The 57671-nt window shown below is 69.8% G+C and carries 49 protein-coding genes and 1 tRNA gene (2 of these 50 cut by a window edge); 29 read left to right on the top strand and 21 right to left on the bottom strand.

Going from position 1 to position 57671, the window contains the following annotated elements:
- Together trpS and RN901_RS07105 are read left to right on the top strand one after the other, a co-directional pair.
- Positions 1–187 carry the 3' portion of a tryptophan--tRNA ligase gene (gene trpS / locus RN901_RS07110; protein WP_310757402.1) on the top strand. 890 nt of this gene lie to the left of the window's left edge, so only the last 187 of its 1077 coding nucleotides appear in the window; its start codon lies beyond the left edge, outside the window; the stop codon is at positions 185–187.
- Between the two features lie 22 nt (positions 188–209).
- On the top strand, positions 210–1256 hold the full coding sequence (locus RN901_RS07105; protein ID WP_310757400.1) for a D-2-hydroxyacid dehydrogenase: 1047 nt from the start codon (positions 210–212) through the stop codon (positions 1254–1256).
- 232 nt (positions 1257–1488) lie between these two features.
- On the opposite strand, the gene RN901_RS07100 is transcribed toward RN901_RS07105, so the two are convergent.
- Positions 1489–1998: a hypothetical protein gene (locus RN901_RS07100; protein ID WP_310757399.1), complete on the bottom strand. Its 510-nt coding sequence runs from the start codon at positions 1996–1998 to the stop codon at positions 1489–1491.
- Between the two features lie 348 nt (positions 1999–2346).
- Between RN901_RS07100 and RN901_RS07095 the strand changes: the two genes are divergently transcribed.
- From RN901_RS07095 to RN901_RS07045, 11 genes are all read left to right on the top strand, one after another.
- The gene (locus RN901_RS07095) at positions 2347–4743 is read left to right on the top strand and encodes an ATP-binding protein (protein ID WP_310757397.1); all 2397 of its coding nucleotides are present in this window, start codon (positions 2347–2349) and stop codon (positions 4741–4743) included.
- Between the two features lie 85 nt (positions 4744–4828).
- Positions 4829–5029, top strand: coding sequence for a hypothetical protein (locus RN901_RS07090; protein ID WP_310757395.1), 201 nt, complete (start codon positions 4829–4831; stop codon positions 5027–5029).
- Positions 5030–5099: 70 nt separating this feature from the next.
- Positions 5100–5993, top strand: coding sequence for a dihydrodipicolinate synthase family protein (locus RN901_RS07085; protein ID WP_310757393.1), 894 nt, complete (start codon positions 5100–5102; stop codon positions 5991–5993).
- 28 nt (positions 5994–6021) lie between these two features.
- The gene (locus RN901_RS07080; RefSeq protein WP_310757391.1) at positions 6022–6954 is read left to right on the top strand and encodes a Fic family protein; all 933 of its coding nucleotides are present in this window, start codon (positions 6022–6024) and stop codon (positions 6952–6954) included.
- Positions 6955–6961: 7 nt separating this feature from the next.
- Positions 6962–8266: an adenylosuccinate synthase gene (locus tag RN901_RS07075; protein ID WP_310757389.1), complete on the top strand. Its 1305-nt coding sequence runs from the start codon at positions 6962–6964 to the stop codon at positions 8264–8266.
- A gap of 144 nt (positions 8267–8410) precedes the next feature.
- Positions 8411–9769, top strand: coding sequence for a signal recognition particle protein (ffh, locus tag RN901_RS07070; RefSeq protein ID WP_310757387.1), 1359 nt, complete (start codon positions 8411–8413; stop codon positions 9767–9769).
- Positions 9770–9822: 53 nt separating this feature from the next.
- Complete coding sequence (gene rpsP / locus RN901_RS07065) at positions 9823–10551, top strand: 30S ribosomal protein S16 (RefSeq protein ID WP_310757385.1); 729 nt, start codon at positions 9823–9825, stop codon at positions 10549–10551.
- Between the two features lie 13 nt (positions 10552–10564).
- On the top strand, positions 10565–11077 hold the full coding sequence (rimM, locus tag RN901_RS07060) for a ribosome maturation factor RimM (RefSeq protein WP_310757383.1): 513 nt from the start codon (positions 10565–10567) through the stop codon (positions 11075–11077).
- 13 nt (positions 11078–11090) lie between these two features.
- The gene (trmD, locus tag RN901_RS07055; protein WP_310757381.1) at positions 11091–11771 is read left to right on the top strand and encodes a tRNA (guanosine(37)-N1)-methyltransferase TrmD; all 681 of its coding nucleotides are present in this window, start codon (positions 11091–11093) and stop codon (positions 11769–11771) included.
- A 149-nt stretch (positions 11772–11920) separates the two neighbouring features.
- The gene (rplS, locus tag RN901_RS07050; protein ID WP_310757379.1) at positions 11921–12292 is read left to right on the top strand and encodes a 50S ribosomal protein L19; all 372 of its coding nucleotides are present in this window, start codon (positions 11921–11923) and stop codon (positions 12290–12292) included.
- Positions 12265–13005 (top strand): ribonuclease HII, encoded by a 741-nt coding sequence (locus RN901_RS07045; RefSeq protein WP_310757377.1) that lies wholly within the window; start codon positions 12265–12267, stop codon positions 13003–13005. Before rplS ends, RN901_RS07045 begins: the two co-directional genes overlap by 28 nt.
- On the opposite strand, the gene RN901_RS07040 is transcribed toward RN901_RS07045, so the two are convergent.
- Positions 12941–14119: a hypothetical protein gene (locus tag RN901_RS07040; RefSeq protein WP_310757376.1), complete on the bottom strand. Its 1179-nt coding sequence runs from the start codon at positions 14117–14119 to the stop codon at positions 12941–12943. The genes RN901_RS07045 and RN901_RS07040 overlap by 65 nt on opposite strands.
- 189 nt (positions 14120–14308) lie before the next feature.
- On the opposite strand from RN901_RS07040, the gene RN901_RS07035 reads away from it, so the two are divergent.
- Positions 14309–15016 (top strand): class I SAM-dependent methyltransferase, encoded by a 708-nt coding sequence (locus RN901_RS07035; protein ID WP_310757373.1) that lies wholly within the window; start codon positions 14309–14311, stop codon positions 15014–15016.
- A gap of 49 nt (positions 15017–15065) precedes the next feature.
- Here RN901_RS07035 and RN901_RS07030 read toward each other — a convergent pair whose 3' ends face one another.
- Positions 15066–15281 carry an AbrB/MazE/SpoVT family DNA-binding domain-containing protein gene (locus RN901_RS07030; RefSeq protein WP_310757371.1) on the bottom strand — a complete coding sequence of 72 codons (216 nt, stop codon included), beginning with the start codon at positions 15279–15281 and terminating at the stop codon, positions 15066–15068.
- A gap of 147 nt (positions 15282–15428) precedes the next feature.
- Between RN901_RS07030 and RN901_RS07025 the strand changes: the two genes are divergently transcribed.
- Together RN901_RS07025 and RN901_RS07020 are read left to right on the top strand one after the other, a co-directional pair.
- A complete protein-coding gene (locus RN901_RS07025; protein ID WP_310757369.1) occupies positions 15429–15983 on the top strand; it encodes a hypothetical protein in 555 nt (184 codons plus the stop codon).
- Between the two features lie 55 nt (positions 15984–16038).
- Positions 16039–16111: transfer RNA gene (locus RN901_RS07020), tRNA-Lys, on the top strand.
- A gap of 52 nt (positions 16112–16163) precedes the next feature.
- Here the strand turns inward: RN901_RS07020 and RN901_RS07015 are convergent.
- Positions 16164–18902: a TonB-dependent receptor gene (locus tag RN901_RS07015; RefSeq protein ID WP_310757367.1), complete on the bottom strand. Its 2739-nt coding sequence runs from the start codon at positions 18900–18902 to the stop codon at positions 16164–16166.
- Position 18903: 1 nt separating this feature from the next.
- The gene (locus RN901_RS07010; protein WP_310757365.1) at positions 18904–19611 is read right to left on the bottom strand and encodes a hypothetical protein; all 708 of its coding nucleotides are present in this window, start codon (positions 19609–19611) and stop codon (positions 18904–18906) included.
- 177 nt (positions 19612–19788) lie between these two features.
- Between RN901_RS07010 and RN901_RS07005 the strand changes: the two genes are divergently transcribed.
- Positions 19789–20433 carry a porin family protein gene (locus RN901_RS07005; RefSeq protein ID WP_310757363.1) on the top strand — a complete coding sequence of 215 codons (645 nt, stop codon included), beginning with the start codon at positions 19789–19791 and terminating at the stop codon, positions 20431–20433.
- Between the two features lie 42 nt (positions 20434–20475).
- Here the strand turns inward: RN901_RS07005 and RN901_RS07000 are convergent, their stop codons facing one another.
- The 7 genes from RN901_RS07000 to RN901_RS06970 form a co-directional block, all read right to left on the bottom strand.
- Positions 20476–21273: an N-acetylmuramoyl-L-alanine amidase gene (locus RN901_RS07000; protein WP_310757361.1), complete on the bottom strand. Its 798-nt coding sequence runs from the start codon at positions 21271–21273 to the stop codon at positions 20476–20478.
- Between the two features lie 122 nt (positions 21274–21395).
- Positions 21396–24125, bottom strand: coding sequence for a M14 family metallopeptidase (locus RN901_RS06995; RefSeq protein WP_310757359.1), 2730 nt, complete (start codon positions 24123–24125; stop codon positions 21396–21398).
- 71 nt (positions 24126–24196) lie between these two features.
- Positions 24197–27040: a leucine-rich repeat protein gene (locus RN901_RS06990; RefSeq protein WP_310757357.1), complete on the bottom strand. Its 2844-nt coding sequence runs from the start codon at positions 27038–27040 to the stop codon at positions 24197–24199.
- Between the two features lie 4 nt (positions 27041–27044).
- Positions 27045–28307: a type II toxin-antitoxin system HipA family toxin gene (locus RN901_RS06985; protein WP_310757355.1), complete on the bottom strand. Its 1263-nt coding sequence runs from the start codon at positions 28305–28307 to the stop codon at positions 27045–27047.
- Positions 28308–28317: 10 nt separating this feature from the next.
- Entirely contained in the window at positions 28318–28665 is a 348-nt protein-coding gene (locus tag RN901_RS06980; protein WP_310757353.1) for a hypothetical protein, read from the bottom strand.
- A 69-nt stretch (positions 28666–28734) separates the two neighbouring features.
- Positions 28735–32583, bottom strand: coding sequence for a hydantoinase B/oxoprolinase family protein (locus tag RN901_RS06975; RefSeq protein ID WP_310757351.1), 3849 nt, complete (start codon positions 32581–32583; stop codon positions 28735–28737).
- A 7-nt stretch (positions 32584–32590) separates the two neighbouring features.
- Positions 32591–33379: an SDR family NAD(P)-dependent oxidoreductase gene (locus RN901_RS06970; protein ID WP_310757349.1), complete on the bottom strand. Its 789-nt coding sequence runs from the start codon at positions 33377–33379 to the stop codon at positions 32591–32593.
- A gap of 208 nt (positions 33380–33587) precedes the next feature.
- Here RN901_RS06970 and RN901_RS06965 point away from each other — a divergent pair, with 208 nt between their 5' ends.
- Together RN901_RS06965 and RN901_RS06960 are read left to right on the top strand one after the other, a co-directional pair.
- The gene (locus tag RN901_RS06965; protein ID WP_310757347.1) at positions 33588–33899 is read left to right on the top strand and encodes a hypothetical protein; all 312 of its coding nucleotides are present in this window, start codon (positions 33588–33590) and stop codon (positions 33897–33899) included.
- Positions 33892–34290, top strand: a complete 399-nt coding sequence (locus RN901_RS06960) for a type II toxin-antitoxin system VapC family toxin (protein WP_310757345.1) — start codon at positions 33892–33894, stop codon at positions 34288–34290. The genes RN901_RS06965 and RN901_RS06960 overlap by 8 nt, the downstream gene beginning before the upstream one ends.
- 36 nt (positions 34291–34326) lie before the next feature.
- Here RN901_RS06960 and RN901_RS06955 read toward each other — a convergent pair whose 3' ends face one another.
- Complete coding sequence (locus RN901_RS06955) at positions 34327–36780, bottom strand: prolyl oligopeptidase family serine peptidase (RefSeq protein WP_310757343.1); 2454 nt, start codon at positions 36778–36780, stop codon at positions 34327–34329.
- A gap of 195 nt (positions 36781–36975) precedes the next feature.
- Here RN901_RS06955 and RN901_RS06950 point away from each other — a divergent pair, with 195 nt between their 5' ends.
- From RN901_RS06950 to RN901_RS06940, 3 genes are read left to right on the top strand one after another with little or no spacing between them, the layout of a single operon-like run.
- A complete protein-coding gene (locus RN901_RS06950) occupies positions 36976–37359 on the top strand; it encodes a BlaI/MecI/CopY family transcriptional regulator (RefSeq protein WP_310757341.1) in 384 nt (127 codons plus the stop codon).
- Positions 37356–39407, top strand: coding sequence for a M56 family metallopeptidase (locus tag RN901_RS06945; RefSeq protein ID WP_310757339.1), 2052 nt, complete (start codon positions 37356–37358; stop codon positions 39405–39407). The genes RN901_RS06950 and RN901_RS06945 overlap by 4 nt, the downstream gene beginning before the upstream one ends.
- Positions 39404–40660: a hypothetical protein gene (locus tag RN901_RS06940; protein ID WP_310757337.1), complete on the top strand. Its 1257-nt coding sequence runs from the start codon at positions 39404–39406 to the stop codon at positions 40658–40660. The genes RN901_RS06945 and RN901_RS06940 overlap by 4 nt, the downstream gene beginning before the upstream one ends.
- A gap of 13 nt (positions 40661–40673) precedes the next feature.
- Here RN901_RS06940 and RN901_RS06935 read toward each other — a convergent pair whose 3' ends face one another.
- Together RN901_RS06935 and RN901_RS06930 are read right to left on the bottom strand one after the other, a co-directional pair.
- Positions 40674–41087 (bottom strand): SRPBCC family protein, encoded by a 414-nt coding sequence (locus tag RN901_RS06935; protein ID WP_310757335.1) that lies wholly within the window; start codon positions 41085–41087, stop codon positions 40674–40676.
- A gap of 53 nt (positions 41088–41140) precedes the next feature.
- The gene (locus RN901_RS06930; protein ID WP_310757333.1) at positions 41141–42574 is read right to left on the bottom strand and encodes an MBL fold metallo-hydrolase; all 1434 of its coding nucleotides are present in this window, start codon (positions 42572–42574) and stop codon (positions 41141–41143) included.
- Between the two features lie 105 nt (positions 42575–42679).
- Between RN901_RS06930 and RN901_RS06925 the strand changes: the two genes are divergently transcribed.
- Positions 42680–44017 (top strand): hypothetical protein, encoded by a 1338-nt coding sequence (locus RN901_RS06925; RefSeq protein WP_310757331.1) that lies wholly within the window; start codon positions 42680–42682, stop codon positions 44015–44017.
- Here RN901_RS06925 and RN901_RS06920 read toward each other — a convergent pair.
- Together RN901_RS06920 and RN901_RS06915 are read right to left on the bottom strand one after the other, a co-directional pair.
- Positions 44014–44457, bottom strand: coding sequence for a hypothetical protein (locus RN901_RS06920; protein ID WP_310757330.1), 444 nt, complete (start codon positions 44455–44457; stop codon positions 44014–44016). The genes RN901_RS06925 and RN901_RS06920 overlap by 4 nt on opposite strands.
- The gene (locus RN901_RS06915; protein ID WP_310757328.1) at positions 44454–45776 is read right to left on the bottom strand and encodes an FAD-dependent oxidoreductase; all 1323 of its coding nucleotides are present in this window, start codon (positions 45774–45776) and stop codon (positions 44454–44456) included. Before RN901_RS06915 ends, RN901_RS06920 begins: the two co-directional genes overlap by 4 nt.
- Before the next feature lie 116 nt (positions 45777–45892).
- Between RN901_RS06915 and RN901_RS06910 the strand changes: the two genes are divergently transcribed.
- Complete coding sequence (locus RN901_RS06910) at positions 45893–46363, top strand: DinB family protein (protein ID WP_310757326.1); 471 nt, start codon at positions 45893–45895, stop codon at positions 46361–46363.
- Between the two features lie 45 nt (positions 46364–46408).
- On the opposite strand, the gene RN901_RS06905 is transcribed toward RN901_RS06910, so the two are convergent.
- A complete protein-coding gene (locus tag RN901_RS06905; RefSeq protein WP_310757324.1) occupies positions 46409–46660 on the bottom strand; it encodes a FeoA family protein in 252 nt (83 codons plus the stop codon).
- A 186-nt stretch (positions 46661–46846) separates the two neighbouring features.
- On the opposite strand from RN901_RS06905, the gene RN901_RS06900 reads away from it, so the two are divergent.
- The gene (locus RN901_RS06900) at positions 46847–48700 is read left to right on the top strand and encodes a ferrous iron transporter B (RefSeq protein WP_310757314.1); all 1854 of its coding nucleotides are present in this window, start codon (positions 46847–46849) and stop codon (positions 48698–48700) included.
- Between the two features lie 34 nt (positions 48701–48734).
- On the opposite strand, the gene RN901_RS06895 is transcribed toward RN901_RS06900, so the two are convergent.
- On the bottom strand, positions 48735–49178 hold the full coding sequence (locus RN901_RS06895) for a hypothetical protein (RefSeq protein WP_310757313.1): 444 nt from the start codon (positions 49176–49178) through the stop codon (positions 48735–48737).
- 137 nt (positions 49179–49315) lie between these two features.
- On the opposite strand from RN901_RS06895, the gene surE reads away from it, so the two are divergent.
- The gene (gene surE / locus RN901_RS06890; protein WP_310757311.1) at positions 49316–50251 is read left to right on the top strand and encodes a 5'/3'-nucleotidase SurE; all 936 of its coding nucleotides are present in this window, start codon (positions 49316–49318) and stop codon (positions 50249–50251) included.
- Between the two features lie 45 nt (positions 50252–50296).
- Here the strand turns inward: surE and RN901_RS06885 are convergent, their stop codons facing one another.
- Both RN901_RS06885 and RN901_RS06880 read right to left on the bottom strand, forming a co-directional pair.
- Positions 50297–51346, bottom strand: a complete 1050-nt coding sequence (locus RN901_RS06885; RefSeq protein WP_310757309.1) for a deoxyhypusine synthase family protein — start codon at positions 51344–51346, stop codon at positions 50297–50299.
- A 10-nt stretch (positions 51347–51356) separates the two neighbouring features.
- Positions 51357–53033, bottom strand: coding sequence for an amidase (locus RN901_RS06880; protein ID WP_310757308.1), 1677 nt, complete (start codon positions 53031–53033; stop codon positions 51357–51359).
- Between the two features lie 196 nt (positions 53034–53229).
- Here RN901_RS06880 and RN901_RS06875 point away from each other — a divergent pair, with 196 nt between their 5' ends.
- The 3 genes in view from RN901_RS06875 to RN901_RS06865 are tightly spaced (at most 24 nt apart) and all read left to right on the top strand, a layout consistent with a single transcriptional unit that may run on beyond the window.
- Positions 53230–54813, top strand: a complete 1584-nt coding sequence (locus tag RN901_RS06875) for a serine hydrolase domain-containing protein (protein WP_310757306.1) — start codon at positions 53230–53232, stop codon at positions 54811–54813.
- Positions 54810–56777 (top strand): CocE/NonD family hydrolase, encoded by a 1968-nt coding sequence (locus RN901_RS06870; RefSeq protein ID WP_310757304.1) that lies wholly within the window; start codon positions 54810–54812, stop codon positions 56775–56777. Before RN901_RS06875 ends, RN901_RS06870 begins: the two co-directional genes overlap by 4 nt.
- A 24-nt stretch (positions 56778–56801) precedes the next feature.
- Positions 56802–57671: the 5' portion of a hypothetical protein gene (locus tag RN901_RS06865; protein ID WP_310757302.1), read on the top strand. It continues 156 nt past the right edge of the window; 870 of the gene's 1026 nt are visible here — the first part of the coding sequence; it begins with the start codon at positions 56802–56804; its stop codon lies beyond the right edge, outside the window.

Here is a 57671-nt window from a genome sequence, read left to right as displayed (position 1 = left end):
CGCGCACCCGGAGCGGGTGATCGAGATCCTGGCGGCGGGGGCGGAGCGGGCCCGCGCCGAGGCCGCCCGCACGATGGAAGTCGTGCGCGAGCGCATGGGCGTCGGCCCGCGCACGCTGGACGCCGACCTGCCCGGGCTGGCCGCGGCCGCCACCGCGGGGGCCGCCACCGCGGGCGACGGCGGCTGAGCCCCTAGCGCCGGGAGTCGCCTTGCGCCGCTTCGTGATCTGGATGTACGCGCCGGAGACCCCCCACTGGTCGATGCCGGAGTGGTCGTTCGAACGCATCCGCGGCGCCCTGGACCCGGAGTGGGAGATCGAGTCGGTGCGCGTCGCGCTCGAGGCATCGGGCGACGGCGTGCGCGTGACGCCGCCGGAACTTCTGGAAGCGGTGGCCGACGCCGAGGTCTACTGCGGCTGGGGGATCCGGCGGGACGTCTTCCGCGCCGCCCGCAGGCTGCGCTGGTTCCACTCGGGCGCGGCCGGGGCGCGGAACTCGCTCTTCGAGGAGATGCGGGAGAGCGACGTCATCTTCACGAACTCGGCGGGCATGTACGCGGACTCGCTGGCGGACCATGCCATGGCCGGCATCCTGTACTTCGTCCGCGGCCTGGACCTCGCGGTGCGGGCGCAGCGCGAGCGGGAGTGGGTCCAGTCCGCGCTGAACTCGCCCCGCAGCCCCCTGCACGCCGCGCCCGCCGCCGGCGAGGTGGCCGGGGCCTCGCTCGGCATCATCGGCTACGGCGGCATCGGATCGGCGCTCGGCCGCCGCGCGCACGCCCTGGGCATGCGAGTTCAGGCCATTCGCCGCACCGCCGGCCCGAAGCCCCCCGAGCTCACCCGCCTGCACGGGCCCGACCATCTGCCGGAACTCCTGGAGTCCTCGGACTTCGTCGCCCTCACCGCCCCCGAGACGCCGGAGACGGAGGGCCTTCTCGGCACCGAGGAACTGGCGCGCATGAAGCCGGGCGCCGTGCTCATCAACCTCGCCCGCGGCACCCTTGTGGATGAGACCGCGCTCGTCCACGCGCTGGAGACGGGACACCTGCGTGGCGCGATGCTGGACGTGTTCGAGACCGAGCCCCTCCCGGCCGACCACCCTCTGTGGGGCCTCGAGAACGTCCTCGTCACCCCCCACGTGGGCGGCACCTCGGCCCGCTTCTGGGAGCGCGAGACGGACCTGATCGTCCGCAACATCTCCCACTACCAGCGCGGCGACCCCCTCGAAAACCAGGTCGACAAGACCCGCGGCTACTGAGCCCCGGACTGGCCGCGACGTTCCCGCGGGAACGTCTCCGGACCCGCCCATTACCTTGAAGCCGGTCCCCGATGACGCCACATTGAGCCCCGCCCGCAACTTGGGCTTGAAGGAGCAGGAAGGGTCCGGTGAGCACTGGGAACGTCAACTACTACATGAATCTGCCCTACGGCGAGCGGATCCTGCAGGAAGTTCTCGACGACGGACGCTCCCGCGGGGAATCAGGATCGTTTCAGAACTGAATGCGCCCACCGACAAACAGGTTCGATCCTGGGTGCAAACCGATCGATAAGTCCGATCTCGAGTCCAGGATCATGGCCTCCCACCCATCAACCCGAATCACCGACGCCGTAATCAGGCCAATACCCGCACCGATGACCGCGAAAGTGCCAGCCACAAGTCCGAACGTCTCCGCGCCGCTGAACAGCCAATCATCCTCGTAAAGCTCAGGGTTGACAAGGCCAAGCAGCCCCGCAGCCGCAACGCCGGACCCCGCACCAATCAGTACCCCCTTCGCGTAGGGACGACGCTCGGTATGGCGCTCTATCCGTCGAATCGCGTCGAGCGCGATCGATCGTGTCCCCCCTTCATCCCGGAGGATTAACTCACCCTGTCGCATCTCGACGAATGAACCGATCACCGTGCTTGACGGAAGCGTTACGCGAATCCGCTCATCCGGCTCCTGCGCCACAGCGAAGGCAGGGTTCAGCGCCACGCAGGCCACCGCGACAACCACCGCCACCGTCAATTTCGCGACGTTGTTCAGTCCTCTACCTCCTCCGGCTGGTCCTCACCAATACTCGCTGCGACCACCGGTGGGAGGGGAAAGGACGGCGCTATGCCGAGCCGAGGAGGCCCGCCGCAAGCCTTGCGGTCATGCAGACACCGCCCAAATCCCCTCAGAAGCGTCCGGCGAGCCGGAGGACGCCTCTTTCGATCTTGAGCGCTGGCCCAACGGCCAACCCAACGCCTATATGATAGCCGATCGTATGCGATCTTTGGGCGACAGGGATCCATATGCCGACGACGTTTCGCCGATATGCCGCGTTTTCCGACCCGGTCGCCCGCACCGACTCCCATGGGGCGGCCGATGACAGATGATGCCAAGGCGCTACGGCGACAGATCGAAGTGCTCCAGGAGCGTGTCTCCCGCCTGAGCGCCGCCGTACTCCGCGTCAGCGACAGCCTCGACCTGGACACCGTGCTTCGGGAGGTCGTCGACAGCGCCCGCGCTCTGACGGCGGCCCGCTACGGCATGATCGCGACGGTCGACCACACCGGAGGTGTCGCGGAGTTCGTCGCCTCCGGTTTCACGCCCGACGAAGACCGCGAGATTGCGGCGTGGCCGGACTCACCACGCCTCTTCGCGCATTTCCGGGACCTTGCGGCGCCGCTGCGGCTGGCGGACCTGCAGGCCTACGTGGGGTCGCTCGGGCTTTCGTCGGATCTCATCTGGCCCACGGCGATGCTGGTCGCGCCAATGAAGTACCGGGGCGTGGACGTCGGCAGCTTCTTTCTTGCCGGGAAGGAGGGTGGGGAGGAGTTCACGAGCGCCGACGAAGAGGTCCTGTTGCTGTTCGCCTCGCAGGCCGCGACCGCCCTCGCCAACGCCCGCGCGCACCGCGAGGAGCGCCGGGCGCGCGCTGACCTGGAGACGCTGATCGAGACGTCGCCCGTCGGCGTGGTGGTCTTCGATGCCGAGACGGGCAACCCGCTATCGTTCAATCGGGAGGCGCGGCGCATCGTCGAGGGCCTGAACTCGCCCGGACGCGCCGTCGAGGAACTGCTGGAAGTGATCACGTGTCAGCGCGCCGATGGGCGGGAGGTCTCCCTGGCGGAGGTCCCGATGGCACGGCAACTGAGCGACGGCGAGACGGTCCGCGCCGAGGAGATGACGCTCTCGGTCCCCGACGGCCGGAGCGTGACGACACTGGTCAACGTCACGCCGATCCGGGCGGCCGGGAACGCGGTCGGATCGGTGGTGGTCACGATGCAGGATCTGGCGCCATTCGAGGAACTCGAGCGGATGCGGACGGAGTTCCTCGCCATCGTGAGTCACGAGTTGCGCGCGCCGCTCACTTCGATCAAGGGATCGACGGCCACCGTGCTCGGTGCTTCACCGGGCTTCGCCACGCCCGAAATGCTGCAGTTCTTCCGCATCATCGATGCGCAGGCCGATCAGATGAGCGGCCTCATCGGCGATCTGCTGGACGCCGGACGCATCGCCACGGGCACATTGTCGGTGTCGACCGAATCCTCCGACGTGGGCACGCTCGTCGACCAGGCGAGGAGCACCTTCCTGAACGGGGGCGCCCGGCACACGATTCACGTCGACCTTCCCGAGGAACTGCCTCGCGTGTCGGCGGATCGGCAACGCATCGTGCAGGTGCTGAACAACCTCCTTGCCAATGCCGCCAGGCACTCTCCGGAGTCGTCGCCCATCCGGGTTTCCGGACGGCACGAAGGCGCTCACGTTGCGATCTCGGTCGCCGACAACGGCCGGGGCATTCCGCCCGGGCGCCTCCCGCACCTGTTCCGGAAGCACGCCGGCACCAGGGATACCAGGCAGAATCTGGAAGGCGGTCTGGGCCTGGCCATCTGCAAGGGACTCGTCGAGGCTCACGGCGGGCGCATCTGGGCCAGGAGCGGTGGGGAAGGCCAGGGCGCCGAGTTCACGTTCACGGTCCCGGTGGCCGAACCTGCCGGCGGCGACCCTCGAGCGGCGGACGCTGCCCGGGCTCCGGCGGGCCCGCGCCGACCGCGCCGGGCACAGGCGCGCATCCTCGTGGTGGACGACGATCCGCAGGCGCTGCGCCATGTCCGCGACGTGCTCACCGCCGAGGGCTACGCCACGGCCGTGACCGGGGACCACCGGGAACTGTCACATGTCATCCACGCCGAGAAACCCCATCTGGTCCTGCTCGATCTCATGCTCTCCGGGACCGACGGGATCGAGCTGATGGAGCACGTTCCGGAGCTGGCCGATCTGCCGGTCATCTTCATCTCCGCCTACGGACGGGACGAGACCATCGCCCGGGCCCTCGGCGCCGGCGCCGCCGACTACATCGTCAAACCGTTTTCTCCCACGGAGCTTACGGCGAGAGTCCGCGCCGCGCTGAGAAAGCATGCCGAACCCCAACGCTTCGTGCTCGGACAACTCGCGATCGACTACGAACGGCGCCAAGTGGCCCTGGCCGGGCGCCCGCTGGAACTGACGGCCACGGAGTACGAGGTGCTGCGCGTGCTGTCCGTAAACGCGGGGCGGGTGTCCACGTACCGTTCCCTGTTCCGCCGGGCCTGGGGGCGGAGTCCGGACCACCGCGCCCCGAAGCTCGTCCACGCCGTCGTCAAGCGGCTCCGGCGAAAGCTGGGCGAGGACGGGACCCGCGCCGCCTACATCCGAAACGAGCGCGGCGTCGGCTACCGCATGCCCGAACCGGACGACACGAGTTCGCCGGACGTCTCCGGACCCTTCCCGCTACCTTGAAGGCGGCCCCCGATGACACCACATTGAGCCCTGCCCGGAACTTGGGTTCGAGACACCAACGAACCCGAGACACGAGGAGGCGGTGATGACGGCAGAAGGTTGGACAATCATCGGGGTGGCCATCGCGCTCATCGGCATATTCACGCCGGTGCTGATGGGGATCCGCCGCGACCTGACGGGCCTGATCCGCGATGTGGCGGGTCTGCGCGAACGCATCGCCCGGATCGAAGGACTGTTCGAAGGCTTCAGCCGCCGGGATGGAGAGGCGCAGAGCCACTCCGCCTGAGGCGTGAGCCCCGAAGACGTTCCCGCGGGAACGTCCATGACCCGCGACCGACCCTAACTTCGGAAGTCCCATGAGAGATCTTTCCGGTGTACATCCGCCCGTGGCCACGCCGTTCGGCGAGGATGGCGAGCTGGCGCTCGACGCGTTCGACAACAACCTGCGCGAGTGGCTCTCGCACCCCATTGCCGGGATCGTGGTAGCCGGTTCCACGGGGGAAGCGCCGCTGCTCGACCGCCGTGAGTTGTGCGCGCTGGTGGAGACGACCGCCGCGCGCATCGGAGACCGCACGCTCACGGTCGGGACGGGGGCCGAGTCCACGCGCGAGGTGATCTCCGTGACCCGCGAGGTGGCCGGGCTTGGCGCGAACGCCGTCCTCGTGCGCTCCGGCTCCTACTACCTGAAGGCGATGCGGCCGGACGTCGTGCGCGATCACTTTCTCGCGGTGGCCGATGCGTCGCCCGTGCCGGTCGTCCTCTACCACATCCCCCAGTTCGTGCCCGTGCACCTGACGCCGGATCTCGTGGGCCGGCTTGTCGAACACCCCAACATCATCGGGATCAAGGACTCCTCGGGCGACCTCCGCAACCTCGGCCAACTCATCGAGGCGTGCGGCCGCAACGCGCAGGTGCTCGTGGGCTCCGGCGCGCTCCTCTACGCGGCGCTCGAGGCCGGGGCGGCCGGCGGCATTCTGGGCGTGGCCGTGATCGCGACCCGCTCCTGCTGCCAGATCTACGACGCCTGGAAGGAGGGCGACCACCGCCGCGCCGGCGCCATGCAGGAACGCGTGGCGCCGCTCCACAAGAGCCTCGTGGCGGAGGGAGGCATCGCCGCGGTGAAGGCCGCGCTCGACCGCCTCGGCCTCTACGGCGGCGTGCCCCGCAGCCCCCTGCAGCCCGCCGACGCCGCCAAGCTCGCCAAGGTCGACGCCGCCCTCGAAGCCGCCGCCCTCGGCGTCTCCGCCTGACCCCGACGGCAGATCTCCAGACCGCGCGATGAACGAACTCGACGCCGCCATCGCGGAATGGCACCGGGTTCGCGAGGAGATCGCGCCCGAGGACGAGGAACGTCTGTGGCAGAAGCTCCGCCTCGAGTGGAACTACAACAGCAACCACATCGAGGGGAACACGCTCACCTACGCTGAGACGGAGCTTCTCCTGATCCACGACCAGACCGCGGGCTCTCATCCACTTCGCGACTACGAGGAGATGAAGGCGCACGACGTTGCGATCGGCCATGTCCGCAGACTCGCAACCGACGAACAACCCCTGACGGAAGGTGACGTCAGAGATCTGAACCGAATTCTCCTCAAGGAACCCTTCTGGAAGTGGGTCGAGACCCCCGACGGTGACACGACGCGCAAGTGGATCGAGCCCGGGAAGTACAAGACGCAGCCGAACCACGTGAAGACGCGCACGGGGGAACTTCACCGGTTCGCGGAACCCGAGGAGACGCCCGCGCGGATGGAGGAATGGGTACGCCGGTTACGGATCGATCTGGAGCGCAAGGATTACCCGCTCCCCGAGTTCCTGGCCGAATCGCACTGGTCGTTCGCGAACATCCATCCCTTCGACGACGGAAACGGACGCACGGCGCGACTGATCACCAACTACATCCTGCTCCGCAAAGACCTGCTTCCCATCGTGATCCCGAGCACGGACCGAGATCGCTACTTTGGGGCCCTCCGCCAGGCGGATGCGGGAAACGGCCGGCCGCTCACGGACCTCATGCGGATTCAACTCCTGTGGTCGCTCCATGTCGGCGTCCGCGCGGCCGCTGGGGAGCCGGTCGGGAACCCCGAGTACATCGATAGGTCTCGGCGACCGGGGCAGAGTCGAGACCATTTGTCGCGCCGTCATGGACGCAATCCGAACGATGTCGCAACAGCCCGATCCGGCGTAGAGAGGAAACAAGAGACACGTGTTTAGTGACAGGGTGCGTTGCGTCGTTGTGGTGGGGGCGCAGTGGGGAGACGAAGGGAAGGGGAAGATCGTGGACGTGCTCGCGGAGCAGGCCACGATCGTGGCGCGCTATCAGGGGGGCGCGAACGCGGGGCACACGGTGCGCGTGGGCGAGGGGGCGGACGAGGAGGAGTTCATCCTCCACCTCATCCCCTCCGGGATCCTGAATCCGGACACGCGCTGCCTCCTCGGCAACGGGGTCGTCGTGGATCCGTGGGTGCTGGCGCGGGAGATGGACGCGCTCCGGGACCGCGGGATCGATCTCGACGGGCGCCTGGGGCTGAGCCGGCGCGCGCATCTCGTCCTCCCCTATCACCGGCTGCTCGATGCGGCGCAGGAGGACAGCCGGGGCTCGAAGAAGATCGGGACGACGGGGCGGGGAATCGGTCCGGCGTACCGCGACAAGATCTCCCGCACGGGGCTCCGCGTCGGCGATCTGCGCAACCTGGACCGCACGCGCGAGATCGTGGCGGGGGCGGCCGTGCGCGCGAACGTCACGCTGGCGGGACTCGGCGACGAGCGCCGCGTGGACGCGGACGAGGTGATGTCGCAATTGGAGACGGTCCGCCCGACGATGGTGGCGCTGTTGACGGACGCGGGGGACGAGATCCGCGGCGGGCTCGCTTCGGGGGGGCGGGTCCTGCTCGAGGGGGCGCAGGGGGCGCTCCTCGACATCGACCACGGGACGTATCCGTTCGTCACCTCCTCGACGACGACGGCGGGCGGCGCCGCTTCCGGAGTCGGGATCGGGCCCACGCTGATCGACGAGGTGATCGGCGTGGTGAAGGCCTACATCACGCGCGTGGGCGAAGGCCCGCTGCCGACGGAACTCCCGGAGGCGGAGGCCGAACGCCTGCGGCAGCTCGGCGGCGAGTTCGGCGCGACCACCGGCCGCCCCCGCCGCCCCGGCTGGTTCGATGGCAGCGTCGCCCGCTATGCGGCCGGCGTGAACGGCCTCACCGGCCTCGCGGTCACGAAGCTGGACGTGCTCGACACGTTCGAGACGATCCGGCTCTCGACCGGCTACGAACTCGACGGGGCGCCGATCGCCTCGTTCCCGGACTCCGTCGCGGATCTCGCCCGCGTGCGTCCGGTGTACGAGCGCTGGGCGGGCTGGAACACGGACACGACCGGGTGCCGGACCCTCGGCGACCTCCCGGATCCCGCCCGCCGCTACCTCGCCCGGATCGAGGAGGTTTGCGCCACGCCGATCCGCTTCGTGGGTGTCGGCGCCGCCCGGCGCGAGACGATTGCGCTGTCCGCGGCGGCCGCCGCCTGAATTCGTTGCCCGGATTCGTTGCCTGAAGTCGCGAAAGTCCCTAAACTGCGCGGCTCAATACGGATCGGGTGCGGGCGGTCGGCGCCTTCTCGAGACGCGAATGGAGACCTTCCAATCGCGTTTTTTTGATGCCTGGAACGGTGGATGTTCGAACGCCTTGGTGACCGGCTCGACGGTGCGCTGAAGAAACTGCGCCAGCGCGGCGTCATCACGGAAAAGATGCTGGACGAGGGGCTGCGCGAGGTGCGGCGCGCCCTGCTCGAGGCGGACGTCAACTTCCGGGTCGCGCGCGACTTCCTCGCGAAGGTGAAGGAGCGCGCGCTCGGCGAGGATGTGCTGAAGTCGGTCCGGCCGGGCGATCAGATCGTGAAGATCGTCCACGACGAACTCGTCGCCCTGCTGGGGGAGGCGGCGCCGGAGGAGTCGGAGGCGTCGGTTCCGCCCACGGTGGTCATGCTCGTCGGCCTGCAGGGGTCGGGGAAGACCACGACGGCGGCGAAGCTGGGGGGGCGCCTGGCGAAGGAGGGCCGGCGGCCGGCGCTCGTGGCGTGCGATCCCTACCGCCCGGCTGCTCCGGAGCAGTTGGAGGCGCTGGCGGCGCGGATCGGCGTCCCGGTCCTGGCGCGGCCGAGCGGCGAGGACATGTCGGACCTTGCCCGCGGCGCGCTGGACGAGGCGAGGCGGAGCGGAGTCACGCACCTGCTCCTCGACATGGCCGGCCGGCTGCAGGCGGATGAGGAGTTGCTGGACGAACTCCGCCGCGTGAAGGCGGCCGTGAAGCCGCAGCAGGTCCTGCTCGTGGCGGACGGGATGACGGGGCAGGAAGCGGTGCGGATCGCCGAGGGGTTCCACGGCGCGGTGGGGCTGACGGGGGTCGTCCTCACGAAGATGGACGGCGACGCCCGTGGAGGCGCGGCGCTGTCGATCTACAGCGTGCTCGGCGTGCCGATCCGATTCGTCGGAACGGGCGAGCGGCCCGAGGACCTCACGGTCTTCGATCCCGAGCGCATGGCCGGCCGGATCCTCCAGATGGGGGACATCGTCGGCCTCGTGGAGCGCGCGCAGCAGACGGTCGACCTCGGCGAGACCGAGCGGTTGCAGAAAAAGATGCTTGCGGGGAAGGGAGAGTTCGACCTCGCGGACTTCCTGACCTCGATCCAGCAGATCCAGAAGATGGGCCCCCTGAAGGGGTTGCTGAAGATGATGCCGGGTGTCGACACGCGCATGCTGGACCAGGCGGACGTCGACCCTCGACGGGTGAGGCACCTGGAGGCGATCATCCTCTCGATGACGCCGGAGGAGCGGAGGCGGCCGGAGATCCTGAACGGGTCGCGCCGGGCGCGGATCGCGAAGGGGTCGGGACGCCCGGTGCACGAGGTGAACCGGCTCCTCAAGCAGTTCCGCGAAATGCGGAAGATGATGAAGCAGATGGGCAAGCTCATGCCCCGGATGATGCCGGGAGGTCCCGGCGACCTTGGCCAGTTGGGCAAGGGACTGGGCTAGACGCCGGACCCGGGCCGGTTCCGGGCAGATCAGGGAGAAAATCGGAGAACTGAATGGCGACGACAATCAGACTCAAGCGGCGTGGGGCGAAGAAGGCGGCCTCGTTCCGCATCATCGTGACGGATTCGCGGGAAGGGACGGCGGGCGCGTCGATCGAGCGCCTCGGGCTCTACAACCCGCGCACGCAGCCGTCGCTCGTGAGGATCAACGCCGCCCGCACGCTGCACTGGCTCAACGAGGGCGCGCAGCCGACGGACACGGTGCGGTCGCTCCTGCGGAAGACGGGCGTCTGGAAGCAGTTCCACGACGGCGTGGATCCGATGTCTCTCGAGACGGCGATCATCGAGATCGGTCCGCCGCCGGGACAGCGCGGCACATCGCAGCGTCCGATGCCGAGCGCCGAGGCCCCGCCGGAGCCCGAGCCCGAGCCGCCCGCCGCCGAGGAGGCCGCGCCGGCCGAGGCGGAGGCCGAAGCGGAGGCGGTGCCCGAAGCCGAGGCGGAGGCCGAAGTGGAGGCGGCGCCTGAAGCCGAGGCGGCTGCGGAAGCTGAGGCACCTGCGGAGGCCGAGACACCTGCGGAAGCGGAGGCGGCGACCGAGGCAGAGGCAGCGACCGAGGCAGAGGCGGCCCCCGAGGCTGAGGCAGCGCCTGAGGCAGCGCCGGAGACCGAGGCGACCGCTTCGGCCGACGATGCGGCCGACGGCGCGGCTGACGCGGACGACACCGCCGGCGAGGCGGACGACGCTGGCGACGAGGCGAAAGCCGGCGCCGACGCCGACTAGCACCGCCGCCACCATGTCCGACGCGCCCGTGATCGTGGCCCGCATCGCCCGGCCGCACGGGATCCGCGGCGGGCTGCTCCTGGAAGCCGAAACCGACCACGCCGAGGCGCTCTTCCAGGCGGGTCGCCGGCTCCAAATCATCGGCGCGCCCCCGCCCCGGGCACTCACGGTGGAGACGGCGAGGCTCCACGGCGGGCGGTGGCTCGTCGAGGTCCGCGAGGTGGCGGACCGCACGGTGGCCGAGGGTCTCCGCGGCGCGCGCCTTGCCGTCCCCCGCGCAGAGCTGCCGGATCTGCCGGACGGGGGCTATCTGCTGCACGATCTGATCGGCATGTCGGTATGCGAGGAGGACACGACGATCGGAGTGATCAGGGAGGTGTACGACCAGCCCGGCGCGCCGCTCCTCGCCCTCGACGTCGATGGCCGCGAGCGGCTGATCCCGTTCGACGCGGAACTTGTCGTGGAACTGGACTTCGAAGCCGGCGAGGTCCACATGAAGCTCCCCGCCGGCCTGCTCGATATCTGACGCGAACGGTCCGATGCGAATCAACGTCCTCACGATCTTCCCCGACTACCTCGAGGGCCCGCTCGGCCTCTCGATCCCGGGCCGCGCCCGCGAGGCGGGACTCGTCGACTACCGGCTGATCGACGTGCGCGAGTACACGACGGACCGCCACCGAACGACGGATGACGAGCCTTTCGGAGGCGGGGGCGGGATGGTGATGAAGCCCGAGCCCTTCGACGCGGCGCTTACCGCGCTGGACCGGCCAGGGCGCGTGATCTCGCTCTCCCCGCGCGGCCGGCCGTTCGACCACGAAACGGCGGTGCGCTTCGCGCTGGAGTCCGATCTCACGCTGTTGTGCGGGCGCTACAAAGGGATCGACGAGCGGGTCGTCGACGCCTGGGTGGACGAGGAGATCTCCATCGGGGACTACGTCCTCAGCGGGGGCGAGCCCGCCGCGCTCGTCGTCATCGACGCCGTGGTGCGCCTCCTCCCGGGGGCGCTCGGCGATCACGATTCGGCCTCCTCCGACTCGTTCTACGAGGGGCGCCTCTCCGCCCCCTCCTACACGCGGCCCGCCGAGCACGGCAGCCGGTCGGTGCCGGACGTGCTCCGGTCGGGGGATCACCCCCGCATCGAGCGCTGGCGCGCCGCGCAGGCCGATGCGGCGACGCGCCGCCGCCGTCCCGACCTCCTCGACCTCGACGCGGCCGACTGACCGGTTTTTTGGCGCAAGCCGAGCGACAATGGTATACTAAAAGGCTGCGGGTCGTACCCATCGTCACATCGCCGCTACCCTCCCGTGACGCAAACGGATACGCCGCCGGAAACGCACCTGGAGACGCAGGGAACAAGGATAGACGAACGATGGATCCCAGAATCGCCGGTATCGAGGAGGGATATAAGCGCACGGACCTTCCGGCCTTCGCGCCGGGGGACACGGTGCGTGTCCGCGTACGCGTGAAGGAAGGCCAGAAGGAGCGCGTGCAGCCGTTCGAGGGCGTGTGCATCGGTCGCCGCGGGGCGGGGGTCAACGCGACCTTCACGCTGCGGCGGATCTCCGGCGGCGTCGGCGTCGAGCGGATCTTCCCCCTCCACTCCCCGTGGATCGTGGGGCTCGAGGTCGTTCGGCGCGGCGATGTCCGGCGGGCCAAGCTCTACTATCTGCGCAACCGCCGCGGCAAGCGGGCCCGGGTGCCAGAGCGAAAGTGGTGGCTCGACAAGAAGCAGGACGACTGACACCGGCGAAGCCGGCTCCAGAGACGGCTCGGGAGGCGCCGGCCACGGCGCCGCTCGACTACGAGGAAGAGGGCTGGGCTTCCGGCCTCCGCGTCGTGGTCGGGATCGACGAAGCCGGGTTGGGTCCGGTGGCGGGTCCCGTGATGGTGGGTGCCGTCGCGCTCCACCCGGGACAGCAGTTCGAGGGGTGCACGGACAGCAAGCAGGTCTCCCCGCCCCGTCGCGAGGAACTCGCCCTACGCATCCGCGCGGAAAGCCTTGCCTGGCGGGTCGCCGCCGCCTCCACCCGTGAGATCGAACGCCTCAACGTCCGCGCCGCGACCATCGTGGCCATGCGCCGCGCGCTCGATCGTCTCGCGCTTCCGGCGGAACTCGTGCTCGTGGACGGCAATCCGGTCCCGGAACTCGGCGAGCACCGCTCGATCGTCGGGGGCGACCAGGCCTCGCATTCCATCGCCTGCGCCTCGATCCTCGCGAAGGTCACGCGCGACCGCCTGATGCGGCGTCTCGACGCGCGATACCCGCTCTACGGCTGGGCGTCCAACAAGGGATACCGGACCCGCGAGCACATGGAAGCGATCCGGCGGCACGGCCCGACCCCGCACCACCGGATCACCTTCCAGGGCGTTCTTCAGACGGAACTGGAGTTCAGTCCGGCGCCTGACCGGCCGTCCGATCCGCAGCGCGATCCTCGGCGAGATCCAGAGGCGTGAGCACCGGCGGCGTGCCGGGGCTCGCATCGCCTCCGTACCACGTGGCCATGACCGTCTCCGCCGGCTTGCCCTGGGGCGAGTAGTCGGTGGCGATCCACTCGCCGGACGGAGATCCCGCGTACCACTTCCACGCGAAGCCGCCCGCGAACCAGGGACGGTCCCACCACACGCGGAAGAGCGCCTCGTAAGCCCCGGACTGCGCCTCGTAGTTCGCCGGCACGCCCCGCGCGCGGCGTCCTTCGGGCAACTCCCACTGGCGGCCCGCCGCTCCGTCCACGCTGCGATACCCGTACTCGGCGAACAGGATCGGCTTTCCCGTGGCGATGGCGACCTCGCGCAACTCCTCGCTCCACGGCTCCCACGCCGCGATCAGCGTCTCCATGTCCGGCGTGGCGTCGTCGGTGAGGGGGAAATAGGCGTCCACCCCCACCAGGTCGAGCGCGTCCCAGAACTCGATCCGGGCGTACTTGTCCCAGTTCGCCGCGTACGTGAGGCGGCCGCCGTAGATCGCCCGCACCTCCTCGATGAGCGACCTCCAGTAATCGGGCCGCGCGAGCGCGACGAGATCGACCTCCGTCCCCACGCTCATCATCTCCACGTCCATCGAGTCGGCGACGTGCGCGAACCGGAGGATGTACTCCCGGTACCCCGAGAGGAACATCTCCCAGTCCTCCTCCGTGTCGGGCTCGAACTCGCCCGGCCAGCCCTGTCCGCGCACCCAGAGATGCGGCTTGAGGAGCACGGAGAGCCCGCTCTCCCTGGCGTATTCGATGGTCTTGGCGACGCCTTCCGTCCTTTCGCCCCAGAACTGGCGTTCGCGGTCGAACGCGACGCGCGGCTGGGCGGGATCCACGAAGGCGTAGGGGATGACGGCGACCCAGTTCGCCCCTGTGAGGGACGCGCGATCGAGCGCATCGGGCGCCATCTCGCGCCGCGGGGCGGAGAAGGAGACGCCGCGCATCTTCTCTTCCGGCGCGATGTTCGCCGTGGCGGCGGCGAGCCGGCCGGACATGGCCGGATCGTTCCCCCCTCCGGCCGCGCCGCAACCGGCAAAAACGGACCATGCGGCCAGCACCGCGACCTGCGCGCGGGCGGCCAATCTCTTCGTATTCATCTATACCATCGTGCCTTTCGGCAATCTGAATCTCAACACGTCCGCGACCCGTCCCATGCGGGCCGCTACCCCATCCCATACGAGCCGCGACCCCGTGTCGGGTTCACGCCCCGTGCGGCCGCGGCGTCACACCCGCCTGGCCGCGGCGTCACACTTGAACGAATCCCGGGCCGGGGGTCTCTTGTGCCCATGAGTACACACGGGAGCGCGGAACCGTTCGACTTCGACGGAGACTACGGCGGCGACTACGAGTACATCGCCCGCACGGTGATACCCGGCTACCGGAGCTCGTTCCGGCAGGCGCTCGCGCTCCTCCGCGGACGCGTGGGCCCGAGTCCGCGGGTGCTCGTCGTCGGGGCCGGAACCGGCATCGAGCTGGTCACGTTCAAGGCGGCGGAGCCCGGGTGGCGGCTGACCGGCGTCGATCCGTCGCGCCAGATGATCGAGATCGCCAGGCACCGGATGGAGGAGACCGGCGTGGAAGACGGCGTCCGCCTCGTCCACGGACACGTCTCCGACCTCGACGAGGACGGCTTCGCGGCCGCGACCTGCTTCAACGTCATGCACTTCCTCCCGGACGACGGCGCCAAGCAGGCGCTCCTGCGCGACATCGCCCGCCGCCTCGCGCCCGGCGCCCCGTTCCTCCTGTTCGAACTCCACGGGGACCGGAGCGGCCCCCGCTTCGATGAACTCTTCGCGGCGTGGAGCCGATACTGGGAGATCCAGGGGATGGGAGAGGCGGAACGGGCCGCGTTCCGGGCGAAAATCGACGAGGGCATCCACTGGGCTTCGGAGGCGCGCATCCTCGAACTGCTGGCCGGGGCGGGGTTCGAGGACACATGGCGCTACTACCGCGCCCTCCTCTACGGCGCCTGGCTCTCCCGCCGCGCCGGGTAGCGTCGCCGCCGAACGAGACGTTCCCGCGGGAACGCGGGGTCCGCCATAGTCATCGACCCCGAATCTCCTCGATGTAGTCGTCCGTGTTCCCGCCCGTCCCCAGGATGCCGTACACGCGGTCGACGGGGTGTCGGGCGGCCGTCTTCTTTCGTAGGAGAAGGCCCTCTTCGGTTGGGACGAGTTCGACTTCGACGTTGTCGTTCAAGCCGTAACGGTCTCTCAGCTCTCTGGGGATCGTGATCTTTCCCCGTTCGGATATGCGCATGTTCCGGCTCCGACGATTTCGAGGTATGTAGTCGACGACGGAGTATCATATTGCGACGCGTTGCCTGACGACGAGCGTTCGGACAGCATGGTACGGGGGATCGTCAACGGAGGATCAACGCGCGTGCGAGCGGAGCGGCAGGCTGACATGAGGTCGATGTTGCGGTGCGCGGTGGTCGCGATGCTCGCGGTGGTGCCCGCCGCGGGAGAGATTTTGGCGCAGGAGCGGTCGCCGGAGGCGTCGGGGGAACCCTCTCAGGAGTCGACGGTGCTCATGCTTTGGGGTGGGATCCGGGTCGACGGGGAACTCGTGCTCGAACCCGCCTTCGCGTACGAGGGGAGGGTGAGCCGTCCCGGGGCGTCCGGCGACTACCGGGTGCGGGGGCTCGACGACGAGGGGGAGACGCTGTTCTCGATCCGCTTCACGCCGGGTGAGATCTCGGATGGGAGCAAGGGCTTTTCCTACTCGATCCCCTTCGATGCCGCGTGGACGGAGGCGCTGGACCGGCTGGAACTCAGCGGGCCGGAGGGCGTGGCCACGGTGGACCGGGAGGCGGGGGCGCGGGCGATGATGGTGATCGACCGCGCTACCGGACAGGTGCGGAGCCTCCTGCGCAACGCGGCCGCCGGGCTCCCGGCGGCGCTGGCCGCCGACAGTTCCGGCGTTCGGATCCTCCGCGGCCTGCCGCGTCCCCCGGGCTGACGTGTTAGCTTGAGCCGCGCCGGGCGGAGGCCCCGTCGGGTCCGCCCCGCCACTCGGCCGGGTAGCTCAGTTGGTAGAGCAACGGACTTTTAATCCGCAGGTCGTGGGTTCGACCCCCACCCCGGTCACTCTCCCTCGCCCCCGAACGTCCGAAGCAGGCGCCGGCAGCGCCACGGCCTGCTAGTTCCAGCGATATCCGAGCCGGACGTAGTAGAAGCCGCCGTTGGAGCCGAAGGGGGTTCCCGGACCGTAGCGATTGCCGGAGAACGTCGCGCCGGGATTCTCCGCCGGATACCGGTTCAGGGCGTTCTGGCCTCCCGCGGTGAGCGTCAGCGCGTCGCTGATCGACCACGCTGCCTCGACGTCGACGAGATGAGCGCCGGGATACGAGACGTCGTCCCGGGAATCGAACCAGCCGGCGTAGTAGCTCAGCCGCCCCAGGAGGCTCAGCCGGCCGAGCGCGTGTTTGCCCGTGAGAATCCAGCGCGTGCCGGGAAGGCCCTCCTCGAGTTGGCGAATGCGGGTATCGTCGAGCTTCGTTGGATCGAACTCCGTGACCTTCGTCTGCGTGCGGTTGAAGGCAAGGCTCAGCGTCGTCCCGCCGGCGAGCGACGCGGGCGCGTACGTGGCGACGACGTCGAGACCCTGGGTGCGCGTGCTGAAGTCGTTCGTGAAGAAGCGGAACTCCTGCAGATTGCGGGCGCTCACGATCCCCTCCTCGACAAGTCTCGTCTGTTCGTCCGGCGAGAGACTGAAGGACTGAGTCAACGAGATGCGATCGGATACGACCACGCGGAAATAGTCCGTCGTGAGAAGGAAGGACCCGAGATCCAGGACGGCACCCGCCGCGAAGTTGCGGGACTTCTCGGCGTCGAGGGGGACGCCCCCGCGGAGCGCCGCAACTTCCGAGGTGGAAGGAATGGTGCCGCTGTTCACCAGGTCGCCGAGTTCCCGGTCGAAGACAGTGGAGACGTTGAAGGCGTTCTGCTGGCCCGGCGTGGGCGCCCGGAAGCCCGTGCTCAGGCTGCCGCGCAGGCCGAGACCGCCCGTAAGCGCGTAGCGTCCCGCGAGCTTTCCGTTGAGCGTCGAGCCGAAGTCCTCGAAATTCTCGAACCGAAGGGCTCCGCCGAGCGTCCAGCGGTCGTTCCGGTAGTCTCGCAGTTCGGCGTCCGCGTAGAGGGCGGTGTTCGTGCGGTGCCAGTCACCCGCCGCGATGGGACTGAAGCCGGGAAAGCCGTTGGAACCCGCGCTGAACCCCTGCGGCGCGAGGGAGCCGATCGTCCAGGCGTCGTCCTCGCCCAGCCCGATCGTGAAGTGCTCGTCCCGCCACTCGAACCCCGCCGCCAGGTCCAGCAGGTCGCTCACGGTATACGCCGCGTCGACGTGCAGGTCGATGTCCACCTGCCGGTAGAGCCCCGGATCGAACTCGGTGGGCGTGGCCCCGCCCAGCGAAGCGTTGACGGTGTTGAAGATGAAGAAGTCCACTTCGTTGGTGCCGTAGTTCCCGCTCACGTCCCAGAACAGGCGCCCGATCTGACCCTCCACGCCGGCGACGAGCGATGCGTCTCTCACATCTCCCCCGAACTGTGGCGTGAAGCCGCCCGGGAACAGTTCCTGGAAGGTGAAGCAGTTCGGATCCGCGAGGACCTGCTGGAGGGCGGCCGGATCCGGCAGACCATCGCTCACGCGGACGACGGGGCAGCCGGCGGAGCCGTCGAGGACCCCGTCCTGCGCGTCGAGGAGGTCGCCGATGAGCAGCGTCTCCCCGCCGTCGAGGCTGAACACGCCGCTCCGCGTGTTCGGGTTGCGGTAGAAGAAGCCCCTCGTGATGCGCTGGCTCGCGTAGTTCGCGTGCGCGTAGGCCTTCGTGCCGCTGCCGAGGAAGTAGCCGAAGTTGCCCCACAGCTTGAGGTCGTCCTCGATCTCCGGCGCGCCCCAGATCTGGGCCGGGTCCCGCACGTGCGTGTTCCCCCTGGAGACGAGGAGCGCGGCGTCGGCCCGCTGCACGCTGCGGCTGCTCGAGTTCGAGCGCCCGTACTCGGCCGTCAGGTTCGCGAAACCTGCCGCGCCGAGGGGCAGCCCCGTGTTTCCCGATATGGTGTAGCCTTCCCCGCCTCCGTCGCCGAAGCCGCCGGCCCGCACCTCGAGCGCGCCGCCGGAGCGGGCGTCCTTGAGGTGGAAATTCATGACCCCGGCGATGGCGTCGGAGCCGTACTGGGCCGAGGCGCCGTCGCGCAGCACCTCCACCTGGCGCAGCGCCATGGTCGGGATGCTCGAGATATCCGGGCCCTGCGCGCCGTCGGCGACGCCGTTGCCGATCCAGGTGATGACCGCCGCGCGGTGGCGCCGCTTCCCGTTCACCAGCACGAGCGTATGGTCCGGAGCCAGACCGCGGAGGTTCGCGGGCCGGATGATGCTCGCCGCGTCACCGACCGCCTGCGGGTTGACGTTGTAGGAGGGGATCGTGGTTCTGAGAAGATCGTCGATGTCCGTGTCCCCCTGGTCGAGCAGCTCGGAGGGGGCGAGCGCGTCGATGGGGACCATCGATTCCGTGGCCGTCCGGGGTCTCGACCGGCTGCCGACGGCGACGAGGCCGGCGACGGAGATCACGGTCGGAGTCAGGGGGACCTCGAGCACGACGACGGAGTCGTCCACGATGGTCGCTTCGTCGCGCGCGATGCTGTAGCCGAGAAGCCGCACTTCGACCGCGACGGGGCCGGCCGCGAGATCCGGCATGTGGAAGTGGCCCTCGACGTCCGTAATCCCGCCGTAGCCGAGTCCCGGGAGCGTGACCTGCGCCCTCGGCAGACCCGCCCCCGTCTCGGCGTCCTGCACGATCACGTCGAGCCCGCCCTGCGCGACGACTCCGGCCGGCACCGCCAACAGCCCGAGAGCCGCAACGACGAGGATCTTCCGCATCCTACGCCTCCTCCGCGTCCGTCGCGGGGGCTGAAAGCAGATTCTGCGTCCAGGCGGCGACGCCGTCCATCTGCCGCTCGCGTTCGCCCGCCCACCGGGGCAGCCGGAGGGCATTGGCGACCAGCACGCCTCCGCCGCCGAGACCCATCAGAGCAGGGACCATCAGCGCCGCGCCCGCCTTGCCGTCCGCGACCATGATGAAGGAGACGATCACCGCCATGACCGAGAACATGATCCCGATGAAGGTGGTTTCGAGTGCGTCGCCCTTGCGCGTTCCCAACCGAAGCCGGTGGCCGGACTCCGTCTGCTCGAGGACGGCGTGAAGATTCCCGTTGCTCCATTCACGGATCCCGCCCTCGGCCTTGACCTCGCCCTTCGCGTCGAACGTGGCCCGCAGTTCGGCGACGAGAAATTGCCACTCGCGATCCGTCAACTCGCGCGGGAGATCGACGATCCGGCCGGCGGAGATCGGAACACCGAGCAGCTTGCGCCGCGGCACGCGGCGTGGGGGCGCATCGAGTTCCGCGGCGGCGGCCGCGACGCGCTCGGGGGCGAGGCCGACCTCGATACCCACGGCCTGGAGTTCTCCGAGTGTCAGTCCGCCGTCCACGCGAGACGGCAGGCTGGCGCGCTCCTCCTCGGCCGCCTCGGCGGCGCGCGCGAAGACCTGCCGTATTTCGTCTTCCCCGTATCTGCGTTTGCTATGCATGACGGCGTGAAATGTGTGGTCCATCGGCGGACGATGGAAAGATGACGCTGGCGGGACAGACGATGGCGGCACGGATACGGACGATGGCGGAACGGCCGCGGCGGACGCAGCTTGTGCGTCGTGCGCTTCGCCGACGGGCGCGCCGGGAAGGGCGGGTAGCGAGACAAGGAGCGGGATGTGAAACCGATCCGGTGGTTTGCGGCGTTCGCGGCCGTCACGGCTCTGCTGAATCATGGATCCGCGGCGGCGCAGACCGCGTTCGGAATCAAGGGAGGCGTGACCTGGGCCGACGCCGCCTTCATCGACCAGTTCGCATCGGAAGCGCTCCTGCGGAAGGCGGCCGGCGGTTTCGTGACGCTGCCCCTGTCGGAGCGCGCGACGGTTCAGCTCGAAGCGCTCTATCTCGAACGTGGGTTCTCGACTTCGGGCCTCCATCAGGACGGGTCGAGGACGAGAATGTCCTACCTCGATTTTCCCGTCCTGCTTCGGTTCCGATTGACGCCGACGCCCGCGCGCGTGAAGCCGATTCTTCTGGGAGGCGCGTACTGGGGGCACGAGGTGGCCTGTCGCCTGGACGGCGGCGTGGCGCAGTTCGAGGAGAGCAACAGTTGCGAGGGGCGCTTCCGGCTGCGCGGCGTTGCGGATGTGGGCCTGGTCGTGGGCGCGGTCATCGAGGTGGAAACGGTCGACGCCTGGTTTGTGACGCTCGAGGCGCGCTACCACTACGGCGTGCGGAACCTCTACTGGGACCCGGCGTCGGATGGGGCGAAGGCGCGCAACCTGTCCGCTCTGGCCGGCGTTGGAGTTCGGGTCGGAGGGTGACCCGCATCTTCAGGACCGCCGGCGAACCGTCCTGTCGCCGGCCTACCCGCGGCCCGTGGTCGGCGGGGCCGGCGGTGCGGTGACCGAAAACGCCTTGATCCCCTCGACGATCCCGCGCGCCGCCCTCTCCGGCGCCCCGAGGATGATCTCGCGGTCCCGCGCGCTGGTCATGAACCCCGTCTCGATGATCAGGGCGATCGTCATCGGATGGAGCGCGTGCTCGTACCGCCGGTAGTTGAAGGCGTAGTAGTTCCGCATGCGGCGGGTAGAGACCGGAAGTTCCCTCAGGCCGGTCGCGGCGCCGTACGTTTCCCGGAGCACGCGCGCCGCGTCCTCGGCCCGTCCCGTGGCGTCGCGCCGCGGGGAGGCGATGCGGTATCCCGACGCGGCGGGGCTGTCGCTCCCGTCCGCGTGGATCGAGATGAAGAGGTGCGCCCGGTAGCCGGGGGGCACGACGGCGGGGAGGATGTCGACTTCGTAGCCCAGCGCTTCGAGGTCCGCGGCCGCCAGCCGGGCGATGACGAGGTTCGCCTCCCACTCGGCGGTTTCCCGCCACCGCGTGCCGTTGTAGCGGATCCGGCGGAGTTCCTGCGGGGCTTCGTCGGCGCGCCAATGGCCGGCCTGGAGGCCGATCCGGATCGGGCCTGCGGGGGGCTCCCACTCGTCGGGCGTGGGGATGGGGCCGGGGTAGCGGTTGTAGTCCCGCCAGCTGCGCCACCGCTCGCTCGCGGCGGCGTCACGTTCCGTGGCGCGCTGCTCCTGGGCCGCGGCGCTGCCGGCGCCGGGTCCCTCGCATCCGGCGAAAAGCACCACGGCGGCGGTGAGTACGGTCAGCTTCAAATCGAGACCTCCTCGCGAGCCTGCTGTAGTGTCGCCGTCCCCACGACTTCAACCCCCGAACCGCTCGGAGCGTTTGACGCTAACCCGCGCGGCGACCGGTCGGCAACGGCGACCCGCGAGGCTCAGCGGCAGCTCAGCCCGGGGCTCGCGGGGAGTCTCTCCGTCGTGGATGCGGCGAGCGCGTTGAAAAGGAGCTTGAACGTGTTGCGCGGCTGGCCGCGGAAGTGGGGCCGGAAGGCGAACAGCACGACCTGGCCCGCGCCGACCTCGACCTGTGCGGCCGCCGGGTAGCCAGCGAGCACTGCCTCGCCGCCCAGCGTCCAGCCGCTCACGAGGAAGTCCGAGTCGGCGTAGCACACCGGCGTCGAGATCCGGCCCACGTTGCCCGCCGCCCCGCCACCCGTCCTCTCCAGCACCTGGCCGCGGGAAAAGAGGGCCATCGCCTCCGCGTCCATCCCGTAGCCGAGCGGGTGCGAGGGGTCGACATCGAGCCGGATCACCGATCCCGGGATGAAGAACTCCTGCGAGGAGAGTCCCCGCGCCCGGTTGCGGAAGGGGAGGCCGAAGGTCTCGATCGCGTAGTCCACCGCCTGGTCGGAGGCGACGAGCCAGCCCCCGCCCTCGACGAAGGCGCGGAGCGCCGCGGCGCCCTCGTCGCCGAGGCCGCCCGTGTACTGCTCCGGCATGGTGCCCGGCAGGTTCCCGCTCGCGATCCCGCCCGCGGCCTGCGACGGGAGGAGGATGACGTCGAAGCGGGACAGGTCGCCGCTCCGCACGTCCGCGTCCCACACGTTCTCCCACTCGAAGCCGTACTGGTCCAGCACCCAGCGGGTCCAGCCCTCGGGCATTGGGGCCTGCCACGAGCGGTAGATCGCGACGCGCGGGGGCCGCGCCTCGGCGACGGCGCCGGGGGAGGGTGGGGAGGAGACGCCGGTGAGCGTGAGCCCGTGGTCGGCGGCGAGCGTGCGGGCCTCATCGGCGGACAGGTCGGGCAGCCAGTACGACCCAGCGGGCACGTCGCCGTTCGGCGTCGCGAGCGCCTGCACGGTACGGAAGCGCTCCGGGGCTTCGTCCGCGTCCCCGCCTTCGCCGGGCTCGCCTCCCGCAGCGGACAGCCCGCGGTAGATCGAGTTCGCGTTGCCGTGCACCGCGAAGCCCGCCGCCCCCTCGCCGCGCACCTCGCCGATGTCGGTCGCAACCTCGCCCCACTCGCCCGGCGGCATGTCGAACGGTTCGTCCACGTTCACCGCCTGCAGTCCCATCTGGAAGCGGAGTTCGTAGCCCGTCATGTCGTACGGCGGCTCCGGCGGCCCACCGGGATACTGGCGCCGGTCGGGGTACTCCTTGGGCTCCATCAGGTCCACCACGTAGGGCCGGAAGGCCTGGGGCGGAATCACGTACGACCCGGCGGGGAAGGCGAGATCTCCCTCCGGCCCCGCCACCGAGAACGGCTCCGACGCGCGCAGGAATTCGATCCCGGACCGCGACATCAGACCCATGAACTCGACGACCGCGCCCGGGTCGTGCGAGGCCAGGGGGTCGAGCACGTAGGCGAACGGGCCGCCCTCCGCCGTGTTTCCGCGCTCGATCTGGCGCCGGCCCATGAGGTAGTGGTTGAAGAGGTATTCCTCCTTGAGCTTCGCGCCCATGTCCGCCACGGCCTTCGCCGCCGTCATCATGTAGTCCATGGCGTCGCGCAGGTGCCAGCAGCCGCCGAGCCACGGGTTGTTGTAGTTCGTCGAAGGCGTCTTCGCGGGCAGGTTCCCGGCGCGCGCGCCGAACGTGTCCGGGATCTCGTCCTCGTCGTAGCAGCGGGGCGTCGCGTAACCCGCGCCCGCCGTCTCCGTCAGGAACCCGAGCATGTTGTGATAGTCGGGCCCGCCCCTCATGGAACCGTTCCACCACAGATCGAACACGATGCCGCTGTTGACGCCGGGCTTCCCCTCCTCGTCGAAACGGCGCCGCATCGAATGTCCCATCTGATTCAGGGAACTCACGACCAGCGGATCGAGGTGCGGGTTCACGGGGTTCTCGAAGGGCGGCATCCAGATCCGCCCGGGGAAGGGGCTCGACTGATGCTGATTATAGACGATCTGCGGAAACCAGTTGTGATACAGTTGCCGCGTCACCGCCTGCGTCTCGACCTGCGTCAGCATGTACCAGTCGCGATTGTTGTCGTGCCCGATATAGTGATGATAGAGCTCCGGCACGCGCGCCATCTCGAACTCGCCGCCCACGTTCGACATATACCAGTCGGCGACGATATTCAGACCGTCCGGGTTCATATTCGGCATCAGGAGGACGACCGCGTTCTCCCGCACACGCCGGGTCTCCGGGGATTCGTCCGTCACGAAGTGATGCGCCATCTCCGGCATCAGCTGCCCGTGCGCGACCTCGGTCGCGTGCAGCCCGCCGTCGATCCACACGATGGCGACGCCTTCCCGCGCCAGCGCGCGCGCCTCCTCCTCGGCGAGGACCGATCCGTACCCCGCCTCGGGGTCGCGTGCGTAGGCCAGCGTCCGCGTGATCTCCTTGATCCGTTCCAGGCGCCGGAGATTCGACGGCGACGAGATCGCGGCGAGGTAGAGGGGCTCGCCGCGGGTGCTCTCCCCGATCTGCTCCAGCGCCATGCGGTCCGTGGAGGCCGCGAGCGCCTCGAAGTACGCCTTGATCCCGTCGTAGTTCGTGAGCTTGTAGTCCTCGCCGGGCGCGAACCCGATGACGTCGGCGGGCATCGGCACGTCGGCGCCGGTGCCGCCCCCCGTCGAGCAGCCCGCGAGCGCCGCGGCGACGATCCACGATCCGAATACCAGCCGCCACCTGGCGGTCAGAGAGAGGTCCCTGGCGATCATCGGCTCCGTCCTCCCGTTATTCGACAATCCGATACCGGAAGAGACCGTCGGGCTGCGCGACGTGCAATCCGTCAGTTGGGGATGATTCGGACCACGCGGCCGTTGCGGTCCACGACCCTGATGGGTCCGCGGAGGATGTCGTCGCCGTAGGGGATTCGGCGTTCGGGCGTGGCGCGCGCGCCGCCCGTGGATCCGGGAATCCGGTAGATCTCGGCGAGCCCGACCTTGACCTCATACCCGAGGTCCGCCAGCGACTGGACCGTGATGAGGCTCAGGAGATCACGCTCGCCCGGTGCCTGGAACGGCGTCATCAACTCGTGGCCCAGCACGGATTCCCGCCAGTGGGAGTCCGCCGCCCCCGGTCCCGACGTGTTTTCGACCGGCACTTTCTCGCCGTCGTCGTAGTTCGCTCCGCCGCGCTCGTCGAAGGCGGCGATGGCCAGAGGTCCCGTGAAATGCGTGTCCGCTCCGGTATTGTGAACGGACAGGTTCCGGAGCAGGCCGTGGTCGACCCACACCGTGCCGATCCCCAGGACGTGGCCGATCTCGTGCAGGATCACCTCCTCGACGTCCTTCAGGTTCCCCTCCTCCTCGAGCCGTGCGAGGTCCGCCGCGTCGAGTTCCAGGGCGCCGACGGCGGGCAGGCGGGACTCATCCCGGACGACGCAGGGACCGGCCCGGGCCAGGACGCCGTCCTCGCCGTCGATCTCCCGGACGGACGCGACGAAGGCAATGTCGTCGACCGTGCCGATCCGCTGATCCGTCGTGATATCCCAGCACCCCGGCGCCACGTCCTGGCCGAGCGGGACATCCGCCAGTTCCGTGTCCGCCAGTATGGCCGTCCAGAAATCCACGGCGTCGGCGAAGGCCTCCGCCTGGGAGTCTGTCACCTCGTCGAGGAGGATGAGGTCGATGTCGAAGGGCCGTGAAGCCGCCTCTCGCACGATCACGGGGAATGAAAGCTCCGCGGTCGCGCCCGGCGGATCGGTCGCCGTCAGGGTCACGGTCGTGGACCCCGCGGCGACGGGCGTCAGCGTCACGACGCCATCTTCGGCGGTCACCGTCGCCACGGCGACATCGGCCGAGACGCCCGAGATGCGCACGGCGGCGCCCTCGGGATCCCGGAAGTAATCCGACGCCGTGAACGTGGTCGGGTGGGCGCCGGACTGCAGGCGCTGGGGCGCCACCTCGCGCTCCGGCACGGGCGGCGCGTTCGTCCCCTCTCCGAAGAGGATGAGCGGGTCGCCGAGTCCGACCTCGATGCCCGTCACGCGTCGCGGGACCGCGGGGACGGGGCCCGCCACCACCTGGACCTCGCTCTGGCCGCCCTCCGTTGCGGTCACGGTGATCTCCGCGCTCCGTTCGCTCCCCGCTTCGAGGACCGCCATCTCCGCCGAGAGCGCGCCGCCCCGGGCGGAGAGGGGAACGGTCATGGCGAACGGCGCCCCCTCGCCCACGGCGAGCGCGATCCGGGCGGGACCCGTGGCGGCGGGGTCGGGATTGTCGGTCCGCTCGAGTTCGAGTGCGAGCGCGAACGGGGCCCCGGGGTTCTCCGCCAGGAGCAGCGTGTCGAGACCGGACAGGCCGACGAACACTTGCTCCGGCAGCGCCGCCAGGCGGTTCCCGTCCAGCCGAAGCACGCGGAGCGCGGAGAGTCCCGAGAGCAGCCCCGCGGGCAGTTCGGCGAGCCGGTTGCCGTACAAACGCAGCGACTCCAGGCGGGAGAGGTCGGCGAACGCGTCTTCCGGGAGCGCTTCCAGCGCGTTCCGGTCCAGCCGCAACTCGCGGAGGCTGGAGAGGCCCTTGAAGACGCCGGCGGGAAGCGCCTCGAGCCCGGTGTCCTGGAGCAGCAGGCTCTCCAGCCCGGTCAGGCCGGAGAAGACGCCCGCCTCCAGCGCGCCGATGCGGCCGTTGCCGAGGTAGAGCCACTCCAGCTTGGCGAGTCCCGCGAACACGCCGTCGCCGAGGGTCGTGAAGTCGTTGGCGCCCAGGTGCAGCCGCTCCAGGCCCGTGAGTTCGGCGAACGCGCCCGCCGGCAGCGTGGCGAACGCGTTGGAACGCACCTCCAGCGTCTCGAGGGATGTGAGTCCCGCAAACGATTCGGCCGACAGCGTGGTCAGCGCGTTGTCGCCCAGATCCAGCGTCTTCAGGCGCGCGAGCCCCGCGAACGCGTCGGTCGGCAGCGTCTCGAACCCGTTGCTCCGCAGGCGCAGCGTCTCGAGGCTCGTCAGATCGGCGAACACGCCCACCGGAAAAGCGGTGAAGCCGACACCGGAGAGGTCCAGGTTTCTGAGGTTGTACAGGCCCGAGAGATCGCCCGGCCTGAGGGTGGGGATTTCGATGCCGGCGAGGTTGAGCGTCGTGATCCCCAGGTGCGCCGTCGTCACGCCCGAGCAACTGTCGGCGCGGCTCCGGACGACGAGCGCGTCCCGGATCTCCGGCGTTCGGTCGCAGACGCCTTCCGCGATCGTCACCTGCGTCGAGGTCGTCGCTCCCAGCCGATATCCCGCGCCCGTCGCCGGCGCATCCAGGCTGAAGAGGAAGGCCTCGCGGGCGGGCTCGATGTCGTCGTCGTCCCGGATCGCGATCCGAACGTCCGCGACGCTCGTGCCGGCGGGAACGGACACCGAACCATCGGCGCGGTAGTCCGCCGTGTCCGCGTCCGCGGTGGCCGGGTCTCCGTCCGCGCTCAGCGTGTAGCGGACGCTGATGGGCGAGGCTGGCGGGGGATCGAGACGGACCGACACGATCGCGTCCAGACCCTCGGACACGTCCCCCGCCAGGGCGCCGACCGTCGCCACCGGCGTCCGCGCGGGGTCGGGCCCCGGCCCCGGGTCGGTGCTGCCGTCGCCGCACGCGGCGATCGCCGCCGCGACCCAGACCAGCGTCCACCTGCTCCGTGTCGGATCCACCATCAGGTCACCGTGACGACGTCCCGTAACCGGCCGCCGCGTCCAAATCCTCGTGTGCGAAGGCGGATTCCATCCGCATGATCTCCTCCGGGGAAGCGCCGAGACCCGCCGCGGTCCCGCGCCAGGCGGAGACTGCCCGCCCGATCTCGCCGACGATCCGCTTCGCGCCGTCGAGATCCAGACCATAGTACTCTGCGGTCGCCAGCGCGCGTTCCACCGAGGCGGCGCCGTCGTACTCGTCGATGTACGTCTGCAAGACGCGGGGGCCGATGTCGGCCGGGGTCGGGTTCAGATCGTAGGCTGGGGAAAGACGCCAGCCCCGTCCGTCCTCATACAGGAAACCGTGGTTGCGGAGATGGTCGTCGGTATTCGAGATGAGGATGCTGAAGACGACCCTGCGCCAGAGTTCCGTCAGGTCATGTCTGACGGCCCCACCGTGGCGGCGAAGGGCGTCCGCGATCTCCAGGTAGGACCTCGAGTCGCGGTCATGGGCCCCCAGCATGCTCATCGCGGACAGGAACCCGACGCGACGGCCCGCCTCGCGGTCGAAGCGCCGGACGAGGAGAACGCGCCGCCCGGCAACCCGCTCGAAACGCCAGGCGGCCACGTCGATGCCGGCCCGCGCGGCGAGCTCGAGCGCGACGCCCTCCCACAGCACGAGATCGTAGTCGTCCCCGGCGCCGGGGAATTTCGCGATGGCCAACCCGCGGGCGCCGTCCCTCACGACGGCCTTGGGGCGGGCGCCCCCGAGCGAGGCCCCGGGTCCGATAAGAAGACGGAGATCCTCATCTCGCTCTTCCCGCTGCGTGATTCGCGTGGCCGCGGCGAGGAGCCGTCCCAGTTCGACGAGAGGCGGAATCCGCCTCTCCCCGGGCTCGGCGAGGAAGGGTCCGTCCCCGCTCAACGAGAACCTGAGCGCCCCCATGCGAGCCTCGTCATCGACCCGAAGGAGGTAGTCGGACTCGAAGAGCGCGCGGGGGTTTCGTCCCTCCCGCCTCGCCCGGCGAGCCTCGTCGCGGCGCATCAGGACCCGCCCCCAGCGGTCGGGCGCGGAGTCGCCAATCGATCCGAAGAGCGCTCGCCGGGTGTGAAAGGGCCCGGGTCCGAGCGTCAGCGCCGGTTCGAGGGCGAACTGTCGCGGGTGGTCCAACCAGCCCGGATCGTACTCGAACGTCGCACTCTCCCGGCCGCCACGAACTCTGACCCAAAGCCTGCCGACGAGGAGGGGCGTGTCGTTCAGGTCCAGATGGACCAGTATCCGGCGTTCCACGTGGATCGCCTCAAGCGTCCCCGCGCTCACGCCGGGAGCGGGGCGCGGCGACGCGTACGCGCTGCGGCAGGCGTTCCTCGAGCAGGTCGAGCCCGAGTCCGTCCCGCCTGCGGTCGGCCAGTTCCGCCAGGCCGTCCTCCATCCCCAGGACAAAAAGCACGGTCGAATAGATGCCCATCGAGACGCCCGGATCGCCGCGCTCGACCTTGCTGAGGGTGGTTCGGCTGATCAGTGCCCGTTCCGCCATCGTCGCCGCGCGGATGCGGCGACGGAGACGGGCATCCCTGATGTCGGAGCCGAGCTTACGGAGAAGTCGCCGGACGGGAAGCGGCAACGTGCCGTGGATGTCGTTCTTCATCGTAGCGACCATGATAATGTACGGTATTAGCTATACTGTACACTATTATGGTCGTTATGACAAGGCTGGTCATTCTCCGCGCGTACCGCCCTCCTCGTCGGCGGAGACATAGCCGTCGAGGACATCTTCCCGTACCCGCTCGCGCGGGCGCCGTGCCGGATCGCCGAGTCCACCGCCTCCCGGCGTCTCGAGCACGATGCGCCGGCCGGGGGGGACGACCTCGCGACCCTTGGGCCGGAACTCGCCCACGCCCGGCACGTGGACTCGCCCCGCGGCCCCGTCGCCGCCGCCATCGCGTCCCCGGGCCGGGTTGCGCACCCGCTCGAACATCTTGGAGACGGCGAACGCCTCGCCCTCCGCGTGTGAGATCTCCATCACCTGGCCCAGGCCGCCCCGGAACTCGCCGGGACCGCCGGAGTCCGGGAGATACTCCTTACGCCAAAAGATGAGCGGCGCGACCGTCTCGGTGATCTCGATGGGCGTGCTGCGGACGCCGGAGGGGAAAGCGGTCGCCGAGAGGCCGTCCTTCCCGGGGCGCGCGCCCGTGCCGCCCGCGTGGAAGGGGTTCACGACGAACGCCTCGCCGCCGTAGGCGTGAGCGCCGGTCAGTCCCGGCCCCGCCATGATGACGGGGTTCCAGAGGCACGACGCGCCTTCCGCGGGGACGGCTCCGGGCTCCAGCGCCTGTTCGAGACAGCCGAGGACGACGTCCGGCAGCATCTGTCCGATCGAGTGGCGCGCGGAGACGGCGGCGGGAGGGGGCGCGTTGAGAAGCGATCCGGGCGGGGCGGAGACTTCGATCGCCGCCAGCGACCCCGCGTTGTTGGGGACCTCGGAGCCGACGATGCAGCGCACGCCGAACGAACTGTACGCGCGCGTATAGGTCACCGGGACGTTGATGCCGCGCGGCGACATCGGCGAGGTGCCGTCCCAGTCGATCCTGATCGTCCCATCTGACAGGACCGTGAGGGCGCACACGAGGTCGAGATCCTCGTCGTAGCCATCGATCCTCATCCGGTTCCGGTACGTCCCCGGGCGGAGCGCCCCGATCCGCTCGCGCATCGCCCGCCGGGAGGCGGAGATGATCGTCTCCGCCAGCGGTTCCAGCGAATCGATCCCGAACTCCGTCATCATCGCGACCAGCCGCTCGCACCCCGTGCGGTTGCAGGCGGCCAGCGAGTAGAGGTCGCCCTGGGCGACATCCGGGTCCCGCACGTTCGCCCGCACCAGCCGCATGAGCGTCTCATCCACCCGTCCGCCGCGGATCAGGTAGCCGATGGGGAGGCGGATCCCCTCCTCGAACACCTGGTTCGCGTCCGCCCCGAAGCCGCGGCCCCCGACATCGGCGATGTGGCTCGTGGCCGCGAACAGCGCCACGGGGCGCCCGTCCAGGAACGTCGGCGTGACGACGGTGAAGTCGTTGAGGTGTCCCGTGCCCTCCCAGGGATCGTTCGTGATGAGGACGTCGTCCTCGCCCAGCGTCTCCACCGGGAAGTCCCGGAGGAAGAACCCGACGGAGGCGGCCATCGCGTTGACGTGGCCCGGCGTGCCCGTGACGGCCTGCGCGAGCATGCGCCCGGAGAGGTCGAACACGCCGGCGGAGAGGTCGCCCGCCTCGCGCACCGGGGTCGAGAAGGCCGTCCGCACGAGGGTCCGGGCCTGCTCCTCCACCACGGAAAGCAGCCTGCTCCACATGATCTGCCCTTCGAGCGCCGCGATCCCGGTCTGGGTGCCGGTGGCTGCCGCGGCGGCGCCCGCCGCTCGCTCCGCCGCCCTCCGCTCGACGAGGAGGTGGCCGCCGGCGACGGCCCGCGCCTCCCAGCCGTCCGGGACCACGGTCGTCGTCTGATCTTCCGCGATCAGCGCCGGGCCCTCGACGCGGGCTCCCTCCGCAATCGCCCCTCGCGTGTAGACGGCCGCGCTCGCCGACTCGCCGCCGGGTCCGTCCCACAGCTCGGTCCGGCGCTCGGGCTCCGGTGTCCCTGAGGCGGCTTTCCCTGAGGCGGCTTTCCCTGCGGCGGGTTGCCCCCCGAGAGACGTTCCCGCGGGAACGTCCGCGGCTTCCGTCGCGGGCGCCGTCGCGGGCGCGGAGACGACGAGCGTCCAGCTCAGAACCTCGATGTCCAGCCCCGGGATCGTCCGGCCGTACACCATCTCGTAGTCGCGGTCGAACGCGTCGCGGAGGGCCGCCGCGTCCTCGAGGTCGCCGGGAAGATCGACGCCGATCTCGTGCCCCTGGCCGACGTAGCGCATGTAGGCGCGCGCCTTCTTGCTCATCGGCGCGCCCGGCGCCCCGCGCGAGACCACAGCCGCCGCCTCGTCCCTCATCTCATCGAACACCTCCCGCACGACGGCGGGATCGAACCCGGACAGGCGCATGTAGCGGCTACGCACGACCTCGTAGGAGATGGGGGCGAGGAGGAAGCCGACGGCCGATCCCACGCCCGCGTCGGCGGGGATGAGGAAACGGTCCACCTCGAGCTTGTCCGCCAGACGCGCGGCGTGGATGGGCGCGGAGCCGCCGAAGGCGATGAGCGTACGTCCCGCCACGCCCTTGCCCCACTCGATCGCGTGGGTGCGGGCGGCGTTGGACATGTTCTCGTCCACCATCTCGCTGATCCCGAGCGCGGCGAGCTTCGCGTCGAGCCCGAGTCCGTGGCCTATGCGAGCCTCGATCGCGGCCTCGGACCGTTCCCGGTCGAGGGAGATCGAGCCTCCGGCGAAAAACTCCGGATCGATCCGCCCCAGGACGACGTCGGCATCCGTCACGGTGGGCTCGTCCCCGCCCCGGCCGTACGCCGCCGGCCCCGGCTCCGAACCTGCGCTCCCGGGCCCGACCTGGATCCGCTCGAGTTCGTCCACTCCGGCGATCGACCCGCCCCCTGCTCCGATCTCCACCATCTCGATTACGGGAATTCGCACCGGGAGCCCGCTCCCCTGCCTGAAGCGGTAGCTGCGGGCGACCTCGAACGTACGCGAATGGAGCGGCCGTCCCCCGTCGATCACGCACAGCTTCGCCGTCGTCCCGCCCATGTCGAAGGAGAGGACGTCGCCGAGGTCCAGGTCGCGCGCGAGGTGGCTGGCGAGGATGGCGCCCCCGGCTGGCCCGGACTCCACGAGGCGGACGGGCGCGGCGACCGCCGTCTCCAGGGTCGTGAGGCCCCCGCCCGACGTCATGAGGAGGAAGGGACAGGCGAGCCCCGACTCGCGCAGCGCATCCGCGAGCCCCGTCAGGTAGCGGGCCATGCGCGGCTGGACGTAGGCGTTCGCGCACGCCGTCGACTGCCGCTCGTACTCCCGCACTTCGGGGCACACGTCGGAGGCGAGCGTCACCGGAAGCCCCGGCCGCCATTCGTCGAGGATCTCCCCGATCCGCCGCTCGTGGTCCGGGTTCGCGTACCCGTGGATGAGCCCGACCGCGATCGACTCCACCTCCTCCGCCTCGAGCGTCGAGAGGAGCGCCCGCACCGAATCCTCCTCCAGCGGAATGAGGACGCGGCCGCGGTGGTCTACCCGCTCCTCCACCGGGAGCCGGAGACGGCGGGGGACGAGCGGGGCAGGGCGGTCGACCCCGATGTCGTACTGCTCGAAGCGGTTCTCGTGCGCCATTTCCAGCGCGTCGCGGTGCCCCGCAGTGACGATGAGCGCCGTGCGCGCGCCCCGCCGCTCGATGATCGCGTTCGTGGCCAGCGTCGTGCCGTGGATGACGAGCCGAACGGCCGAGGGCGGGACGTCCGCGAGCCCCAGCACCTTGTGCACGCCCTCGAGGACGCCGCGCTCGGGCGCCGAGGCGGTCGTCAGCACCTTCGTCGTGACGAGGCGCCCGCCGGACTCCAGCGCCACGTCCGTGAAGGTGCCGCCGATGTCGATCGCGAGCCGGGCTTCGCCGCCCGAGTCGCTCGTTGCCCTGCCGCTCACGCGCCCATCACCCGTCTTCCCGCAACGGAACCGTGTAGTTCAACGCCAGGCGTCCGCCGTCCGGGTAGATGGTCTCGCCCGTCAGGTACGAGGCGTAGTCGCTCGCGAGGAAGACGGCCACGGTCCCGACCTCGGCCGGGTCCCCGAACCGTCCCAGCGGCGTGCGGGAGAGGATCGTGCGGCGCGCCTCCTCATCGGCGATCACCGAGTCGAGGATGTCCGTGACGATCGTCCCCGGCCCGATCGCGTTGACCCGGATGTCGTGCGGCGCGAGCGCGACCGCCATCGCCTTCGTGAGCTGCATGACCCCGCCCTTGGAGGCCGCGTAGGCGAGCTGGTTCGGGATCGTCACCACGGCGTTCGTCGAAGACATGTGGATGATCGACCCCTTCACCCCGCGCGCGACCATATCCCGCGCCACGAGGCGGGAAAGGAGAAAGGTCCCCCGCAGGTTCACGCCCAGCACCCGGTCGAAGTCCTCGACTTCGGCGTCCAGAATCGAGCCCGCGGCGATGATCCCCGCGTTGTTGAGCAGGATGTCGCAGCGGCCGAACCGTTCCGTGCAGGCGTCGAGCAGGGCCGCGCAGTCGCCCTCCTCGCTTACGTCCGCGCGCACCGCGTGCGTCTCCCGCCCCGTCTCCTCCGCGATGCGGCGGGCCGTATCGGCGCAGCGATCCTCCAGCACGTCCCCCAGCACGACATCCGCCCCGTGACGGGCGAAGGCGAGCGCGCACGCCGCGCCGATCCCCTTCGCCGCCCCGGTAACGATGGCGGTCTTCCCCTCGAGTGTGATCAAAGCTGAACCCCCCGCGCGGTGATGATCCCCCGTTGATCGCCGTCGCGAAACTGTGGAGTCGGAGCGGCGGTCCCTATCGTATCGACGAAAGCGACGTGTGGCATGCAGCAGCGGAATCTCACCGAAGTCGAGTTACGAAGTCTACCTCTCGTGCCTCGGCTCTCGACGTGGTATTTTCATGATATATACCAGAAACACGGAGTATACCATGAAGAAAGAGAGCCGGAACTCGCCGCCCGAGGCTTCGCCGGATCCCATGTCCGATCCGTTGCCCGATACCGAACGCGTGACGATCGACGAAGCCGGCCGGCTGGTGGTCCCGGCCCGCTTCCGCCGCGCACTGGACATTCAGGGCCGGCAGCAACTGATCATGGGCCTGGAGGGCGACACGATCCGGCTGCGCACCACCAGCGCCGCACTCGCGCGGCTGCAGGCCATCGTGCGCCGGCACCGGAAGGGCTCCGGGAGCGTCGTCGATGAGTTCATCCTGGAACGGCGAGCCGAAGCCGCCCGTGAATGAACCCGCCGAGGCTGTCCTTGACGCCTCGGCCGTCCTGGCCGCGCTGCTAAATGAACCGGGGGCGGTTCGCGTCGAACGCGCGCTCAAGCGAGGAGCCGCCATGTCGTCGGTGAACGTGGCCGAGGTCGCGGCGCGTCTCTCGCAAGACGGCTTGTCCTCCGTGACGGTGGCGAGCGTAGTCGAGGGATTGGGGGTCGAAGTCATTCCCTTCGACTGCCGGGCGGCGCTGCTCAGCGGCGCCTATCGTGAGAGGACGCGTCGCCAGGGCCTCGGACTGGGTGACCGGGCATGTCTGGCCACCGCAAGCAGCCTCGGCCTCCCGGTCCTCACCGCCGACCGAAGCTGGGCCGACCTCGAAATCGACGGCGTCAAGGTCGTGCAGATCCGGTAGAGGACCTGCCGAGCGTACGGGTGCCCGCCGAGGTCATTAGGGGACCAGTTCGCCTGGCTGCCGCTCCTTCACGTGACGGCGCATCCAGTCGAACATCTCCCACACGGTGTGCAGGACCGATTCCCGGGCCCGGTAGCCGTGGCTTTCGTGCGGCAGCATCACCAGGCGGACGGTGCCTCCCAGACCCTTCACGGCGTGGTACATGCGCTCGGACTGGACGGGGAAGGTCCCGGAGTTGTTGTCGATGACGCCGTGGGTCAGGAGCAGCGGTTCGTTGATCTTCTCCGCGTGCATGAAGGCCGACATGCGGAAGTAGACCTCCGGCGCCTCCCAGAAGGTGCGGCGCTCGTACTGGAAGCCGAAGGGCGTGAGGCTCCGGTTGAAGGCGCCACTGCGCGCGATGCCGGCGGCGAAGTCGTCGGAGTGCGCCAGCATGTTGGCGGTCATGAAGGCGCCGTAGCTGTGGCCGGCGATCCCGACCCGGTCGCGGTCCGCCACGCCCATCTCGACGAGCTTGTCCACCGCGGCCTTGCCGTTGGCCACCAGCTGCTCCACGTAGGTGTCGTTCGCCGCAAAGCCGCCCACGATCGGCATCGCGGCGTCGTTGAGCACCGCGTACCCCTGCGTGAGGAGCAGGAGGTGCGAAGCGCCGGAGATGGTCGTGAAGCGGTGGGCCGAGCCCCTGACCTGGCCCGCGCCGTCCTCGTCGGCGAACTCGCGCGGGTAAGCCCAGACCAGGACCGGGAGACGCTGGCCGGGCTCGTAGTCGGCGGGCAGGTGCAGCTCACCCGATAGCGGGATGCCGTCGCCGCGCTCGTAGTAGATCTTGCTCTTCGTGATCCCCGCGAGCTGGGGCTGGGGGTTCGGGACGGAAGTAAGGGCCGTGCGCTCGTCGTTTGCCGTCGTGACGAGGTGGTAGTTCGGGGGCTCCTCGCTGGTCTCGCGCCGGACCACGATCCGGCCGGCGCGTGCGTCCGCCAGGCCGACCACGGTCTCGTAGCTGTCCGCGCCCGAGTGGAAGAGTCGCTGCCGCTCGGCGGTCGCCAGATCCAGCCGGTCCAGGAATGGACGGTCTCCTTCCGGAGATCCTCCCGGGCCCGCCAGAAAGATGCTCGTGCCGTCCATGTGGACGACCCGCTTGCCGGCCCCGTCCTGCTTCATGACCGGGTCGCCCGGATTCCCATACCAGTCGTCCGTGCTGCGGTCCCAGAGGAGCGCCGGCTGGCCGCCGGGGGTGGAAGCCTGCACGGCCCAGGCGCGGGACCGCCGTGTCGGCCAGTCGAATTCGTAGACCAGGGCGGTCTCGCCGTCCTCGCCCCACAGGACCGGGTAGCCGAAGCCGAAGGCGCCCGAGCCCAGGCGGTGCTCGGTGCGGACGAGTTCCGTGCCCTCTCCGTCGAACGGCGCCGCGAGGGTCAGCACCCGGTCGCGGTGGGGCACGTCGAGCGCGGGGTTGCCGCCGTCGAGGGCTTCCACGTAGGCCAGGGTGGCGGGCACGCCGGGGCGCCAGGAGAACTGGCGGAGACCGGCGCGGCGGAAGCCCAGGTGCTCGGGGCCGCCCTCGTCCAGGGGCAGCGTGGTGAGCGTGCGCAGGGGCGCGCCGTCGCTGCCGAGGACTTCCACCTCCCTGGCGAAGCGGGAGTCGGGCACGAGGTACGAGTAGGGGCGAACCGTGCGGACGGACAGGTAGTATTCGCCGTTGGGCGAAGGGTCGAGGGAGTCGTAGAGCGCCGGGGCGCCGATGGGTTGCGTGGTTCCGGTGGAGGCGTCGACGAGGGTCGGCTGCGACGTGAGGTAGTAGTCGAAGAGCGCCTCGTCGTGGGCGTCTTCCAGCAGGTCCTGGAAGGTCCAGGAGGGGGCGGCCTCGCCGCCGGATTCCTGAGTGATGGGGCCGACGGGGACAGCCGCCGGGGTGGGCGGGACGCCGCGGCCATCGGGAACGAAATGGCAGAGGAGCGAACGGCTGTCGGGCATCCAGGCGCAGGGTTCGCCGCGGGCGCCGTTCAGCGATGGGCTCGTAAGGGCTCGCGCGGTGCCCGTTTCCGGATCGGCCAGCCAGAGGGCGACCCCGTCCGAGGTCGTCCGCGTGAAGGCGAAGCCGTCGCCGACAGGCGACCACAGCGGTGGCCCCAGGCCGTCCTCGGCGCCGGTTACGTCGCGCGTGTCGCCGCCGTCCAGGTCGACGACCGAGAAACGCACGAACGGCGGCGCGGCGTGCATGCCGTTGGTGACCGGACTGATCCTGCGTCCGGCCAGCCGCAGCATCGGCGCGGCCAGATCCTCGATCCCGGGCATGCTCTCGCTGTATGCGAGGATCATCCGGTCGCCGGACGGACTGATCACCGCCTGGGGGAACGGGGAGGCGTCCAGGATGTCGACGACGTCCGGGGGTGGCGTACGGTAGGCTTCCTGCGCAGCCAGCCGGCCGGATGGCGGTACAAGCAGGGTGGCGAGTGCGAGGATCGGGGCGGCGAAGCGACGGATCGACATGGTGCAAGCTCCCGCGCAGGTGGGTCCGGTTACGCTGATAGTAGACTTGGCGGGCCGGGCGTGACAGCGGTAGGAAACCGTTGTCTGTGGGGTGTGTTGATTTTTCAGCACACATACGCCAGCTTTGACTCATCGGACGGGATTTGGCCCCTCGGGGAGGTTTGGGAGATATCGCAGGGACGGAGGATGATTGCTGTGAGCCCACTTGCGGAGCTGAGCAGGCGAGAGCGCGAGGTCATGGATCTCGTGTACGAACTTGGGAATCCAACGGCGGCGCAGATCCGGGAACACATGGCGGATCCTCCGACGTACTCCGCCGTGCGTTCGATCCTGCGGGGTCTCGTGAACAAGGGACACCTCGTGAGTGAGTCCGATGGTCCCCGCTACCTCTATTCGCCCACCATGCCGGCGCTGCGCGCCCGGCGCTCGGCCATGCGCCGCGTGCTCAAGACCTTCTTCGGCGACTCGGTGGAGGGGGCAGTGGCCACGCTGCTCGAGCTGCGCGAGGGCGGCCTCTCGCCGGCGGAGCACGCCCGCCTCCAGGAGATGATCGAGAAAGCGGCAGAGGAGGGACGGTGAGCCCGGCCGTGCTGATCGCCCAGGTCACGCTCCTGCTCCTGCTGGCGCTCGCGCTGGCGTGGTTCATGCGGCGGGGGGCTTCGAGGACTCTGCACCTGCTGTGGACGGCGACGTTCGCCCTCGTCCTCGCGCTCCCCGTCCTCGGCTTCTTCGGTCCCTCGTGGGAGATCCCGCTCCTGCCGGCCCCTGGCGGGGCGTCGCCCGCGGCTACGATCAGGGGTGCCACTTCCGCGACCTTCGACCCCGCCCTCGGCCCCTCTGGTCTGATCGCGACGCTGGAGGTGGCCGGAATGCGGGAGGCCCTGTTCCTGGCGGAACGGGCCAGGCTGGACGCGCGTACGGATGCGGCGAAGAGCGCCGCGAGCGCGGCTATGGGGCACCCCGTCGTCCGGGTCGCGTGGATCGCGTGGCTGGTCGGCTGCGTTCTCTCCCTGGCCTCGCTCGCCTTCGCGGCGCTCCGGCTCCGGAAACTGGTGCGGACGGCCCGGCCCGTGCGCGACCCCGAATGGGTGCGCGCGGCCGCGACGCTGCAACGACGGCTCGGCCTCCGCCGCGAGGTCCGGCTGCTGTCCGGCGAGGCGGTGGCGACGCCGATGACGGGCGGGCTATGGCGCCCGGTGATCCTGCTTCCGGCTGCGGCCGCGACGTGGAGCCCGGAGCGGCGGGTCGTGGTCCTCACGCACGAACTCATCCACGTGCGGCGGCGGGACGCGCTCCGCCAGTTGATCCGGCGGGTCGTGCTCGCCCTGCACTGGTTCCATCCTCTCGCGTGGATCGCCTCGCGCCGCGCCGGGCTCGCGAGCGAGAAGGCCTGCGACGAAGAAGTGCTCGCCCTCGGCGCCCGGCCCTCGGACTACGCCCGGCACCTCCTCTTTCTGGCCGCCGGCCTTCCCCGCGGTCCGAGGGCGCTGGCGCTCCCCCTGGCGCACCCCATCGTCCACCCCTCGCAGCTCGAGCGGAGGATCACGTCCATCCTCGCGCGCCGACGTCCGCGCCCCAGCCTCGTGCGCGCGGCCCTGACGCTCGCGGTCCTCGGCATCGCGGGCGTATTCGTCGCCGCCGCGCGCCCGGTCCCGGTCGGCGAAGCAGCCGCCACCATCTCGGAGGCCACGCCCGAGGCTGCCGCAATTGCCGCCGAGGTCCGGCGCGAGGCCACGCGCGAGCGATCCACCCGAGAGGCCGCATTCGCCGCCGCACGGGCCGCCGCCGTTCGCGCCGCCACGCCCCCCACCGCCGGCACGACTTCATCCGGCGCCCCGCACGAGGTGGAGTGCGTCGCGTCCCCCGATTCGATTCGGTCGTTCGCCTTTCGGGGTGGCGGCAGGGTGACGCCGAACTGGAAGTGGACGGATGGGGGATTCACGATGGTGAGACGCGTCGCGGGGATGCTGCTCTGCATGCGTGGAGAGGGCGATGTCACGCTGAACGACGCGGACACCGCCGTGCGCTCGCTGGGCGACGACAGCTGGCTCTTCCTCGCGTCGACGGGCGAGCGGACGCACCGCCTCGCGATCACCGGCGGGCCGGAAGGCATCGCACGCGAATGGAGCGTCGACGGCGTCCAACAACCCTTTGACGCGGAGGCCCGCCGATGGCGCGACCTGATGTTCACCGTCATGAACCACTATCAGGACGCGTGGTTCTCTACCACAGGCGGAGTCCTGCTGTACGGCCGGATCTCCGGGTACCGCGACGAACTCTCGAACCTGCAGTCCGCCCTGCGCGACGCGCAGCCGGCGGAGGCGCTCCGCGAATTGGTGCAGGATCTCATGGCCTGGGAGATGGGGCTCCGCCGCATCACGGAGACGATCCGGCGCTCCGATCTCGACACGCAGCTCACGGGCATCGCGGAACGGATCGCGGACATCGACTTCGGCGTGGCCGGTCTGATGACGGACGTCGAGATGTCCGACCTCGAACGCCGGCTCCTCGAGATCTCGGAACTGATCAAACGCCAGGCCGAGGGCCCGGATCTGGAGCAGCGGCTGGAGGAGATGGAGCACTCGCTTCAGGATGTGCTCGACGAACTGCAGGGGGCGACCCGATGACGGCCGGTGCGCGCCGCCGCGTCGGCGCCGGACTCGCGGCGGCCCGGGCAGCGGTCTTCGCCGCGGTCGGGTTTCACGCACAGGCGGCGGTCGCGCAGGAGGTCGTGGATCTCCCCTCCGAGGATCGCCTGCTGTCTCCCGATCTCGAACTCGTGTACCGCATCGGGTCCGCCGCGCCGGAGGCCGCGTGGGCGGAGTTCTCGTCCATCCCGAGCCTCTGGTTCGATGGCTCGGGGAACCTCCACTTCATGGACCAGACGGCGCCGCTCTCGGGCCGGACACGCATCGTTGTCGTGGACCCCACAGGCGGGCTCGCGACCGAGTTCGGACGCGATGGCGATGGTCCCGGCGAGTTCCGGGCCCCGAGGCAGATGTATGTGTGGGCCGACGGGAGCACGCTGGTCCAGGACATCATGCACATGGGGTATCACGTCTTCGCCCCGGGCGGCGAGTTCGAGCATATGCTCGGGATGGAACTGGGCAGCGACATGCGCCCGGAGCGCACCGGAGTCCGGAGCGCCGTCGCCGGCGCCCGGGACAGGTCGACCGGCGAGGAGGGACTGGCCATCCGGCGCTTCGACCTGTCATCGGACGAGGTATCGGAGCAACCGCTGGTGGAGGCCTGGGCGCCCCGAGCGTTGGAGGAGCGAGACCACGAAGCCGACGACCCGGAGGCCATGGCGTCGCGCCCCGAGTGGGGGTTCGAGCCGGGGCTGCTGTTCGACGTGCTGCCCTCGGGTGGGGTCGCGTTCTCGGACTCGTCGGCCTACGCGATCAAGCTCACTGATCCCTCCGGCGCGGTGTCGCGTATCCTGCGCCGGCCCATCCGGCCGCTGCCGGTCACGGAGTCCATGCGGCGTGAGGAGCGCGAACGCCGCCTCGAGCGGGCGAGAAACCCGATCATGACGGGCTCGCGGTCGCCCGAGGCGATGGCGGCGATGGATTTCCTCATGGGGGGGCGGAGGCAAGCGGTCGAGAACATGCGGTTCCATCCGGAGGTGCCAGTGCTCGCGGCCGTCCGCACGACTTGGGACGGCACGCTGTGGATCCAGCGGAGCGCTGAGCCGGGCGTCGAAGAGCCGGGCCCCGTCGACGTGCTCGCGCCGGACGGCCGCTACGTCGGCACGCTCGCGCCGGATGTCCTCCGCATGCCGCGCGCTTTCGGCCCGGGCGGCCTGGTCGCCTTCGTCGACACCGATGAGTTCGACGTCCCCGTCATCACTGTACGGCGCCTGCCGCCCGAGATCCGCTGAGCCCGGTGATCCCCTACCTCCCCAGCTCTTCCGAGATGGCGCTGTGGCGGTACTCGAAGATGCGCTCGAGATCGGGGCGCACGAACCAGCGGTCGATCAGCGGGCCGCCCGGGACCGCGTACGTGACGTGGTCCTCCACCCGCGTGCCTCCATCCTCCTCCCGGAGGCGGTGCTCGTGGACCCACTTCCGATACGGGCCGCGGCGCTGCTCGTCGACGAAACCGTGCGGCGGATCCCAGTGTGTGATCTCGCTCTGCCACCGAATGGGGATTCCGTGCAGCCGTAGCCGATAGTCGATTCGCGTTCCCACGCGCATCTCGATCGGCGGTGGAGTGACGATCCGGAACTTCACGAATGGCGGCGTGATCCGCTCCAGGTTGTGGGCGTCGGAAAAGAAGGCGAAGGTCCGCTCAAGCGGGCTGGGCACCCACTGGGAAGTGACGAAGATGCGGTCGCCAGACGTTCCCGCGGGAACGTCCCCTAGGTTGCGCAGGGAGACATTTCGGGGTGGGCGGTCCAGCGCTCGAACGCCTCCCCGCCGGCCGCCAACTCGACCGCGGTCGTCCCGCCCGGGTCCACGTTCGTTCGCGGCGTGGGTCCGAGTTCCGAGCCGGAGGAGAGGTGGACTTCGACGCGGACGGCGCACAGGGTCTCGTCCGTCGTGTTCTCGACCATGCCCGCGAAGATGTCCTGGCCCGCATCGTAGGAGAGCACGAGCCGCGCGCCGCGTCGGATCGCGTCCCACGTCTCGTCTCGCGCCAGGTATTCGCCCGACTCCTCGCCTTCGTCGCCCTCGCCGTGCCCGCCTTCGCCTCCGTGCTCGCCATTCTCGCCGTTGTGTTCGCCCCGGCCTTCGCGACCCACGCGGTCGTGTTCGCCGCTTCCCTCACGGCCCTCGCCGTGCTCTCCCTCGCCGTCGTGCTCGCCACCCTCCTCGTGCTCGCCCTCTTCCTCGCCCGCGCCGGCGGCGGAGAGCTTGCGGTGCATTCCGCGGACGTTGAGTTCGCGCCAGTCGTCGTAGCGGTCCCAGTGGCTGTAGTCCTCCATGAGGACGGTTTCGGCCGTCTCGTCCTCGCTCAGCCCCGCCTCCACGGCGGCCCGCACGGCCGCGTCCAGATCCCGGTAGTAGGTGAGTTGCCGCTCGATGGCGGCCCGGTCGCCCGGCGGCCCGTGCCCGAACACGATCGTCTCGAAGGGGATCTCGAGCAGGCCCTCGATCGCGTCGAACATGTCGGGGAAGTGGAAGCTGCCGAGATCCTGGTACCCGAACCGGTCGCGCGACACGAAATCCACCGCGAAGGCGAGGTTGTGCGCCGGCAGGAAGCCCACGGCGATATCGTCGCTGTGGCTGCGGCCCAGGTAGTGGAGTTCGATCTCGCCGCCCGCGAGCGTCATCGTCTCATCGAAGGTGGTCGTGGGCGGGGGAAGGTCGGGGTTCGCGGCCTCCCTGAGCGGCGCGTCCGCGTTTCGGTGCGCGTAGATGGGGACGTCGGCTCCGAACGCCTCGCGCAGCACCTCGGCGCCCGTCGCGTGGTCCGCGTGGTTGTGGCTGTAGACGATGGCCGCGAGTTCGGCCCCCGGCGCGACCCGGCGGATCTCCTCCGCATAGGTGGCGGCCGCCTCGACCGAGATCGGATCGAAGGCGAAGACGCCCTCCGAGGTCACGGCGAACAGGGCGTTGTGTCCGATCCAGCGGAACTGGTAGACCCCCTCGGCGACCTCGGTCGTCTCGAACTGCGGCGGCGCGTCGGCGGCCGCGGCGCCCCCGGCGGGTTCGTCGGACGGCCCATCTCCCCCTCCGCAGGCGACCCACGAAAGTGAAGCGCCGAGCGCGACGAGCGAGAGCAGGGGGATGCGAGAGATCAGAGGGATCGATGGGCCGGAGACCAGGCTGGAAGAGCGCTTGCGAATCATATCTACTACCTCCATAGTAGCTGGCGCGGAATCGCCCGGTTGAGATCGGACCGGGCGCCGCACCCACACTCGAACAAACCTAAGCCGCGACGGGAGGCTGCCAAGATGCTGCAGGGGGCTGCCAGGATGAGGCGGACGTCACGACGGAACGCCAGCCGTGGACCGCAGTTCGCCGCGGGGGCCGCGACGGGGTTCGCCGCCGGGTGGGTGGCGGTGCTCGGGGTCGCGCTCGGAGGGGCCGGCCTGCACGCCCAGGAGATGGTCGACCTTCCCGGCGAGGATCGTTCCGTCTCGCCGGACCTCGAACTGGTGTACGCCATCGGATCCGCCGCCGCGGCCGAGTGGGAGGAGTTCACGTCGATCTCCGGGATCGCCTTCGACGGTGAAGGCAATCTCTACCTCCTGGACGGGACCCGGATGGAGTCCAACGTGCGCGTCGTCGTGGTCGACGCGGCGGGGGGATTCGTGAACAGCTTCGGCCGCGCCGGCGACGGCCCGGGCGAGTTCCGCGCGGCGACGCAACTCGTGGTGTGGGAGGACGGTCAGATCCTGGTCGAGGACATGATGCACGCGGGATACCACGTCTTCAGCCCCGCCGGCGAGTTCGAGCGCATGGTGAGGGAGGGTGGCGGGGGCATGGGGTTCGCCATGGCGCGCCGCCCGAACCTGCGACCAGAGCGGACGGGCGCGCGCACCCTGATCGGCCGCAGCGGACGCACGATCCAGCGCGTCGACATGTCCTCGGAGGACGTCGAGGATCGCGTGCTCGCGGAGGCCTGGGCGCCGGTCGAGGACGATGGCCCGCGGAGCGGCGACCTCGAAGACATGATCCGCGACGAATGGGGGTTTGAACCGGACCTCCTGTTCGACGCGCTGCCATCGGGGGGTGTCGCCTTCTCCGACTCGTCGGCCTGGGCCGTCAAGCTCACCGATCCGTCGGGCGCGGTCTCGCGCATCCTGCGCCGGCCCATCCGGCCGCTGGCCGTGACGGAGGAGATGGAGCGGGAGGAGCGCGAACGGCGGCTCGAGGCCGAGAGCAATCGCACGATCACCCAGCGCGGGAACGCACCGCCCGCCGCGGTGCTCGAGCTCATCGACAACATGAGGTCGCTGCGGCTGGAGGCGGTCGAGGACATGCAGTTCTTCCCGGAAGTGCCGGTCATCGCGGCCCTGCGCGCGACCTGGGACGGCGCGCTGTGGGTCCAGCGGAGCACGGAGCCCGGCTCGGACGAACCGGGCCCCATCGACGTGATCGCTCCGGACGGCCGCTACCTCGGCACGCTCGAGACGGGCACCGCCGCGCTGCCCGACATGCCGGACGCCTTCGGCCCGGACGGCTTCGTCGCCTTCATCGACACGGACGAGTTCGACGTCCCCGTCATCACCGTGTGGCGGCTCCCGCCCGCGATCCGCCTCGAATCCGCGCGACCTCGGCGACCCTAGGTATCCGCTGCCGGCGGAGGGAACGTGTTCCGCACGCGGAGCGATCGCCGGAAGTAGGCCGTCCAGACTGTCGCCCACGCCAGAGACCCGACGACGATCGCCGCGAGGATCGCGATTGCGGCCACCCATTCCTCGGGGCTCCTCCTCTGCGCCGCCCCTTCGGGCTCCAGATTGAAGGGGACGGCGGCCGCGCGCAGCGTGATCACGAGGGCGACGACCCACAGCGCGACGACGTTCCACCGCGGGGCTCGCGGCGACTTCAGCAGGATGAGAGCGAGGGGGGACGCGAGGAGAAGGAAGATCGCGACGAGCAGCCAGATGGCATAGTCGAGAAACCACCCCGACAGGCCTGCCGAATGGACGAGCAGGAAGGGGATGGAACCACAGAGATAAACCAGGAGCCAGCCTCCCACGCCGACCGGAGTGTTTCCGCGGTTCATGGTGCCAGCCATTCCGGAGTATGGAGGGCGCCCGTGACGCGGTGCGCCATCCGCCGCCGCGAGATCGCCACGGTCGTGCGGGCGCGCTCCCCCGTCACGGTCGCATCGATCTCCGAAGCAGCTCGGAGGCCCGACTGGAGGGCTCCCTGCATCCACCCCCGCTCCACCGAGGCGTGCTCGCCAGCGAAGTGAATGGGGCCCTCGGGCGATGCCAGTTCCGGGTGCTCGGCGAACGGGGGATCGTTCCGGGTGTAGGCGGCCCCGATCCAGGGCTGGTGCTCCCACGCGAAGTGGGTTCCGCGCTCCGCGACCTCGCGGGAGCCAGGGAACAAGCCATCAAAGCGATCGATGAAATCGGGTACGATGGCGCCGGGCTCCATCGCCGCGACCGTGCGCGCCATGGCTCCGTACATGTAGGACATCAGGACTCCGCGCGGTCCCGGCTGATTCCAGGTCGGATGCCACATTTCCGAGAACCCCCCCACGAACGACAACCCCCATCCGTTCAGGCCGTCCTCCTCCCAGTTCCGTTCCGCGTACTGGACGTAGACCCGGGTGACGTCCTGGTAGGAAGTGGCTTCGAAGGCCGCTCGCTTCGCTGCCGAGAGGATGGGGTCGAACACGATCTTGTCGATGACGGGGAGGGGGACGGTACAGATGAGGTGGCCGCCCCTCAGTTCCCCCGCCGCGTCGCCGGTTCCGTAAGAGGCCACGACGCCGGCCTCGTCCCGGACCACCCTCGTCACCGGCGAGCCGTACCGCACCCGGTCTCCGAGCGCTTCGGCAAAGGCGATCGGCAAGGCGTCGGTCCCCGTCGGAATCTTCAGCCACGTGTCCCGCCCCCCACCGAGGAACACGTCCGGCGTCTCCCGGTAGCGGTCTCCCCGCTCGGGAACGATGAGGTACTCACCGTCCTGCGTATAGAAGGGAGAGGTCTCGATCCCGAAGTGATCGATGTAGCCGAGCGTTCGATCGTGGTCCGGCGGGATGCGGGCCGGGCCGGATTCGGCGATGAGTCCGTCGTTGAAGGGCTCGCGAAGTGTCTGTACCCGACCCCCCGCTGCGTTTCTTGCCTCCAGAACCCGGACATCGTGCCCCGCCCGGGCCAACTCGTATGCGGCGACCAGCCCGGCAAGACCGGCGCCCACCACGATCACGTCGACCCGATCTCCGGGCGAGGGCGGTGGCGGCACACTGACGTCCGGACCCATGCCGCCGCCCGAGCAGCCAGCGCCCAGGGAGAGAGAGACCAGGGCGCCACTGCCGCGGGCGAGAAAGTCCCGGCGGCTGAGCGTTGTCTTGTCGGTGTTGGCCGTCATCGGTCTCGCGCCGCCGTCGCGGCGGGCATGGTTGTTCACGCTTGACAACGCTCCGGTCGGGGCACATGATCCGGCAATCCGAATAAACACCGAACATCAAGCCCCACGGAGCATCCATGTCCTACGCCGAAGGTCTCGCCGCCCAGCTTTCCATGTCCAGAAGCCTGTTCAAGAAGACGCTGGAGACATTCACGGAGGAGGATTCGGGTTTCGGGCCCAACCCGGACGTCTTCACCGTGGCCGGCCACGTGGCGCACGCCGCCGGTACGGTCGACTGGTTCGTCGACGGCGCGTTCGGCGACGGCTGGAACATGGACTTCGAAGGACATCTCGAGGAGGCGCGGGCCGTCACTTCGGTGGCCGAGGCGATCGCCTGGGTCGACCGGGCCTACGGCCGGGCGATCGAGGTCATCGGATCCCAGTCGGACGAGGATCTCCACGCGCCGATCGAAGATCCGCGGATCATGGAAGGCCAGCCGCGAGCGGCGGTCGTGAACGGGATCGTGGATCACACGGCGCACCACCGGGGCGCGCTCACGGTCTACGCGCGTCTGCTCGGCAAGGTGCCGGTGATGCCGTATGCCTAGAGTGTCGCGTGCGGGGGTCCGGACGGGGCGGGAGCCGCGAAGCTCCTAGATTTCGCGCACGAAGATCTGCGCGGCGGATTCGCGGCGCAGCGCGAGGAGGGTGCCCTCGACGGAGATGATCGGGTCTCCCGTGGGGGAATTGCGAACGCGGCGCAGCGTGCAGCCGGGCAGGATGCCGCGTTCGAGCAACGGCTCGACTTCGTCGTTCGGTGCGTCGATGCGCTCGAGTTCGACCGCTTGCCGCAGCGGCACGTCCATCAGCGACGTCCGGGAACCGTTCGATCGTCCGTTCTTCAAGCCGGGATTGTCCCTCACGTTGGTTTGACGGTCGGAGCGCAACATACTAGCGTCTTCCTCGGTTGAGAACCAGTCTCAACTAACGATAATCGTTATCGGTAGTTTCCCACCATGCACCCAGTCGCGACCCCAGCGCGCGCCGACCACGGAGCCGGTACGGATGCGCCCGCTTCCGGGCCGCCCGTCGTGGCTCTCATCGGTCCGCCCAACTCGGGAAAGACGACGCTCTTCAACCGTCTGACCGGGCTGCGGCAGAGGGTCGCGAACTACCCGGGCGTCACGGTAGAGAAGCACGTGGGCCGGGTGCGCTTCGCCTCGGGCCTCGACCTGGACATCGTCGACCTGCCGGGCGTAAGCGGTTTCTCGGCCCGTTCTCCCGATGAGCGCGTCACGCGCGACGTGCTGGAAGGCCGGATCGAAGGGCTGCGGGCACCCGAGGCCATCGTGCTCATCGTCGACGCGGTCCGGCTCGAGACGCAGCTCATGCTCGTGGGTCCCGTGCTCGAACGGGAGCGCCCCACGCTCCTTGTCCTCAACATGGCGGACGAACTCGAGGCGGGGGACGGCACGCTGGACGACGAGGCGCTCGCCGCCGCGTTCGGCGTGGAAGTGGTCCGGACGGACGCCCGCACGGGGCGGGGCGTTGAAGCGGTCGCCGACTTCCTCGACCGGGTGGCCATGCACGCGGCGACGCCCGCGACCGGTGCGAAGCCGCGGTCGGGTTCCGGGGCCGAACGAGCCGGGCTGCCGACGATGGACGCGCTCTCCCGCCGCCGCGACGTGGTCCAGAACGCGCTCGCCTCCGCCGGGTACCGGTCCGCCGGCCCGCCGAAGCTGACGCAGCGTCTCGACGCCCTCTTCCTGCACCGGATCGCGGGTCCGGCCGTGTTTCTCGTCCTCGCCGCCCTCGTGTTCCAGGCCATCTTCACGTGGGCCACGCCGATCATGGACGGGGTCGAACTCGGCATCGCCTCCTCCGGCGAATGGCTGGCGGCGCGGCTGCCGGCGAGCTGGTTCCGGGACCTTCTCATCGACGGCGTGTGGGCGGGCGTCGGCTCCGTCCTCGTCTTCCTCCCCCAGATCCTCATCCTCTTCCTCTTCCTGGGGATCCTGGAGGACTCCGGCTACATGGCGCGGGCGGCCGTGATCGCCGACCGCACGATGCTGAAGGTCGGGCTGCAGGGACGGGCGTTCCTGCCGCTCCTCTCGGCCTACGCGTGCGCGGTCCCGGCGATCCTCTCCTCGCGCACCGTGGAAAACGAGCGCGACCGGACGGCGACCATGTTCATCGCCCCGTTCATGACCTGCTCGGCGCGGCTGCCCGTCTATGCCCTCCTCATCGCGGCGTTCATCCCGGAGCGTCCGCTCCTGGGGCCGTTCGTCGGGACGCGGGCGGCGACGATGCTCGGCCTCTACGCGCTGGGCCTCGCCGCGGCCATCGGCACCGCCTTTCTGCTCCGGCGCACGTTTTTGCGGGGCAAGCCCGCCGGGTTCGTGATGGAACTGCCGCCGTACCGGATTCCGGCGCTGCGGACGCTTGCCCTCCGCCTCCTCGACCGGAGCAAGATCTTCCTCCGGAGGGTGGGGAAGATCATCCTCGCCGTGACCGTCGTCCTCTGGGTTCTGGCCCAGTTCCCCCGGGTCGACGGCGCCCCGCCGCCGGTCGAGGAGAGCGCGCTCGGACAGATGGGGCAGGTGATCGAACCGGCGATCGAACCGCTCGGGTTCGACTGGAGGATCGGGGTGGGTCTCGTCTCGTCGCTCGCGGCGCGCGAGGTCATCGTCGGCACGCTCGGCACCATCTACGGAATCGAGGACGGCGACGAGACGTCCCTCGAACTGCGGGCCGCCCTGCAGCGGGATCTGGACTTCGGGGCGGCGGTCGCCCTGCTCGTCTTCTTCGTGTTCGCGCTTCAGTGCATGTCCACGGTCGCGATGATGCGGAGGGAGACGGCGGGCTGGAAATGGCCCCTGGCCCAGTTCGGCTACATGCTCGTGCTGGCCTACGCCGGGGCGCTGACCGCGAACCAGTTGCTCTGAAGCCGCGGGTCCGGCGGGTCGCCAGGTCGGGTCGCTAGGCCGGGTCGCGGAAGAACCGGGGGTAGAGCAGCGCGTTGGCGAGCGCCACGACGGTGAAGACGATGAGCGCGTCCACCATGCTCCAGTAGTAGAACGGCCGGATCCCCGCCACATAGTGGTTCATGTAGACGGCGGCGAGAGCGCAGAAGAACGCCGCCATCAGCAGGTAGCTCTTCAGGCTGCGGACCCAGATCGAACCTCGGAGCACGGGGTTCAGAAGGTGGAAGACGACCCCCGCCACGAACCACATCGCGTAGTTGTAGCCCAGCGAGATCATGAAGTCGGTGGATGTGAAGTCCTGATCGAACGCCTCGGGGAAGAGCGGCAGGGGCCTGTGCATCGGCTCCATGATCGTGAATCCCTCGATGAACCCGCCCACGGTGTAGCGCACGACGTTCAGCAGCACGACGAGCGCCGCCAGCTTCAGGACCGTCTTCACGTTGCTCCTCTCCCGGCTCGCGCCCGGACCCGTCGGGCCGACAGGCTGCGGGTTTCCCCGTCTCCTACCGTGCGAGACTATCCATCCCGCAGTATCGGAACAACGGAACCGGGAACAGAAACAGGGAGGGACGGCCGATGCTCGCCAGAAACGCCGTAGTACTGCCTGGACCGGCCAGGGGCATCGCCGGCGCTTTCGTCGTGGTTGCCGCGTGCGGTGCTCTCGGCTGCGGCGCGGAACCTGCGGGCGAAGCACTGGAAACTCCCGGCGATACGTCTCCCTACCACATCCTCCTGACCAACGATGACGGCATCGAGTCGCCCGGCATTCAGGATCTCGCGGCGGCGCTCCGCGAGGTCGGCGAGGTGACGGTCGTCGCGCCGTGTGGCGAGCGTAGCGGCAGCAGCATGTCGATCCTGCTCGGCCAGGAGGTCCGCCTTCGCACGTTCCCGGAAGGACACTGCGTCGACGCCACGCCGGCCGGCGCGGTCCTTTTCGCCGCGGACGCGCTCGCACCCGAATCCGGCTTTGACCTGGTCGTGAGCGGGATCAACCGTGGTGCGAACGTCGGCGAAGTGTCCCACATGTCCGGCACGGTGGGTGGCGCGATGATGGGCGCCTACCTCGGGATGCCCGCGGTGGCCGCCTCGCTGGGCAACCCCTCCGGCGGGTTCGGGTACGCGGCCCGCACCGTCGCGCGCTTCGCCGCCGAACTCCGCCGCCGTGGCGTGGAAGCCGGCGTCGTGTACTCCATCAACTTCCCGGTGGGCACGGCCGAGGACGCGAGCGGCATCGCGGCACGCGCCATGGGCGGCCAGTACATCAAGGTCGAGTACGAGGAAGTGACAGGGGACGGCGCCGAAGAAGCCTCGGCGGACGAGGGCGTGCGCCTCTTCCGACCCCGTTTCGAGAGACCGGATCCCTATCCGGCCGGGAGCGATTCCGAAGCGTACGGCGAAGGGTTTATCACGATCACCCCGCTCCGCTTCGACTGGACGGACCGACCCACCGTCGATGCCCTGGAGGGGTGGGACCTCGAGGCGCTCCTCGAGGACGGGGAAGACGGGAGATAGGCGGGCGCCGGTCCCGGGACCGACCGCCCCGACGCGGCGCCCGGCCTACCAGCCGAGGACGTAGCCGAACACGAGCGGGGCGACGATCGTCGCGTCGGACTCGATGACGAACTTCGGCGTGTCCACGTCCAGCTTGCCCCAGGTGATCTTCTCGTTGGGGACGGCGCCGGAGTACGACCCGTAGCTCGTGGTGGAGTCGCTGATCTGACAGAAGTACGCCCAGTAGGGACACCAGCGCCGCAGATCCTGCCGGATCATGGGGACGACGCAGATGGGGAAGTCGCCGGCGATCCCGCCACCGATCTGGAACAGGCCGACGGGCTTCGCGTCCCGGTCGGCGCCGGTGTCCGCCGGCCTCGGCGCCGCGTCCGGGTCGACGTCGATCTCGGGCGCCTCCGCCAGCGTTCGGCCGGTGCTCGTGCGCGCGTACCACTCGGCGAGCGCCGCCATGTACTCTGTGCCTCCGAGGACGGGTCCCGGACGGCCCAGTCCGCCGCCGAGCTGTTCCGCGACGAGGACGTTGCCCAGCGTGGAATCTTCCCAGCCGGGCACGAACAGGGGCAGATCGGCCTCCGCGGCTGCCACGAGCCAGGAATCGGCCGGATCGATCTGGTAGCGGTCCGCGAGGGTGCGGTCCCGGATCAACTGATAGAGGTACTCGTGCGCGAGTCGGCACTCGCCCGCGGCGTCGACCGACCGCCACAGCTCGCGCAGCGGCGCCTCGACGGCGCGAAACGCCTCGGCCTCGGGGATGCAGGTGTCGGTCACGCGGTTCAGCCCGCGCCGCTCGAGGTCCTTCTCCTGCTCGGCCGTGAGCGCGCGCCAGTCGGGGATGCGCCGGTAGTGGTCGTGCGCTACGAGGTTGAACAGGTCCTCCTCGAGGTTCGCGCCGGTGGCGCAAATCGCGTGCACCTTCCCGGCCCGGATCATCTCCGCCAGGGAGAGGCCGAGTTCGGCCGTGCTCATGGCGCCGGCCAGCGTGAGGAGCATCTGTCCTCCGCCGTCGATCAGGTCGCGCCAGGCCTCGGCGGCCGCCCGCAGCGCCGCGGCGTTGAAGTGGCGGTAGTGACGGTCGATGAAGTCGGTGAGCGTCACCCGGCTGCGCTCAGACCCGGACCGTCGCCTGGAACGTCGGGGGCCGGCGGACGTTCGTCGCCTGCTCGAAGGCGTACGCGAGACGGATGAGCGTCATCTCGCTCCACGCGCGGCCGCAGAGCGACATCCCCACCGGGAGTCCCCGGATGAACCCCATGGGGACGGACATGTTGGGGTAGGCGGCCATGGCCGGCGGCGTGGAGCACCCGCCCCCGCCCCCGCCGGAGGCATCGAGCGGATCCTGCATGGCGGGGATCCCCGCCGTGATCCCGACGAGCGCGTCCAGCCCGTGCTCATCCATCGCGCGGTCGATCCCTTCGTCGCGGGAGAGCCGATGGCTCGTCGCCAGCGCGTCGAGGTACCGCTGGTCGGTGAGCGGCCCGCGTTCCTGCGAGCGCACGTGCAGTTCCTGCCCGTAGAGGGCGAGTTCGAGGTCGTGGTTCGCCTCGTTGTACTCGATGAGTTCGGCCAGCGACTTGATCGGGGCGTCCGGCCCCAGCGACGCGAGATACGCGTTGAGATCCGCCTTGAACTCGTGGTACAGCACCTCCATCTCGTACTCGTTGCCGAACCGGAGTTCCTCCGGGAGCGTGACGGGGTCGACGACGGTCGCGCCCTCCGCCCGCATGACGTCGAGGGCCTCCTCGAACAGGGCGTCGACGCGGCTGTCGAAGCCGGCGTACTCGCGCAGGACGCCGACGCGGGCGCCCTCGAGGCCGGCCGGGTCGAGCGCGCCGGTGTAGTCGGTCAGGAAGTTGCCCGCGCTCGCGGCGGTCAGCGGGTCGCGGGGGTCGACGCCGACCATGGTGCCGAGCATGATCGCGGCGTCGCGCACGGTGCGGGCCATGGGGCCGGTGCTGTCCTGGCTGTGGGCGATGGGGATGACCCCGCCCCGGCTGTGGAGGCCGATCGTGGGCTTGATTCCGACGAGGCAGTTGCGCGACGACGGGCCGACGATCGAGCCATCGGTCTCGGAGCCGATCGTCGCGACCGCGAGGTTGGCCGCGGCCGCCGATCCGGACCCGGAACTCGACCCGCCCGGCGTGCGGTCGAGCGCGTAGGGGTTCCTGCAGAAGCCGCCCCGGCCGCCGTCCCACCCGCGGCCGCTCCAGCCCGAGGCCCCGAACTCGAACGACTTCCAGCCCGCCCACTCGCTCATGTTCGCCTTGCCGAGCAGCAGCGCCCCGGCCGAGCGCAGCCCCGCCGCCACGAACGAATCCTGCGGCGCGATGGACCCGAGGAGCGCCGTCGACCCGGCCGTCGTCGTCATCCCGTCCGCGGTATCGACGTTGTCCTTGAGCAGCAGCGGGATCCCGTGCAGCGGCCCCCTGGGGCCCGAGGCCTGGAACTCGCGGTCGAGTTCGTCGGCGATCTCGAGTGCGTCCGGATTCGTCTCGAGCACCGCGAACAGCCGCGGCCCTTGCCGGTTCAGCGCCTCGATCCGCTCGAGGTACATCTCCGTGATCAACCGGCAGGTGTATTCACCCGACCGCATCCCCGCGTGGACCTCGTCGATCGTGATCTCCTCGAGCGCGAAGTCCGGGATGTCGGCCGCCGAGGTCTCATCCCCCGACCCTCCGGACCCGGAGCCGGGGGCGTCGTCCCGGGGCGCGCAGCCGCCGAAGGAGAGCAAGGCGCCGGCCGCCGCGCCGGCCTGCAGGAAAGTGCGCCGATCCATCTCGGACATGGTTCCTTCCTTCCGGTCTCGAGGCTCCGCCGCGCCGCGGAAACGCCCGGCCCGGCTCCGCGATGGACGCATCATGGACGCCGCTTCGTCCAACGGTCAATGAGTCCGCCCGCCGCAGCCCCCCCTTCGGCCCCATTGACGCCCGCCCGCGTCCCGCTCCACCGTCCGAGGTCACCCATGCCCGAAGGAGATGAGGATGAGGGCCACCGTCACACGTCCCGGCGTCATACGGCCTCGTGCGCTGCGGTCCCGCCTCATGCGGATCGGCGTCCCACTTGTCGTGGTGTCCCTCGGCGCGGCCGAGGTGCGCGGACAGGCCGCCCCGGACTTCGCGTCCGTCCGTGACGAGATTCGGCGCGCGCTCGTGGCCTGGGACCAGCCATCCATGGCCGTCGCCGTCGCGCGGGGCGGGGAGGTCGTGTGGGAGGAGGGGTTCGGATGGGCGGACCGCGAGCGGCGGATCCCGGCCACGGAACACACGATGTATTCCCTCGCCTCGATCTCGAAGCCGATCACGGCCACCGGCCTCATGATCCTCGTGGAACGGGGCTTCGTCGACCTCGACGCGCCGGCCAACGACTACCTGGGCCCGGCGAAGATCGACGGGAGGGCCTGGGATGCGGCGCGCGCCACGGTGCGGCGCGTGGCGAGCCACACGGCGGGACTCCCCCTCCACTACCAGTTCTTCTATGAGGACGAACCGTACCGCCGCCCGCACATGGACGAGACGATCCGGCGCTACGCCAACCTCGTGACGGCGCCGGACGAACGCTGGAATTACTCGAACCTCGGCTACGGGATCCTCGATTACATCATCGAGCGCGTCTCGGGACAGTCGTACATGGATTTTATGCGGGACGAGGTGTTTCAGCCGCTGGGCCTCACCCGGACCTCGGTCGACATCGGCCCGGGGCTCGAGGAATTCACGGCGACGCGGTACGCGACGGACCAGAGTCCGATCCCGTTCTACGACTTCGACCACCCCGGCGGCTCCGCCGTGTTCAGCAGCGCGTACGACCTCGTCCGCTTCGGAATGTTCCACCTCGGCCACGACCTCGACCATCAGCGGAGGATCATCTCCGACGCGGCGATCGAGCGCATGCGGCAGCCGGGCGGGAGCAGCGGTCCCGCCGCCGCATACGGCATCGGCTGGTCGCTGCGGGAACTTCCGGGCGGCCTCCGGCTGCAGCGCCACGGCGGCGGGATGGGCGGCGTCCGCACGGAACTCGCGATCGCCCCGGAGGAGAACGCCGCCGTCGTCGTCCTCTCCAATTCCGCGACGCCCCTCACCGGCTACATCTCGAACCTCCTCTGGCATACGCTGTTCCCGGACGCCGTACCGAAGCCGACGCCGCCGGAGGTGCCGGACCCTCACCGGCTGGAACGCGAGGGGATCCTCGAGGAGGCCGGGGAGGGTGCCGCCCCGCTGATCGACTTCGCGCCCATGCCGGAGCTTGCCGGGGAGTGGGTCGGCGAGGTGGACACCCACCTCGGGCCGCACCGTCTGGCGCTCGCCATCGACGACGGGGGACGCGCCCACGTCCAACTCGGCGACGACCTGTGGACGCTGCTCAACAACGCCCGCTTCGACGGCGAGTACCTGCGGGGCGGCTTCAGGGGCGACATCGGCACCGAGGACGCGAACCGCACCGACTACGTGCTGTCCCTCGAACTCAGGCTCCGGGGCGACACGCTGAACGGCTCGGTGACGGCCATCACGCTCCCGAACGTGCGCCTGGGGAACGCGCTCACGCACTGGGCGGAACTGCACCGCCGATGAGGTCCCGGATCATGCTCTGGGCGGTCGCGCTGTTCGCGGTCGCGTGCGGGCCGCCGCAGGACGCGGCCGATGCGCCGCCGCCGACTCCCGCCCAAACCACGGCGGTTCAGACCGAAGCGGAAGCCGAGGCGGCGGCGCACCACGAGTATCTCGCGGCGAACTACGAGAAGTCCGAGTACATGGTCGCGATGCGGGACGGGATCGAACTGTACACGCTCGTCTACGAGCCGCGGGACCGCTCGCGCGAATATCCCATCCTCCTCTTCCGCACGCCGTATTCCATCGGCCCCTACGAGCCCGGCGAGTATCGGAACCCGCTCGGGCCGTCACGGGAGTTCGACCTTTCCGGCTACATTTTCGCCTTCCAGGACGTGCGCGGGCAGTTCCGGTCGGAAGGAGAGTTCGAGGTCATCCGCGCCCCCGCTCCGGAGCCGCGCGGTCCCACCGATACAGACGAGATCACGGACAACTGGGACGCGATCGAGTGGCTGCTCGCGAACGTCGAGAACCACAACGGACGCGTGGGCCAGTGGGGGATCTCCTATCCCGGCTGGCAGACGGTCATGGGAATGGTGGACGCGCACCCGGCACTCGTGGCGTCGTCGCCCCAGGCCTCGCCGTCCGACATGTTCATCGGCGACGACTGGCACCATAACGGGGCATTCCGGATCATGTACGCCTTCTCGTGGCTGTCCGGGAACGCCCGCCGCCGCGACGGTCCCACCGACACGCGCGGCGCCCGCTTCGACTACGGCACGACCTCCGGCTACGACTTCTTCCTCAACGCCGGGTCCGCCGCCACGGTGGACGAACTCTACTTCCACGGCGACGTGCCGGCGTGGCGCGACTTCATCGAGCACCCCAACTACGACGAGTTCTGGCAGCGGCAGAACGCCCTCCGCTACCTGGACGACGTCCGCCCCGCGACGCTCAACGTGGCGGGCTGGTTCGACACCGAGGACTTCTACGGCCCCATGTCGATCTACCGGACCGTCGAGGCGGAGAATCCCGGCCTCGAGAACACGCTCGTCGTCGGCCCCTGGCTGCACGGCGGCTGGCGGCGCATGGACGGCGACTTCCTCGGCTGCATCGCCTTCGACACGAAGACCTCGCTCCACTTCCAGCGCGAGTTCCAGTTCCCCTTCTTCGAGTATCACCTGAAGGACGAGGGCGCCTGGGACGCGACGGAGGCCCACGTCTTCCTGACGGGGACGAACGAATGGCGCGCCTACGACGCCTGGCCGCCGGCGGACGTCACCCCGGTGAGCCTGTACCTGGGTCCGAATGGCACGCTGGGCTTCGAACCGCCGACGCGGACCGCGGACTCGGGGGCCGAGGCGGCCGTGGACCTGCACGCCGACTCATACCTGAGCGACCCTGCCAATCCGGTGCCGTTTTCCGTCGAGGAGCGCACGACGCTCGGTCACCTGTGGAAGGTGGAGGACCAGCGCTTCGCCTCGGGGCGTCCCGACGTCCTCGTCTACGAGTCCGAACCGCTGGCCGAGGACCTCACGATCGCCGGCCCGATCGGAGCCGAGATTTTCGTCTCCACGACGGGGATGGACTCCGACTGGATCGTGAAGCTGATCGATGTCTATCCGGAGGACGCACCGCCGAGCGGGAACTGCGACGTACCGATGGGCGGCTACCAGATGCACCTGGCCGGCGAGATCATGCGCGGCCGCTTCCGGAACGACCTCGAGAACCCGGAGCCGATGGTGCCGGGTGAGGTGACGAGGATCGAAATCGACCTCCGCGACCGATTCCACACGTTCAAGGCCGGGCATCGGCTCATGGTCCACGTCCAGAGTTCGTGGTTCCCGGCGTACGACCGGAACCCGCAGACGTTCGTGGACACGTATCGCGCGTTGCCGGGGGACTACCAGGCCGCCACTCAGACGGTGTATCGGTCCGGCGATTATCCTTCACGCGTAATCCTCGGCGTCCTGCCGGAAGACCCCTGATTGAAACGCCCCCAGGAGGAACGGATGGCACGAATGACTCTGCGAACCACGACGACTCTGGCGTTTGTGCTCTCGGCCGCGATCGCTTGCGCGCCGGATGACGGGGGCGACCCTGAAGTTGGTGGCTCCGAAGCGGCCGGCGCCTTCCCGGCGACGCCACCGGACGGGCCGATGCCGGAGATCGGGCCGGCGCCGGCGGACTACACGCCGACGGCGGCGGGCGCTCCCTCGACCGACATCTGGCTGGGGACCCTCGTCCGCGAGGATGGCGCGCTGTCGATCGCCGACCTGGGACCGGCCACCGACCGCGACGCGTACGACAACCAGCCCAGCTTCCTCCTCGACGGGTCGGCGATCCTCCACACGGCGGCGCTGGACCGCCGGCAGACGGAGATCATGCGGCTCGCGGCGGCGCCCGGGGCCGAGCCCGGCGCCTCCGAGCGACTGACGACCACGGAGGAGGCGAGCGAGTTCTCGGCGCTGCAGATCCCGGGGCAGGACGCCTTATCCGCGATCCACGAGATCCGCGGGAAGCAATACCTGTGGCGTTATGACCTCTCCGGCGAATCGATCGGGCCGATCTTCGCGACCGCCGAACCCGTGGGGTACCACGCGTGGGCCAACGAACACGTCGTCGCGATGTTCATCCTCGGCAGCCCGCCCACCCTCCGGGTCGGGGACGCGCTGACGGGCGAGATCGACGTCGTGGCGGAGCGTCCGGGCCGGTCCATCCACCGGATTCCGGGGACGGAGGCGATCTCCTTCGTGCGGAAGGTCACGGACGAAGAGTGGTGGATCGAACGCTTCGACCCGGCCGCCGGAACCAGCGAGCGGATCACGCTTACGATCCCCGGTCGCGAGGACTACGCCTGGACGCCCGAGGGGGAGATCCTC

The sequence above is a fragment of the Candidatus Palauibacter soopunensis genome (assembly GCF_947581735.1).
GTDB lineage: Bacteria > Gemmatimonadota > Gemmatimonadetes > Palauibacterales > Palauibacteraceae > Palauibacter > Palauibacter soopunensis.
Note: the sequence above shows the minus strand (reverse complement) of the source record. Positions and strands in the feature narration are given on the sequence as shown.

Excerpts from the sequence above, each read along its gene's own strand:
- RN901_RS07095 (WP_310757397.1), top strand. The coding sequence starts at position 2,347 with ATGACAGATGATGCCAAGGCGCTACGGCGACAGATCGAAGTGCTCCAG.
- RN901_RS07090 (WP_310757395.1), top strand. The coding sequence starts at position 4,829 with ATGACGGCAGAAGGTTGGACAATCATCGGGGTGGCCATCGCGCTCATC.
- RN901_RS07085 (WP_310757393.1), top strand. The coding sequence starts at position 5,100 with ATGAGAGATCTTTCCGGTGTACATCCGCCCGTGGCCACGCCGTTCGGC.
- RN901_RS07080 (WP_310757391.1), top strand. The coding sequence starts at position 6,022 with ATGAACGAACTCGACGCCGCCATCGCGGAATGGCACCGGGTTCGCGAG.
- ffh (WP_310757387.1), top strand. The coding sequence starts at position 8,411 with ATGTTCGAACGCCTTGGTGACCGGCTCGACGGTGCGCTGAAGAAACTG.
- rpsP (WP_310757385.1), top strand. The coding sequence starts at position 9,823 with ATGGCGACGACAATCAGACTCAAGCGGCGTGGGGCGAAGAAGGCGGCC.
- rimM (WP_310757383.1), top strand. The coding sequence starts at position 10,565 with ATGTCCGACGCGCCCGTGATCGTGGCCCGCATCGCCCGGCCGCACGGG.
- trmD (WP_310757381.1), top strand. The coding sequence starts at position 11,091 with ATGCGAATCAACGTCCTCACGATCTTCCCCGACTACCTCGAGGGCCCG.
- rplS (WP_310757379.1), top strand. The coding sequence starts at position 11,921 with ATGGATCCCAGAATCGCCGGTATCGAGGAGGGATATAAGCGCACGGAC.
- RN901_RS07040 (WP_310757376.1), bottom strand. The coding sequence starts at position 14,119 with ATGAATACGAAGAGATTGGCCGCCCGCGCGCAGGTCGCGGTGCTGGCC.
- RN901_RS07035 (WP_310757373.1), top strand. The coding sequence starts at position 14,309 with ATGAGTACACACGGGAGCGCGGAACCGTTCGACTTCGACGGAGACTAC.
- RN901_RS07030 (WP_310757371.1), bottom strand. The coding sequence starts at position 15,281 with ATGCGCATATCCGAACGGGGAAAGATCACGATCCCCAGAGAGCTGAGA.
- RN901_RS07025 (WP_310757369.1), top strand. The coding sequence starts at position 15,429 with ATGAGGTCGATGTTGCGGTGCGCGGTGGTCGCGATGCTCGCGGTGGTG.
- RN901_RS07015 (WP_310757367.1), bottom strand. The coding sequence starts at position 18,902 with ATGCGGAAGATCCTCGTCGTTGCGGCTCTCGGGCTGTTGGCGGTGCCG.
- RN901_RS07010 (WP_310757365.1), bottom strand. The coding sequence starts at position 19,611 with ATGCATAGCAAACGCAGATACGGGGAAGACGAAATACGGCAGGTCTTC.
- RN901_RS06995 (WP_310757359.1), bottom strand. The coding sequence starts at position 24,125 with ATGATCGCCAGGGACCTCTCTCTGACCGCCAGGTGGCGGCTGGTATTC.
- RN901_RS06990 (WP_310757357.1), bottom strand. The coding sequence starts at position 27,040 with ATGGTGGATCCGACACGGAGCAGGTGGACGCTGGTCTGGGTCGCGGCG.
- RN901_RS06980 (WP_310757353.1), bottom strand. The coding sequence starts at position 28,665 with ATGAAGAACGACATCCACGGCACGTTGCCGCTTCCCGTCCGGCGACTT.
- RN901_RS06965 (WP_310757347.1), top strand. The coding sequence starts at position 33,588 with ATGAAGAAAGAGAGCCGGAACTCGCCGCCCGAGGCTTCGCCGGATCCC.
- RN901_RS06955 (WP_310757343.1), bottom strand. The coding sequence starts at position 36,780 with ATGTCGATCCGTCGCTTCGCCGCCCCGATCCTCGCACTCGCCACCCTG.
- RN901_RS06940 (WP_310757337.1), top strand. The coding sequence starts at position 39,404 with ATGACGGCCGGTGCGCGCCGCCGCGTCGGCGCCGGACTCGCGGCGGCC.
- RN901_RS06930 (WP_310757333.1), bottom strand. The coding sequence starts at position 42,574 with ATGATTCGCAAGCGCTCTTCCAGCCTGGTCTCCGGCCCATCGATCCCT.
- RN901_RS06925 (WP_310757331.1), top strand. The coding sequence starts at position 42,680 with ATGCTGCAGGGGGCTGCCAGGATGAGGCGGACGTCACGACGGAACGCC.
- RN901_RS06920 (WP_310757330.1), bottom strand. The coding sequence starts at position 44,457 with ATGAACCGCGGAAACACTCCGGTCGGCGTGGGAGGCTGGCTCCTGGTT.
- RN901_RS06915 (WP_310757328.1), bottom strand. The coding sequence starts at position 45,776 with ATGACGGCCAACACCGACAAGACAACGCTCAGCCGCCGGGACTTTCTC.
- RN901_RS06910 (WP_310757326.1), top strand. The coding sequence starts at position 45,893 with ATGTCCTACGCCGAAGGTCTCGCCGCCCAGCTTTCCATGTCCAGAAGC.
- surE (WP_310757311.1), top strand. The coding sequence starts at position 49,316 with ATGCTCGCCAGAAACGCCGTAGTACTGCCTGGACCGGCCAGGGGCATC.
- RN901_RS06880 (WP_310757308.1), bottom strand. The coding sequence starts at position 53,033 with ATGTCCGAGATGGATCGGCGCACTTTCCTGCAGGCCGGCGCGGCGGCC.
- RN901_RS06875 (WP_310757306.1), top strand. The coding sequence starts at position 53,230 with ATGAGGGCCACCGTCACACGTCCCGGCGTCATACGGCCTCGTGCGCTG.
- RN901_RS06870 (WP_310757304.1), top strand. The coding sequence starts at position 54,810 with ATGAGGTCCCGGATCATGCTCTGGGCGGTCGCGCTGTTCGCGGTCGCG.